This window comes from Streptomyces sp. NPDC006655 (genome assembly GCF_040703965.1).
GTDB lineage: Bacteria > Actinomycetota > Actinomycetes > Streptomycetales > Streptomycetaceae > Streptomyces.
In genome coordinates, this window is the sequence record NZ_JBEYJU010000001.1 from 1 (window position 1) to 55,514 (window position 55,514).

The 55,514-nt window shown below is 72.6% G+C and carries 53 protein-coding genes and 2 pseudogenes (1 of these 55 running past the window's edge); 19 read left to right on the plus strand and 36 right to left on the minus strand.

Going from position 1 to position 55,514, the window contains the following annotated elements; translation table 11 throughout:
* Positions 1-87 precede the first annotated feature (87 nt).
* Positions 88-867 (minus strand): putative protein N(5)-glutamine methyltransferase, encoded by a 780-nt coding sequence (locus tag AB0958_RS00005; RefSeq protein ID WP_366887960.1) that lies wholly within the window; start codon positions 865-867, stop codon positions 88-90.
* An 85-nt stretch (positions 868-952) separates the two neighbouring features.
* Here AB0958_RS00005 and AB0958_RS00010 point away from each other — a divergent pair, with 85 nt between their 5' ends.
* Positions 953-1,396 (plus strand): MarR family winged helix-turn-helix transcriptional regulator, encoded by a 444-nt coding sequence (locus AB0958_RS00010; RefSeq protein ID WP_366887961.1) that lies wholly within the window; start codon positions 953-955, stop codon positions 1,394-1,396.
* Here AB0958_RS00010 and AB0958_RS00015 read toward each other — a convergent pair.
* Positions 1,357-2,106, minus strand: a complete 750-nt coding sequence (locus AB0958_RS00015) for a GNAT family N-acetyltransferase (protein WP_366887962.1) — start codon at positions 2,104-2,106, stop codon at positions 1,357-1,359. The two genes, AB0958_RS00010 and AB0958_RS00015, sit on opposite strands and share 40 nt — an antisense overlap.
* A complete protein-coding gene (locus AB0958_RS00020; protein WP_366887964.1) occupies positions 2,103-3,026 on the minus strand; it encodes an NADP-dependent oxidoreductase in 924 nt (307 codons plus the stop codon). The genes AB0958_RS00015 and AB0958_RS00020 overlap by 4 nt, the downstream gene beginning before the upstream one ends.
* A 379-nt stretch (positions 3,027-3,405) precedes the next feature.
* Between AB0958_RS00020 and AB0958_RS00025 the strand changes: the two genes are divergently transcribed.
* From AB0958_RS00025 to AB0958_RS00040, 4 genes are all read left to right on the plus strand, one after another.
* The gene (locus tag AB0958_RS00025) at positions 3,406-3,993 is read left to right on the plus strand and encodes a hypothetical protein (RefSeq protein ID WP_366887965.1); all 588 of its coding nucleotides are present in this window, start codon (positions 3,406-3,408) and stop codon (positions 3,991-3,993) included.
* Positions 3,994-4,352: 359 nt separating this feature from the next.
* Entirely contained in the window at positions 4,353-5,321 is a 969-nt protein-coding gene (locus tag AB0958_RS00030; protein ID WP_366887966.1) for an acetylxylan esterase, read from the plus strand.
* Positions 5,322-5,442: 121 nt separating this feature from the next.
* Positions 5,443-6,609, plus strand: coding sequence for a serine hydrolase domain-containing protein (locus AB0958_RS00035; protein ID WP_366887967.1), 1,167 nt, complete (start codon positions 5,443-5,445; stop codon positions 6,607-6,609).
* Positions 6,610-6,746: 137 nt separating this feature from the next.
* A complete protein-coding gene (locus AB0958_RS00040; RefSeq protein WP_366888164.1) occupies positions 6,747-7,520 on the plus strand; it encodes a GntR family transcriptional regulator in 774 nt (257 codons plus the stop codon).
* On the opposite strand, the gene AB0958_RS00045 is transcribed toward AB0958_RS00040, so the two are convergent.
* The gene (locus tag AB0958_RS00045) at positions 7,490-8,239 is read right to left on the minus strand and encodes a class I SAM-dependent methyltransferase (protein ID WP_366887968.1); all 750 of its coding nucleotides are present in this window, start codon (positions 8,237-8,239) and stop codon (positions 7,490-7,492) included. The two genes, AB0958_RS00040 and AB0958_RS00045, sit on opposite strands and share 31 nt — an antisense overlap.
* 168 nt (positions 8,240-8,407) lie before the next feature.
* The gene (locus AB0958_RS00050) at positions 8,408-9,334 is read right to left on the minus strand and encodes a hypothetical protein (protein ID WP_366887969.1); all 927 of its coding nucleotides are present in this window, start codon (positions 9,332-9,334) and stop codon (positions 8,408-8,410) included.
* Between the two features lie 527 nt (positions 9,335-9,861).
* Here AB0958_RS00050 and rho point away from each other — a divergent pair.
* Both rho and AB0958_RS00060 read left to right on the plus strand, forming a co-directional pair.
* Positions 9,862-11,010, plus strand: a complete 1,149-nt coding sequence (gene rho, locus AB0958_RS00055; protein WP_366887970.1) for a transcription termination factor Rho — start codon at positions 9,862-9,864, stop codon at positions 11,008-11,010.
* Positions 11,011-11,123: 113 nt separating this feature from the next.
* Positions 11,124-12,131, plus strand: a pseudogene (locus AB0958_RS00060) (serine hydrolase); the annotation flags it as partial.
* On the opposite strand, the gene AB0958_RS00065 reads toward AB0958_RS00060, so the two are convergent.
* The 15 genes from AB0958_RS00065 to AB0958_RS00135 all read right to left on the minus strand — a co-directional run bounded on the left by AB0958_RS00065 (position 12,062) and on the right by AB0958_RS00135 (position 28,205).
* Complete coding sequence (locus tag AB0958_RS00065) at positions 12,062-13,444, minus strand: glycosyltransferase 87 family protein (RefSeq protein WP_366887971.1); 1,383 nt, start codon at positions 13,442-13,444, stop codon at positions 12,062-12,064. The pseudogene AB0958_RS00060 and the gene AB0958_RS00065 sit on opposite strands and share 70 nt — an antisense overlap.
* Positions 13,441-14,835 carry a polyprenol phosphomannose-dependent alpha 1,6 mannosyltransferase MptB gene (mptB, locus tag AB0958_RS00070; protein ID WP_366887972.1) on the minus strand — a complete coding sequence of 465 codons (1,395 nt, stop codon included), beginning with the start codon at positions 14,833-14,835 and terminating at the stop codon, positions 13,441-13,443. The genes AB0958_RS00065 and mptB overlap by 4 nt, the downstream gene beginning before the upstream one ends.
* 105 nt (positions 14,836-14,940) lie before the next feature.
* Positions 14,941-15,879 carry a glutaminase gene (locus AB0958_RS00075; RefSeq protein ID WP_366887973.1) on the minus strand — a complete coding sequence of 313 codons (939 nt, stop codon included), beginning with the start codon at positions 15,877-15,879 and terminating at the stop codon, positions 14,941-14,943.
* A gap of 36 nt (positions 15,880-15,915) precedes the next feature.
* On the minus strand, positions 15,916-17,319 hold the full coding sequence (gene aspA / locus AB0958_RS00080; RefSeq protein WP_366887974.1) for an aspartate ammonia-lyase: 1,404 nt from the start codon (positions 17,317-17,319) through the stop codon (positions 15,916-15,918).
* Positions 17,320-17,459: 140 nt separating this feature from the next.
* The gene (locus tag AB0958_RS00085) at positions 17,460-18,470 is read right to left on the minus strand and encodes an asparaginase (protein ID WP_366887975.1); all 1,011 of its coding nucleotides are present in this window, start codon (positions 18,468-18,470) and stop codon (positions 17,460-17,462) included.
* Between the two features lie 43 nt (positions 18,471-18,513).
* Positions 18,514-19,953, minus strand: coding sequence for an amino acid permease (locus AB0958_RS00090; RefSeq protein WP_366887976.1), 1,440 nt, complete (start codon positions 19,951-19,953; stop codon positions 18,514-18,516).
* Positions 19,950-20,630: a FadR/GntR family transcriptional regulator gene (locus AB0958_RS00095; protein WP_366888165.1), complete on the minus strand. Its 681-nt coding sequence runs from the start codon at positions 20,628-20,630 to the stop codon at positions 19,950-19,952. The genes AB0958_RS00090 and AB0958_RS00095 overlap by 4 nt, the downstream gene beginning before the upstream one ends.
* A 194-nt stretch (positions 20,631-20,824) precedes the next feature.
* Complete coding sequence (locus AB0958_RS00100) at positions 20,825-21,661, minus strand: undecaprenyl-diphosphate phosphatase (RefSeq protein ID WP_366887977.1); 837 nt, start codon at positions 21,659-21,661, stop codon at positions 20,825-20,827.
* Positions 21,662-21,733: 72 nt separating this feature from the next.
* Positions 21,734-22,108 carry a fluoride efflux transporter CrcB gene (gene crcB / locus AB0958_RS00105; protein ID WP_366887978.1) on the minus strand — a complete coding sequence of 125 codons (375 nt, stop codon included), beginning with the start codon at positions 22,106-22,108 and terminating at the stop codon, positions 21,734-21,736.
* Positions 22,105-22,485: a DUF190 domain-containing protein gene (locus AB0958_RS00110; protein WP_366887980.1), complete on the minus strand. Its 381-nt coding sequence runs from the start codon at positions 22,483-22,485 to the stop codon at positions 22,105-22,107. The genes crcB (AB0958_RS00105) and AB0958_RS00110 overlap by 4 nt, the downstream gene beginning before the upstream one ends.
* A complete protein-coding gene (gene crcB, locus AB0958_RS00115; RefSeq protein WP_366887981.1) occupies positions 22,482-22,943 on the minus strand; it encodes a fluoride efflux transporter CrcB in 462 nt (153 codons plus the stop codon). Before crcB (AB0958_RS00115) ends, AB0958_RS00110 begins: the two co-directional genes overlap by 4 nt.
* 70 nt (positions 22,944-23,013) lie before the next feature.
* Positions 23,014-23,967: an SMP-30/gluconolactonase/LRE family protein gene (locus AB0958_RS00120; RefSeq protein WP_366887982.1), complete on the minus strand. Its 954-nt coding sequence runs from the start codon at positions 23,965-23,967 to the stop codon at positions 23,014-23,016.
* A 56-nt stretch (positions 23,968-24,023) separates the two neighbouring features.
* Positions 24,024-24,311, minus strand: coding sequence for an ArsR family transcriptional regulator (locus AB0958_RS00125; protein WP_366888166.1), 288 nt, complete (start codon positions 24,309-24,311; stop codon positions 24,024-24,026).
* A gap of 165 nt (positions 24,312-24,476) precedes the next feature.
* Complete coding sequence (locus AB0958_RS00130) at positions 24,477-26,036, minus strand: glycosyl hydrolase 53 family protein (RefSeq protein ID WP_366888167.1); 1,560 nt, start codon at positions 26,034-26,036, stop codon at positions 24,477-24,479.
* Positions 26,037-26,183: 147 nt separating this feature from the next.
* Positions 26,184-28,205, minus strand: coding sequence for a beta-galactosidase (locus AB0958_RS00135; protein WP_366887983.1), 2,022 nt, complete (start codon positions 28,203-28,205; stop codon positions 26,184-26,186).
* Positions 28,206-28,443: 238 nt separating this feature from the next.
* Between AB0958_RS00135 and AB0958_RS00140 the strand changes: the two genes are divergently transcribed.
* The 6 genes from AB0958_RS00140 (at position 28,444) to AB0958_RS00165 (ending at position 33,709) form a co-directional block, all read left to right on the plus strand.
* Positions 28,444-29,760 (plus strand): extracellular solute-binding protein, encoded by a 1,317-nt coding sequence (locus tag AB0958_RS00140; protein ID WP_366887984.1) that lies wholly within the window; start codon positions 28,444-28,446, stop codon positions 29,758-29,760.
* A complete protein-coding gene (locus AB0958_RS00145; RefSeq protein WP_366887985.1) occupies positions 29,757-30,734 on the plus strand; it encodes a sugar ABC transporter permease in 978 nt (325 codons plus the stop codon). The genes AB0958_RS00140 and AB0958_RS00145 overlap by 4 nt, the downstream gene beginning before the upstream one ends.
* Entirely contained in the window at positions 30,731-31,636 is a 906-nt protein-coding gene (locus tag AB0958_RS00150; protein WP_366887986.1) for a carbohydrate ABC transporter permease, read from the plus strand. The genes AB0958_RS00145 and AB0958_RS00150 overlap by 4 nt, the downstream gene beginning before the upstream one ends.
* Positions 31,633-32,667 (plus strand): LacI family DNA-binding transcriptional regulator, encoded by a 1,035-nt coding sequence (locus AB0958_RS00155; RefSeq protein WP_366887987.1) that lies wholly within the window; start codon positions 31,633-31,635, stop codon positions 32,665-32,667. The genes AB0958_RS00150 and AB0958_RS00155 overlap by 4 nt, the downstream gene beginning before the upstream one ends.
* Before the next feature lie 219 nt (positions 32,668-32,886).
* Complete coding sequence (locus AB0958_RS00160) at positions 32,887-33,237, plus strand: VOC family protein (protein WP_366887988.1); 351 nt, start codon at positions 32,887-32,889, stop codon at positions 33,235-33,237.
* A gap of 70 nt (positions 33,238-33,307) precedes the next feature.
* Complete coding sequence (locus AB0958_RS00165; RefSeq protein ID WP_366887989.1) at positions 33,308-33,709, plus strand: MarR family transcriptional regulator; 402 nt, start codon at positions 33,308-33,310, stop codon at positions 33,707-33,709.
* Positions 33,710-33,733: 24 nt separating this feature from the next.
* Here AB0958_RS00165 and pqqB read toward each other — a convergent pair whose 3' ends face one another.
* The 3 genes from pqqB to AB0958_RS00180 all read right to left on the minus strand — a co-directional run bounded on the left by pqqB (position 33,734) and on the right by AB0958_RS00180 (position 36,255).
* Complete coding sequence (gene pqqB, locus AB0958_RS00170; protein WP_366887990.1) at positions 33,734-34,624, minus strand: pyrroloquinoline quinone biosynthesis protein PqqB; 891 nt, start codon at positions 34,622-34,624, stop codon at positions 33,734-33,736.
* A 62-nt stretch (positions 34,625-34,686) separates the two neighbouring features.
* Positions 34,687-35,799: a hypothetical protein gene (locus tag AB0958_RS00175; RefSeq protein WP_366887991.1), complete on the minus strand. Its 1,113-nt coding sequence runs from the start codon at positions 35,797-35,799 to the stop codon at positions 34,687-34,689.
* Positions 35,800-35,853: 54 nt separating this feature from the next.
* Positions 35,854-36,255: an SseB family protein gene (locus tag AB0958_RS00180; RefSeq protein ID WP_358973692.1), complete on the minus strand. Its 402-nt coding sequence runs from the start codon at positions 36,253-36,255 to the stop codon at positions 35,854-35,856.
* Between the two features lie 360 nt (positions 36,256-36,615).
* Between AB0958_RS00180 and AB0958_RS00185 the strand changes: the two genes are divergently transcribed.
* Complete coding sequence (locus AB0958_RS00185) at positions 36,616-38,031, plus strand: family 2B encapsulin nanocompartment shell protein (RefSeq protein ID WP_366887992.1); 1,416 nt, start codon at positions 36,616-36,618, stop codon at positions 38,029-38,031.
* A 75-nt stretch (positions 38,032-38,106) separates the two neighbouring features.
* On the opposite strand, the gene AB0958_RS00190 is transcribed toward AB0958_RS00185, so the two are convergent.
* On the minus strand, positions 38,107-39,084 hold the full coding sequence (locus tag AB0958_RS00190; protein WP_366887993.1) for a threo-3-hydroxy-L-aspartate ammonia-lyase: 978 nt from the start codon (positions 39,082-39,084) through the stop codon (positions 38,107-38,109).
* Positions 39,085-39,174: 90 nt separating this feature from the next.
* Between AB0958_RS00190 and AB0958_RS00195 the strand changes: the two genes are divergently transcribed.
* The gene (locus AB0958_RS00195; protein ID WP_366887994.1) at positions 39,175-39,858 is read left to right on the plus strand and encodes a PAS domain-containing protein; all 684 of its coding nucleotides are present in this window, start codon (positions 39,175-39,177) and stop codon (positions 39,856-39,858) included.
* A gap of 12 nt (positions 39,859-39,870) precedes the next feature.
* On the opposite strand, the gene AB0958_RS00200 is transcribed toward AB0958_RS00195, so the two are convergent.
* From AB0958_RS00200 to AB0958_RS00215, 4 genes are all read right to left on the minus strand, one after another.
* Positions 39,871-41,154: a VWA-like domain-containing protein gene (locus AB0958_RS00200; RefSeq protein WP_366887995.1), complete on the minus strand. Its 1,284-nt coding sequence runs from the start codon at positions 41,152-41,154 to the stop codon at positions 39,871-39,873.
* Between the two features lie 8 nt (positions 41,155-41,162).
* Complete coding sequence (locus AB0958_RS00205) at positions 41,163-42,368, minus strand: MoxR family ATPase (RefSeq protein WP_366887996.1); 1,206 nt, start codon at positions 42,366-42,368, stop codon at positions 41,163-41,165.
* A gap of 58 nt (positions 42,369-42,426) precedes the next feature.
* A complete protein-coding gene (locus AB0958_RS00210) occupies positions 42,427-43,737 on the minus strand; it encodes a hypothetical protein (RefSeq protein ID WP_366887997.1) in 1,311 nt (436 codons plus the stop codon).
* Between the two features lie 124 nt (positions 43,738-43,861).
* Positions 43,862-44,659: an SAM-dependent methyltransferase gene (locus tag AB0958_RS00215; protein WP_366887998.1), complete on the minus strand. Its 798-nt coding sequence runs from the start codon at positions 44,657-44,659 to the stop codon at positions 43,862-43,864.
* A 226-nt stretch (positions 44,660-44,885) separates the two neighbouring features.
* Between AB0958_RS00215 and AB0958_RS00220 the strand changes: the two genes are divergently transcribed.
* Positions 44,886-45,275: a cold shock domain-containing protein gene (locus tag AB0958_RS00220; RefSeq protein WP_366887999.1), complete on the plus strand. Its 390-nt coding sequence runs from the start codon at positions 44,886-44,888 to the stop codon at positions 45,273-45,275.
* 96 nt (positions 45,276-45,371) lie between these two features.
* On the opposite strand, the gene AB0958_RS00225 is transcribed toward AB0958_RS00220, so the two are convergent.
* The 5 genes from AB0958_RS00225 to AB0958_RS00245 all read right to left on the minus strand — a co-directional run bounded on the left by AB0958_RS00225 (position 45,372) and on the right by AB0958_RS00245 (position 49,738).
* Complete coding sequence (locus AB0958_RS00225; protein WP_366888000.1) at positions 45,372-46,514, minus strand: LLM class flavin-dependent oxidoreductase; 1,143 nt, start codon at positions 46,512-46,514, stop codon at positions 45,372-45,374.
* 27 nt (positions 46,515-46,541) lie between these two features.
* On the minus strand, positions 46,542-47,726 hold the full coding sequence (locus tag AB0958_RS00230; protein ID WP_366888001.1) for an SfnB family sulfur acquisition oxidoreductase: 1,185 nt from the start codon (positions 47,724-47,726) through the stop codon (positions 46,542-46,544).
* 4 nt (positions 47,727-47,730) lie between these two features.
* Positions 47,731-48,288, minus strand: coding sequence for an NADPH-dependent FMN reductase (gene ssuE, locus AB0958_RS00235; protein WP_366888002.1), 558 nt, complete (start codon positions 48,286-48,288; stop codon positions 47,731-47,733).
* 61 nt (positions 48,289-48,349) lie between these two features.
* The gene (sfnG, locus tag AB0958_RS00240; protein ID WP_366888004.1) at positions 48,350-49,495 is read right to left on the minus strand and encodes a dimethylsulfone monooxygenase SfnG; all 1,146 of its coding nucleotides are present in this window, start codon (positions 49,493-49,495) and stop codon (positions 48,350-48,352) included.
* Positions 49,496-49,654: 159 nt separating this feature from the next.
* On the minus strand, positions 49,655-49,738 hold the full coding sequence (locus AB0958_RS00245; RefSeq protein ID WP_350284076.1) for a putative leader peptide: 84 nt from the start codon (positions 49,736-49,738) through the stop codon (positions 49,655-49,657).
* A 137-nt stretch (positions 49,739-49,875) separates the two neighbouring features.
* Here AB0958_RS00245 and AB0958_RS00250 point away from each other — a divergent pair, with 137 nt between their 5' ends.
* Positions 49,876-50,802, plus strand: coding sequence for a LysR family transcriptional regulator (locus tag AB0958_RS00250; protein ID WP_366888005.1), 927 nt, complete (start codon positions 49,876-49,878; stop codon positions 50,800-50,802).
* A 116-nt stretch (positions 50,803-50,918) separates the two neighbouring features.
* On the plus strand, positions 50,919-52,673 hold the full coding sequence (locus AB0958_RS00255; protein WP_366888006.1) for an alpha/beta fold hydrolase: 1,755 nt from the start codon (positions 50,919-50,921) through the stop codon (positions 52,671-52,673).
* Between the two features lie 225 nt (positions 52,674-52,898).
* Here AB0958_RS00255 and AB0958_RS00260 read toward each other — a convergent pair.
* A pseudogene (locus AB0958_RS00260) lies at positions 52,899-53,057 on the minus strand (beta-ketoacyl-ACP synthase); the annotation flags it as partial.
* Between the two features lie 507 nt (positions 53,058-53,564).
* On the opposite strand from AB0958_RS00260, the gene AB0958_RS00265 reads away from it, so the two are divergent.
* On the plus strand, positions 53,565-54,044 hold the full coding sequence (locus AB0958_RS00265; RefSeq protein ID WP_366888007.1) for a winged helix-turn-helix domain-containing protein: 480 nt from the start codon (positions 53,565-53,567) through the stop codon (positions 54,042-54,044).
* A 121-nt stretch (positions 54,045-54,165) separates the two neighbouring features.
* Here the strand turns inward: AB0958_RS00265 and AB0958_RS00270 are convergent, their stop codons facing one another.
* Positions 54,166-54,969, minus strand: coding sequence for a response regulator transcription factor (locus tag AB0958_RS00270; RefSeq protein WP_366888008.1), 804 nt, complete (start codon positions 54,967-54,969; stop codon positions 54,166-54,168).
* A 6-nt stretch (positions 54,970-54,975) separates the two neighbouring features.
* Positions 54,976-55,514, minus strand: partial view of an MFS transporter gene (locus AB0958_RS00275; protein WP_366888009.1) — the end only. The gene runs 889 nt beyond the window's last position; 539 of the gene's 1,428 nt are visible here — the last part of the coding sequence; its start codon lies beyond the right edge, outside the window; it ends in the stop codon at positions 54,976-54,978.

Here is a 55,514-nt window from a genome sequence, read left to right on the forward strand (position 1 = left end):
ATGTGGCGGAGCCACCTGGCCCGCCACCCCGTGCGTCGAGCGTGCGTGCCGGGCGTCGCGACGCCGCGGAGATCCATCAGAAGGGCCCTAGCCGCGGACGCCGATCACGACGTTTGCGTACAGCTCCTCCGACACCGCGAGGCGGGTGGTCAGGCCGGCGCGGGTGAAGGTGTCGACGGCGGAGTCGGCCTGGCGTTCGCTCGTCTCGACGAGGACGCAGCCGCCCGGCGCCAGCCACTCGGGGGCCCCTGCGACGACCCTGCGCAGCACGTCGAGGCCGTCGCCACCGCCGTCGAGGGCGACCAGCGGCTCGTGGTCGCGGGCCTCGGCGGGCAGCAGCCCGACCTCCGCGCTGGGGACGTAGGGCACGTTGGCCGCGAGGATGCCGATCCGGCCGCGCAGGCCGGTGGGCAGGGCGTCGTACAGGTCGCCGTGGTGGGCGTGGCCGCCGTAGGGGGCGATGTTGCGGCGGGCGCAGCGGACCGCGGCCGGGTCGATGTCGGCGGCGTGCAGTTCGACGTCGCCGAGGGCGGCGGCGAGGGCCGCTCCGACGGCGCCGGAGCCACAGCACAGGTCCACCACGACGGAGGCGCCGGGGGCCTGCGCCAGGGCCTGGTCGACCAGGAACTCGGTACGGCGGCGGGGCACGAACACACCCGCCTCCACCTGGACGCGCAGTCCGTGGAAGCCGGCCCAGCCGAGGACGTGTTCGAGCGGCTCTCCGGCGGCCCGCCGGGCCACCATCGCGGCGAGCTCCCGCGGGGTGCGGGCGGTGGCGAGGATCAGGTCCGCCTCGTCCTCGGCGAAGACACAGCCGGCGGCGCGCAGCGTGGCGGCCACGGTGGCCGGATCGGTGAGTGAAGTCATCGCCGCGAGCCTATCCGGAGACGGCGGCGGTACGCCTCGGGCACCAAGTTGTATTATGCAACTGGACCGGCGAGGAGGTGTTCCCATGACAGCGGCGGAGACGGCGGTCGAGACCATCCAGCGCGAGATGACCGCCTTCGCGCGCCGGGCGCGGGCCTCGGCCGGGCGTATGCACCCCGAGCTGTCGCTGGTGTCGTACACCCTCCTCGGGCACCTGGAGGAGAGCGGCGGCTGCCGGGCGACCGACCTGGCCGCGCACTACGCGCTGGACAAGTCGACCGTGAGCCGGCAGGTGGCGGCGCTGGAACGGACCGGCCTGATCGAGCGCCGCCTGGACCCGGAGGACCACCGGGTCCAGGTGCTGCACCTCACGCGGGCCGGGCAGGACATCCTCGCCCAGGTCACGCACAGCCGCCGGACCGCGTTCCGGGAGCGGCTGGCGGACTGGCCGGAGGAGGATCTGGTCAGGTTCGCCGGGTACCTGGAGCGCTACAACACGGGCGCCTCGGCGGGCACCGGCGCCGACTGACCGAGTGTCTCGGGCACCCGGGCGGCGATGAAGGCGGTACGGCGGCGCAGGCGGAAGCCCAGCGACTCGTACAGCCGCACGGCCGTCGTGTTCTCGGCGCCGGTGTGCAGGAACGGAGTCTCGCCGCGCTCCCTGATGCCGTGCGCGACGGCACGGATCAGCCGGGTCGCGAGACCCTCGCCGCGGTGGGCGGGGTCGGTGCAGACCGCGCTGATCTCCGTCCAGCCCGGCGGGTGCAGCCGCTCCCCCGCCATGGCTATCAGCCGGCCCTCGCGGCGGATGCCCAGGTAGGTGCCCATCTCGATGGTGCGGGGCAGGAACGGACCGGGCCGGGTGCGGGCGATCAGGTCGAGTATCTCCGGTACGTCGGCGGGGCCGAGGCGGACGGCCGCCGGCTCCGGGGCGGTCTCCATCCCCTCGTCCACCAGCTGCACCCCGGCGATGTTCATGGTCAGCTCCCAGCCGTCCGGGAGTTCGCCGCGGTAGCCGGGCACTCCGACCTCCGCACCGGGACCGGCGAGGGCGGCGAGATCCGCCCAGTCGGCGGCCTCGGGCCGGTCGGGCAGCGCCAGCCACGGGGAGACGTCGACCGGGTAGCGCAGGACGCGGCCGCGCCGTTCGGCGAAGTGCGCGTGCGGGCCGGTGAGCGAGGCGAGGGCGGGGTTGTCGAGGACGTGCGGGGCGTTCTCGCGGGGGCTGGGGACGCTCATCCGGCGACCTCGATCACGATCTTGCCGCGGGCGTGCCCGTCCTCGACGGCGCGCAGCGCCCGGTCGGCCTGGTCCAGCGGGAAGGTCGCCGACACATGCGGGTCGAGTTCACCGCCCACGACGAGTTCGGCCACCTCGTCCAGGACGGCGGCGGTACGGGCGCGTTCGACGCGGGCGCCGCCCAGGGCGGCGACGGTCTCGGGCGCGGCCCCGGCGGTGATCAGCCCGGTGCGGTCGGCGAGCAGGTCGGCCGCCTCGGTGAGCACCTCGCCGCCGACCAGGTCGTAGACGCCGTCCACGCCCTCGGGTGCGGCGGCCCGCACCCGCTCGGCCAGGCCGGGCCCCGAGGGCACGTGCACCGCGCCCAGCGACTCGACGAACTCCTTCTTCGCCTCGCTCGCCAGGCCCACGACCCGCAGACCCCACGCGCGGGCGATCTGCACGGCCGCCGCGCCGACTCCGCCGCCCGCCCCGGTGACCAGCAGGGTGGCCCCCTCGGGCAGGTCGAGCTGGCGCACGCCGTCGTAGGCGGTGGCCGCGGCGACCGGCAGGGTGGCGGCGTCGGTGAACGACAGGGCGGCGGGCTTGTGGGCGGTCACGGCCGCCGGCAGCAGGGCGTGCTCGGCGAACGCGCCGCCGACCGTGTTGCCGAAGACCTCGTCGCCGACGGCGAACCCGGTCACGCCCTCGCCGAGTTCCTCGACGACACCGGCGGCCTCGCTCCCGAAGACGACCGGGAACACGGGCTCGGCGACGCCCGGCAGTCGCAGACCGCCGCGCAGCTTCCAGTCGACGGGGTTCACCCCCGCCGCACGCACCGCGATCAGCAGCTCACCGGGGCCGGGGCTGGGCCGGTCCACGTCGGCGAAGGCCTCGGCCTCGGGCCCGCCGTGCCGGGTGTAGACGTACGCCTTGGGCATCGTGTTTCCTCGCTCTCTGGTGCAGTCACCGGTGTACCGGTAGCGGCACTCGCGCCAAGGATGTGCGCGGGGTCGCTATTCCCGCACTCGGGGATCGTTCATAAGGCCGCAATGATCGGGGGGACGACCGGGGCCGGGGCGGCGCGGAAGGCCTTCCGCGGCGCGGTCGCCCGCCGGGACGCGGTGGCGTGGCGAGCGGCAGCGGCGCGCGCCCGTGAGCGTGCTCCGGCCGGTTCCGCTTCCCTGGCTCCCCAGGGTGCGCGGCGTGTGCCGTACGGGGTACCAGACCCCTGTGGACGCTCACGCGCGAGCGGGGCACGCTGGGAGCTGCGGACCGGTGGTCCGGCCCGTCGGCTCCTGTGGCGGCGAGGAGGTCGGCATGCGTACCCGGGTGCACGGCTGGCGTTGGCGGCAGAACCCGCTGCGGCGCAGGTCGGACATGGTGGAGGCGTGGATCGCGCTGGTCGTCGCGGTCCTGCTGTGCGCAGGCGCGCCCCTCGCGGGAGCGGTGGCGGGACTGTGGGCGCACGGCCAGGCGCACGCGGTGGCCCTGGCGGAGCGCGCCGAGCGGCACCGGGTCCGCGCGGTGGTCGTCGGGACCGTCCCCGAGCAGCTGCCCTCGGTGCAGGGCGGCGACGCGGACCACGCCTACCAGGCGGACGTGCGCTGGACCGTGCCCGGGAAGGGCGCCCGCACCGCCCTCGCCCGGGTGCCCGCCGGGGCCAGGGGCGGCGACGTGGTGGACGTCTGGTTCGACCGGCAGGGGCACGGGGTCGCCCCGCCGCCGAACGAGGTCGCCGTCTGGCAGCACACGGTCACGGTGGGCCTGTGCGGGGCGGGCGGCGCGGCGGCCGTGGTGCTGCTCGGTCACGGCATCGTCCGCCGGGTGGCGCTGCGGCACCGGCTCGCCGAGTGGGAGCAGGAGTGGGCACGCACCGGCCCGGACTGGACCCGCCGTCGCGCCTGACCCACGCACCGCCCCGGACCCGCCCCGCCGACACACCTGAACCACGCACCGCCCCGGACCCGCCCCGCCGACACACCTGACCCACACACCGCCCCGGACCCGCCCCGGCGCCCCCGGCCGCGCCGGACCCCGAGACCGCCGACACACCTGACCCACGCACCGCCCCGGACCCGCCCCGCCGACACACCTGAACCACGCACCGCCCCTCGGATCTCGTCGCCGCCGTGCGCCACGCGCGCTGCGGGCCCCTGACCAGTGGGTCGGCCGCAGCCGGCGGCGTCCCCGCGCTCTGGCGAGCCGTCGGACCGCCCACGTACGGTGTGATCATCCGCATCTTCCCTTCACCAAGGCGGTTGTTGATGGCCCTGTTCGACCTTCCCCTCGACGAGTTGCGCGACCACCGCAGTGCGTCGGTGGCGCCCGACGACTTCGACGCCTTCTGGTCGAAGACGCTCCAGGAGGCCCGTGAGCACGATCTCGACGCCCGCTTCGAGCCGGTCGACACCGGACTGGCCACGGTCGACGTCTACGACGTGACGTTCGCCGGGTTCGGCGGTCACCCGGTCAAGGGCTGGCTGCGGCTGCCGGCCGGTGCCGGCGAACCGCTGCCGCTGGTCGTGGAGTTCATCGGCTACGGCGGCGGACGCGGGCTGCCGCACGAGAACCTGTTGTGGGCCTCGACCGGCCGGGCGCACTTCGTGATGGACACCCGGGGCCAGGGCAGCGCCTGGGGCGGCGGGGGCGGCACCGCCGACCCGGTGGGCGGTGCGCCCGCGTACCCGGGGTTCATGACCCGCGGTGTCGACGCACCCGAGAACTACTACTACCGGCGGGTGTACACGGACGCCGTCCGCGCGGTCGAGGCGGCGCGCTCGCACCCGTTGACCGACGCGACGCGGACCGTGGCGCTCGGTGCGAGCCAGGGCGGCGGGATCACCATCGCGGTCGGCGGTCTGGTCCCGGACCTGGCCGCCGTCGCACCGGACGTGCCGTTCCTGTGCGACTTCCCGCGGGCCACCACCCTGACGGACCGTCACCCATACCGGGAGATCGGCCTGTTCCTGAAGACCCACCGCGGCCGCTCGGCCGACGTCCAGCGCACCCTCTCCTACTTCGACGGTGTGCACTTCGCGGCGCGCGGCCGGGCCCCGGCGCTGTTCTCGGCGGCCCTGGAGGACCAGACCTGCCCACCGTCCACGGTCTTCGCGGCGTTCAACGCCTGGGCGCACGACGACAAGGCCATCGAGGTGTACGACTTCAACGACCACGAGGGCGGCGGCCCGTACCACGAGGCGGCGAAGATGCGCTGGCTCGGTTCGTACGCCTGAGCGCAATGCCCCTGAGGCCGGACCCGTCACCGACCTTCCCTCCGGTCCGACCAGTCGGTACGTTCTAGTCGCCCGGGCCGCGGCGTCGCGGTCCGGGGTTCCGGCGTACGACGGAGGGCGCATGTCCGAGCACGAGCCACAGGTCCAGGGTCACTGCGCACCGCGCTTCACGGCGGTGCGCAAGGCGTTCGAGGAGAACTTCCGGGACCGGGAGGAGCTGGGCGCCGCCGTCGCGGTGACGGTCGGCGGCGAGACGGTGGTGGACCTGTGGGGCGGCTGGGCCGATCCGGCGCGGACCCGGCCGTGGGAGCGGGACACCCTGGTCAACGTCTGGTCCACGACCAAGGGGCCGGTTGCCCTGTGCGCGCACATCCTGGCCGACCGGGGACTGCTGGACCTGGACGCGCCGGTGGCCGCGTACTGGCCCGAGTTCGCGGCGGCGGGCAAGGAGCGGGTCCTGGTCCGCCATCTGCTGTCGCACCGCGCCGGCCTGTCCGGCCTGCGCGAGCCGCACTCCCTCCAGCAGTTGTACGACTGGGAGTTGACGACCGCGCGGCTGGCGGCGACGGAGCCCTGGTGGGAGCCGGGGACCAGGTCCGGGTACCACGCGCTGACCTACGGCTTCCTGGTGGGCGAGGTGGTGCGGCGGGTGTCGGGGCTGCTGCCGGGGGCGTTCCTGGCTCGGGAGGTGACCGGGCCGCTGGGGATCGACTTCACCGTCGGGCTGCCGGAGGCGGAGTCCGGGCGGGCGGCCGAGCTGACCCACCCGCGGGTCGTCTCGGACAGTGAACAGGCCGCTGTCTTCAGCCAGTTGGCGCCCGCCGCGGTGGCGGCCCTCGCCAACCCGGGGGTGGGCGCGTCGGCGGCGAACACCCCCGAGTGGCGGGCGGCCGAGATCCCCGCGGCCAACGGCCACGGCACCGCACGGGCGGTCGCCGCGCTGTACGGCGTGTTCGCGGGCCGGGGCGAGTACCGCGGTCTGCGCCTGCTGTCGCCCGAGGCCGCCGAACGGGTGCGTGAGGGGCAGGGCAGCTGCCGCGACCTGGTGCTCGGAGCCGGTTTCGAGCACGAGACCGAGGTCGCGCTCGGGCTGTGGCTCAGCGGCGCGAACGGCTCGTACGGGCCGAACCCCCGGGCCGTCGGACACGACGGGTTCGGCGGCTCCTGCGGGCTGGCCGACCCGGAGGCGGGTGTCTCGCTCGGATATGTCATGAACCGCATGGGACCGCGGATCGCGGACGACCCCCGAAAGACGGCCCTGGTGGCCGCCGTGTACGCGAGTCTGTGAGGCCGGTGCGGATTCGGCCGAATCCAGTGGGCCGCCCTTCCCTCATGGTTTAGACCAATGCTAGATGTGGTCGCGCACCGAATCCGCACGGCTACGTCTTGTCATCCACAGGAGGCCGCGGCATGGCCCGCACCGGCATGACCCGCACCATCCCGCACGACCGTCCCGAGACCGACCCCGGCAGCGCACCCGAGAGCGAAGGGCAGCCCCGGTACTGGCGAATCGCCACCCGGCTCCTCGGCGAACTGCACGACGGCACCGTCCCCCCGGGCGAACGGCTGCCTTCGGAGCGGGAGTTGGCCCGGCATTTCGGAGTCTGCCGGCAAACCGTCCGGCAGGCGCTCGAGGTACTGCGGCGCAGCGGACTGGTCGCCACCGACCGGCGGGGCAGTCACGCCGCGCTGCCCGGCCGTCCCGTGCAGAGGCCGGTCGGGCTGGCCTTCCCGGTGGGCGCCGGGACCGACGACCACGGTGCGGTGGACCGGACCACGGTGACCTGGGAGGAGCCGCCGCCCGAGCACGCGGCGGCGCTCGGGCTGGCCCCGCACCGGCCGACCCTGGTGCACCGCTACGAGTCGGCAACACCCGACGGCCGGGCCCTGCGCACCGCCGTCACCTCCTTCTCGACGGTGGCCCTGACCGAGGTCGAGGAGCTGGGCCGGTACCGGGACCGGGCCGACGGCACCGCCGCCACCGCCGCGCAACTGCGCCGCGCCTACGACTGGATGCGCAAGGCGGGCCTGGCCCTGCACCACCGGGACTCGATCACCCAGGTCGCCGACGCGGCCACGGTCCGGGTGACCCGCCGGGTGCACGACCAGTACGCCCGCCCGCTGGAGATCACCGACCTGGTGGTGGACGCCCAGCAGGACACGCTGGTCTACGAGTTCACGGTGCCCGCCGTGGACTGACCCCGGCGGGCCACGACCAGCCGGGCACGCGGGCTGCCGTCGTCGCGGGCGCCGAACCCGGGCAGCGCGTACAGGTCGGTCACGAACCCCGCCCGCGCCAACTCGCCCAGCACGTCGCCGAGCCGGAAGGCCCGGTAGTACATGACGAACGGCGGCCGCCACAGGGCGTTGCGCACCCGCATCACGGCGTCGAAGCCGAGCAGCGCCCAGAACGCGGGGCCGGCGGGGCGGGGCGGCGCCACCACCGGGAAGGCGAAGGTGCCGCCCGGTCGCAGCACCGAGTGGACCTGGCCGAAGAGACCGGGCAGCTCCCGGGGCAGGAAGTGCCCGAACGCCCCGAAGCTGACGACCAGGTCGAAGGCCGGTCCGAACGGCAGGGCCCGGGCGTCGGCCTGCACCCAGGTGACGTCGGGACCGTCGGGCGGGGGCAGCCGCCGGGCGACGTCGAGCATGCCGGCGCTGAAGTCGACGCCCGTGACGCTTCTCCGGCACACCTGGGCCAGCACGTCCAGACCGGCACCGGTGCCGCAGCACAGGTCGAGACCGTCCGCGAAGGGGCCGAGCGGGGTGAGCACCTTCGCGACCGACTCCAGGACCGGGTCCGGCGTCCGGAAGGGGGTGTGGTCGAACTTCGGGGCCAGCAGGTCGTAGCCGCGCTCGACCGAGGACAGCGCCTGCACGGCGAGTTCTCGGAGACTCGGTCCTTCGGGGCTGAACATCCGGCCAGCCTACGGGAGCACCCGGCGCCGGGGACGGCACGGGCGCGGCCCGCGTACGGGACCGCGCTCGCGGCCGGACCCATGCCACGGTGGGGCACCGTCGACGGCGGCCACGCCGCGCACGGCCCGGTGAAGGCGATCACCGATGCCCTCGACCAGGTCCGGGCCTCAGCCCTTGAGCTGTTCCAGCGTGGACTTGGTGTCGGTCTTCAGCCAGCCCGTCACGTCGCCCAGCGCCGGCGGGTTCTTGTCGCTCTCGTACGACGAGAGGTAGGCGCTGTAGCTCATCGTGTACGTCGTCCAGCCGTCCCGCACCGCGAGCGTCGCGTACCGCGAGCCGCTGGTGGTGGAGCCACTACTGGTGTCCTGGGTGACCAGGTAGGCCTCGTCGCCTATGCCCCGCACCGGCGTCACGTCGTAATCGGTGTGGCTGTCGCCGTAGTTCTTCCAGGTGGCGGTGAACTCCGGTCCCGGATCGGTCTTCTTGTGCAGGTCCACCTGCATGGACAGATAGGCGTCCGCGTACGTGGACCCGGTCTTCTTCAGGCTGAGACTGCAGGAACTCTCGTCCAGGGCCGGGTCCTTCAGCGTGTTCTTGGTCGGGGCCGAGTCGTCGACCGGGTACTCGTCCTTGAACGACGAGTAGTCCGCGCCCGAGCACAGGTTCGCGGGCGCCCGGTAGCCGCGCAGGTCGGCGGCGGTCCCGAAGCCGCCGGTCAGGAAGAGGCCGCCCGCCCAGACGGCGGAGGCGGCCACGGCGCCCACGACGGCCCACAGCACCGCTCTCCCGGCGGCGCCGCCCCGGCCGGACGGCGGTGCGGCCGGCGGCGGGTAGCCGTAACCGGGCTGTACGGCGTAGGGGTTGGCCGACGTCGGCTGCGCGGGCTGGTTGACCAGGGTCGGCTGGGCGTAGGGATTCGGTGGGGGCGGCGACTGCGGGTTCGGGTACGGGTAGGCGGTCGGCTGCGGGGGCGCCACGGGCGGCTGGGGGGCGGCGGATCCGGGCTGCTGCGGGGCGGCGGACTCGGAATGCTGCGGGGCGGCGGGTTCGGGCTGTTGAGGTGAGGCCGGCGGCTGTTGCGGTGGCGTGGACATGTCGTGAAGATAAGGCATAACCAGACATCAAGTCCCGTGCCCGGCAGAACTGTTGTCGCATCATGACCGCGGGTCCGCCCCGCGATCCGCGACCCCGTTCCGGGCAGGGCAGAAGGGCGGGGCACGAAACCCCGGCCCCGCCGGTGTGCTGCCGGGGACCAGGCGGAGGCGGCCTGCGCCGGCGCACGGTTTCCGCGGCGCTGTTCTCGTCGATGTCCGCCGCGGACCGGCCGGCCGGGAATATCGGTGCCCGGCATCATGTTGACGCTGCCGGAACCCTGGGTATAGTGCGATCAGCACGTACGGTGGCCCGACATCGGGCACCGCGTGCGGTTCCCCTTCCTCCGGCCGTGCCGTCCGTCGCTCAGCGACCGGCCGCCGGCTTCTCCGCACCACCTCGTGACCAGGGCTTCCATGCCGTTCCCGAGGTGCCGTTCCCGCCGCACGGAGGCCTGCGCGTACGCCCTCCCGCTCGCGGCCCGCTCCCCCTCCCCATCATGTCTTCCGTCCTCGAAAGGACCCCTCTCATGACCACCACACTCGAACCTCCCGTACGGCAGCAGACGCAGCCCGCCACCCGACCCGTCACCGGTGTCCTCGACATCGACGCGGCCGGGAAGGGGCAGCTGCGGGCCCCGAGCTGTCTGTCCTCCCCCGGCGACCCGCAGGTCGCCCCCGCGCTGGTCCGCCGTCACGGCCTGCGCAGGGGCGACCTCGTCGAGGGCGTCCTGGGCGACCGGCGCACCCTGACCGAGGTCACGCACGTCAACGGCCGTACCCCCGGCGAACTGCGCGGCCGGCGCCACTTCCGCGACCTGACCCCGCTGCACCCGAACGAGCGAATCCGGCTGGAGCACCCGGCGGCCGGGCTCGCCGGACGGGTCGCCGACCTGTTCACGCCCGTCGGCAAGGGGCAGCGCGGGCTGATCGTGGCCCCGCCGAAGACCGGCAAGACCGTGCTGCTCCAGCAGTTCGCGGCCGCCGTCGCCGGCAACCATCCCGAGGCCCATCTGATGGTGCTGCTGCTCGACGAGCGCCCGGAGGAAGTCACCGACATGCGGCGCTCGGTGCGCGGCGAGGTGTACGCCTCCACCTTCGACCGGCCCGCCAAGGAGCACATCGCCCTCGCCGAACTCGTCGTCGAGCGGGCCAAGCGGCTCGTCGAGGACGGCAGGGACGTCGTCATCCTGCTCGACTCGCTGACCCGGCTGTGCCGGGCCCACAACAACGCGGCCGCCTCCAACGGCCGTACGCTCAGCGGCGGTGTCGACGCCGGCGCGCTGCTCGGCCCCAAGCGGTTCTTCGGTGCCGCCCGCAAGGCCGAGGAGGGCGGCTCGCTCACCATCCTCGCCACCGTCCTGGTGGACACCGGTTCCCGGGCCGACGGCTACTTCTTCGAGGAACTGAAGAGCACCGGCAACATGGAGCTGCGCCTGGACCGCGAGCTCGCCTCCCGGCGGGTGTTCCCCGCCCTGGACATCGCTCCCTCCGGTACCCGCCGCGAGGAACTCCTCCTCGCCCCGTCCGAGTTGGCCGTCGTCCACGGTCTGCGCCGGGCGCTGCAGGGCCGGGAGGGCACGCCGGGCGGCCTGGAGACGCTTTTGCAGCGGATGCGGGAGACCCCGGACAACGCCGCCTTCCTGCGCCGCGTGCAGCCGACCCTGCCGGCGGGCTGACGCCTCGCGCGGGGCCGACGCGGGACGCCCCGCGTGCGGCATCCGGGTTGCTCGGCGCGTCCATCCGGCCCAGGCCGCGCGCCGTGGGACGCCACCGTTCCTACGTTGATCGTATGACGATCGGATTGACTCACCGATTCCCGCGCCGGGCGACGGTGTCCACCTGCGCCCTCTGCCTGGCGGGGCTGCTGGCACTGGCGCCCGCCACGGCCGCCGCGGAGGCCACCGCGCCCGCCCCGGCGTCGGCGGTGTCCGGGCCGTCGGTGCCCGGGCCGGCGCTGCTCTACCGCTCCGGCGTCCAGGTCCGGCCGCACGCCGGGGCACCCGCGGTCCCGGACGTCTCCGCGCTCTCCTGGCTGGTGGCGGACGCGGACAGCGGCCAGGTGCTGGCGGCGCACGAGGCACACCGCAGGCTGCCGCCGGCCAGCACGTTGAAGACCCTGTTCGCGCTCACCGTCCTGCCGGTGCTCCCCGCCGGCCTGGAGCACCGGGTGACCTCCGCGGAACTGGCGGACGTCGAGGAGGGCAGCAGCCTGGTCGGCGTCGAAGAGGGACACACCTACCGGGTGGCGGACCTGTGGCGGGGCGTCTTCCTCAGCTCGGGCAACGACGCCGTACACGTCCTGGCCGCGCTCGACGGCGGCTGGGACCGCACCGTCACCCTGATGCAGGGCAAGGCCCGCTCCCTGGGCGCCCTGGACACGCATGTGGAGTCCCCCGACGGCTACGACGCACCGGGCCAGGTCTCCTCGGCCTACGACCTGGCGGTGTTCGGCCGGGCCGGGCTGCGCAATCCCGACTTCGCCCGCTACTGCTCCACCGCCGAGGCCCGTTTCCCGGCCGGCGGCGGCTGGTCGTTCGGCATCGAGAACACCAACCGGCTGCTGACCGGTGAGGACGGCGTCGAGCGGTACCCCGGCATGATCGGGATCAAGAACGGCTACACCAGCAACGCCGGCAACACCCTGGTCGCCGCCGCCCGGCGGGGCGGCCGGACCCTGGTGGTGACGGTGCTCAACCCCCAGGACGGCGGGGTGTACGACGAGGCCCGTCAGCTGCTCGACTGGGGCTTCGGCGCGGCCGGACGGGTCGATCCGGTGGGCTCGCTGGACGCGCTGCGGCCCGCCCCCCGGCCGGGCCCGAGCACCGTGCCGATGGCGGCGGCCACGGCACCGGAGAACGGCTCCGGCTGGCCGGAGGCGGCCGTCGTCCTGGCGTGCGCGGCACTCGGCGCGGGGGCGGTGACCCTGGCGACGCGGCTCAGGGGCGACCGCGCCGGCCGGTCCGAGGGCTCCGGCCGGTCCGGCAGCTCCGGTCCGACCGGCCGCGGCTGACCCGTCGGCAGGCCGAACAGCAGGCCCAGCGTGATCCAGGTGTAGAGGTTGCTGCCGAGGAAGCCGTCGATGCCGGACGCGTCGTCGACCCACAGCCACACCACGCTGGTGCACATCACCGCGTACAGGACGCCGGCGATCCGCGGGGACGCGGCGCGGACCAGGACCACGAACGACGGCAGCACCCACACCAGGTGGTGCACCCAGGTGATCGGGCTGACCAGGCAGGCGGTGAGACCGGTGAGCGCGAAGGCCGCCGTCCAGTCCCCGGCGGCCACCGCCCCGCGGGTCCGCCACGCCCACACGGCCAGCGTGAGCAGGACGACGATCGCCCACAGCGGCTTGTCCGGATGACCGAGCCGGGCCAGCACGCCCTGGAGCGACTGGTTGGACACGTAGTCGAGCCGGCCGACCCGGCCGGTGTCCCAGAGCGCCTGCGTCCAGTAGAAGCGGGACGCCCTCGGGTCGGCCCAGGCGGCGAGCCCGGTGGCCGCGAGCGTCACGGCCGTGGCCGTCCCCGCCGCCCGCCATCTGCGGGCGAGCAGCAGCATGCCGATGAACAGCGCGGGCGTCAGCTTGACCGCGGCGGCGAGCCCGATCCCGGCACCCGCCCAGCGGCCCCGGCCGCTGCGCAGCAGACAGCAGTCGGCGAGGACCAGGGCGAGCAGTACCAGGTTCACCTGGCCGAAGCTGAAGGTGTCCCGCAGCGGCTCGAACAGCGCCAGCGCGCACAGCGCCAGCGCCCAGCGGTACCAGCCCAGGCGCCGCCAGCCGGGGCCGGCCAGGACGCGCAGCACGAACGCCAGGGCGGCCAGGTTGAGCAGCAGCGAGCCCGTGATGGCCAGCCGCAGCCCCACCAGTGCCATGGGCAGCATGCCGAGCGCGGCGAACGGCGGATAGGTGAAGCCGTACTCGGTGCCGGGCACCCGGTAGTCGTAGATCCGGCCGCCGTGGTGCACCCAGGTGTGCACGGTGCCGTAGTAGACGCGCAGGTCGAACCAGTCGCGCAGCAGCGGCACGGTGGCCGTGAACACGGTCACGGCGGCGACGAGCACGACGACGAGGAGCAGCCTGCCCCGCTCGGTCCGCGGCCCCCTCATGCCGTGCGTCCCAGCGCCGGGGCCTGTGCCGCCTGGTGGGCCTGCCAGAGCACGACCACGCCGAGCACGCCGCCCAGGACGGCGAGGACCAACTGGCCGGCGTCGGCGGGACCGCCGCTGGGCAGGACGGCGAGGGCGAGCACGCCGGTCACGGCGGCCACCCGGTGCCGTACCGAGGTGCTGGGTGCCGCCGCGGCTATCAGGAACAGGCCCCACAGGGCGTACCAGGGCCGGATCGCCGGGCCGAAGGCGGCGACCGCGGCGAGGCTCAGGCCGAGGGCGTAGACGGGGCGGGGCCGCAGCCGGACCCAGATCAGCAGGACGGTCAGCGCCGTCAGCGCCAGCCCGAACAGGTGCCAGGCCGGCACGGCCAGCGGCGCAAGGGAGCTGCCGAAGTGTGCGAGGACCCGGCCCGTGGCCCGGCCGAGCAGGCTGCTGAGCGCCCAGTTGTGCGGGGAGACGGGGGTGTCGAGGGCCCTGATCCAGCCGTAGCCCGTCCCCGCGACGGCGGTCGCGACCACGGTCGTGGCCGAGGAGGCGGCGGCCGTCAGCAGGGTGGCCCGCGCCGGGCTGCGGCCCCTGCGCGCCTGTACGACGACGATCGCGAGCAGCCCCAGCGCGGCGGGCGCCTTCACCAGTGCCGCGAGCGTGACCAGCACGGCTCCCAGGACCGGCCACCGGCCGAGCGCCGCGACCAGGCCGAGGCCGAGCAGACCGAGCATGATCGCGTCGTTGTGGGCGCCCGCCACCAGGTGCAGCAGCACCAGCGGGTTGAGGGCCCCGAGCCAGAGGGCGGCCGCCGGGTCGGCGCCGCTGTGCCGGGCGAGCCGGGGCAGGGCGGCCGCCATCAGGCCGACGCCGAGCAGCGCCACCAGCCGCATCCCGAAGAGCCCGGCGGGAAGCTGGCCACGGGTCAGTCCGGACAGCAGCGAGGCCACGCCCATGAACGCCGGGCCGTACGGGGCGGCGGTGTTCTGCCACACCGGGGCGACCTCGTCGGCGAGCGGGCCGCCGAGCTGTGCGGGGCCCGAGGTGTAGACGTCCATGTGGGCGTCGACCATCGCGCCCTGGGCGAGGTAGCTGTACACGTCCCGGCTGAAGAGCGGCGGTGCGAGCAGCAGGGGGGTCGCCCAGACGGCGAGGACCAGCAGCAGCCGGCGCGGGGTGGGTGGGTCCGCGCTGCGCACCAGGCGGCCGAGGAGCAGCCAGGCCGCGATCAGCAGGACGACGCCGAAGTAGACGCCGACCAGGCCGAACGCCGCCTGGACGGAGCCGGGCGCGAGCAGATCCGCCACGGGCAGGGCGCCGGCCGTCTCACCTCCCAGGGCGAGGAAGGCGGTGCCGGCCAGGCCGAGTACCTGGCAGCGGCGGAGATCGACGGGGAAAGCCATGGCCAACACTGGGTCAGCGTGGCAAGGGTGGGTGGCCGTTGGGCGACGGCATGTTTTCCTGGGGGCGGCCCGGCTGTTACCTGTGAGCGACGCGAGGACCGGTCTCTAGAACACCGACAGACCCGTGAGTGTCGTGAACCTGTCCAGGGCCGCCACCCCCGCCACCGAGTTGCCGCGCTCGTCCAGACCCGGGCTCCACACGCAGATCGCGCACCGGCCCGGTACCACCGCGATGATCCCGCCCCCGACCCCGCTCTTGCCCGGCAGGCCCACCCGGTAGGCGAAGTCGCCGGCCGCGTCGTACGTGCCGCAGGTCAGCATCACCGCGTTGACCTGCTTGGCCTGGCTCCTGGTGAGGAGTCGGGTGCCGTCGGCACGGATGCCGTGGCGGGCCAGGAAGGTGGTGGCCAGCGCGAGGTCGGCGCAGGAGGCGGCGATGGAGCACTGCCGGAAGTACTGGTCGAGGAGGACCGGGATCTCGTTGTCGATGTTGCCGTAGGACGCCATGAAATGGGCGAGTGCGGCGTTGCGGTCGCCGTGCTGGGACTCGGAGGCGGCGACCTCCTTGTCGAAGTCCAGGGCGGGGTTGTCGCTCTCCGCCCGCAGGAAGCCCAGGAGTTCGCCGGCCGCGTCGCCGGTCCGGGTCTGGAGGCGGTCGGTGACGACCAGGGCGCCCGCGTTGATGAAGGGGTTGCGCGGGATGCCGTTCTCGTACTCCAGCTGGACCAGGGAGTTGAAGGGGTTGCCGGAGGGTTCGCGGCCGACGTGTTCCCAGAGTTCGTCGCCCTCGCGGGCGAGGTCAAGAGCGAGGGTGAAGACCTTGGTGATGGACTGGGTGGAGAAGGTCTGCCGCCACTCCCCCACGCCGTAGACCGTGCCGTCCAGCTCGGCCACCGCCATGCCGAAGCTGCGGGGATCGCAGGCCGCGAGCGCCGGGATGTAGTCGGCGGTACGGCCGCGCCCCGGGGTGCGGCCCATCTCCTCGGCTATGCGCTCCAGGACCGGCAGGAAGGCGTGGGACGACGTCGTTGTCATGATCACCATTGTGCCTCCGGGCCGGTCCTGGTGCGCAGTCGCAGGTCAGACGAGGGGTGAGCCGCTGCCGGCGAGGACCTCGGGACGCAGCAGGTCGGCAAGCCGCTCGGCCGGCAACAGACCCTTCTCCAGTACCAGTTCGGCGACCCCGCGACCGGTGGAGAGGGCCTCCTTGGCGATGTCGGTGGCCGCCGTGTACCCGATGTGCGGGTTCAGGGCGGTGACCAGGCCGATGGAGTTCTCGACGGTCGCGCGCAGCACCTCGGTGTTGGCGGTGATGCCGTCGACGCAGCGCTCGGCCAGCGTGAGGCAGGCATTGCGCAGATGCGTGATGCTCTCCGACAGGGAGTGCAGGATGATCGGCTCGAACGCGTTGAGCTGGAGCTGCCCCGCCTCGGCGGCCATGGTGATGGCCACGTCGTTGCCGATGACCTCGAAGGCGACCTGGTTGACGACCTCCGGGATCACCGGGTTGACCTTGCCCGGCATGATCGACGAGCCGGCCTGCACCGGCGGCAGGTTGATCTCCCCGAGCCCGGCCCGCGGACCGGAGGACAGCAGCCGCAGGTCGTTGCAGCCCTTGCTGAGCTTGACCGCGATGCGCTTGAGCACGCCGGACATCTGGACGAAGGCACCGCAGTCCTGGGTCGCCTCGACGAGGTTGGCGGCGGTGACCAGGGGCAGCCCGGTGATCTCGGCGAGGTGACGGCGGGCCGCCTCGGCGTATCCGGCGGGCGCGTTGAGCCCCGTGCCGATGGCGGTGGCGCCGAGGTTGATCTCATGGATCAGCTCGACGGCCTCGGCGAGCCGGCTGCGGTCCTCGTCGAGCATCACGGCGAAGGTGGAGAACTCCTGCCCGAGCGTCATGGGCACCGCGTCCTGCAACTGCGTACGGCCCATCTTCAGCACGTCACGGAACTCGACGGCCTTGCGTCCGAAGGAGTCCTGCAGCACGGCCATCGCCCGCAGCAGCCCGCGCACCGCGAACACCGTCGCTATCTTGACGGCGGTCGGATAGACGTCGTTGGTCGACTGCCCCAGGTTGACGTCCTCGTTGGGGTGCAGGTACCGGTACTCCCCCTTCCGGTGCCCCATCAACTCCAGCGCCCGGTTGGCGACGACCTCGTTGGCGTTCATGTTCGTCGACGTACCGGCACCGCCCTGGATGACGTCGACGACGAACTGGTCGTGCAGCTTGCCGCCGCGGATCTCCCGGCAGGCGGCGACGATGGCGGCCGCCTTCTCGGGCGCCAGCAGCCCCAGTTCCTCGTTGGCGAGGGCGGCGGCCTCCTTGACGGCGGCCAGGGCCTCGATCAGATGCGGGTACGCGGAGATCGCCATACCGGTGATCGGAAAGTTCTCGGTCGCCCGCAGGGTGTGCACACCCCAGTACGCGTCGACGGGTACATCCCGGTCACCGAGCAGATCGTGTTCGCTGCGACTGGTCATGGGTTCCTGTTCCAAAAGAGTTGAGGGTAAAGCGCCCCGTAAGGGGCGCTGGGGGCACCCCCGGCCGAAGGCCGGGGGAGGAACTGCGCGACCAGCCACACCCGGCCCGCAGCCGCCCGACAACAAAACGACTCGCCCCACTAGGCGCAAACCGCAACCGGCTCCAGCGACCGAACGGGCCGCACACACCCGACCGGCCGCCCGCCCCCGAGCAACGCCTGCCCGGCGAACTCGGTCAGCAGCTCCGGATCCACCCCGGCCCGCGCCAACGCCGCCGCAGCCACCGGCACCCGCGCCCGATCCGCCCCGTCGGCGATCTTCACGGCCACCGCCCGGCCGTCCGCCAGCGCAGCGACCTGCACGCCCTCGAAGCCGTCCTTGGCGAGCAGCCCCGGCACGGCCGCCATCAGCGCGGCCACGTCCCGCCCAGCGCCGGACGCCATCTCGGCGTGCTCCCGCATCGCGTCGGCGACCTTCGCCTCGGGCGTGCCCGGTGCGGCGGCGGCGATCCGCGACACCGCGCGGGCCAGCCCGTGCAGGGAGATGGAGAACAGCGGCGCCCCGCAACCGTCCACGGTCGTCGCCGCCACCCGCTGCCCGGTCAGGTCCTCGACGATCTCGGCGATCGCCTGCTGGAGCGGGTGCGCCGGGTCCAGGTAGTCGTCGAGCGACCAGCCGTTCAGCTTCGCGGTCCACAGCATCGCCGCGTGCTTGCCGGAGCAGTTCTGCGCGAGCCGCGAGGGCTGCCGGCCCTCGCGGATCCAGGTGTCCCGGACCGCGGCACCGTACGGCAGGTCGGGAATGTTGCGCAGATCGTCCTCGGTCAGACCGGCGAGGCCGAGGATGCGCCGGGTCCCGGCGAGGTGGCGTTCCTCGCCGGAGTGGCTGGCGGCGGCCAGCGAGAGCAGGTCGCCGTCGAGGGGCAGCCCGGCCCGCAGCATCGCCACGGCCTGGACCGGCTTGAGGGCCGAGCGGGGGTAGAACGCGGCCTCGATGTCGCCGAGCTGGAACTGGACCCGGCCGTCGGCGTCCAGGACGACGACGGAACCGTAGTGGATGCCCTCGACGACCCCGCCGCGGATGAGGTGGGCGACGGGGGCGTGGAGGGGTTCACGGACGACGGGTGCGGCCGCGGGGGAACTGCTGTACATCACTGCCTGGTCTCGGGTGAGGTGGGACGGACCGGTGCGTGGTTCACGCGTCGGATCCGGCGGACGAGCGCGCGATACGGCCGCGGATGGCGTACCAGCCGGCGACCAGCGCGGCGACGATCAGCGGCAGGCACAGCACGGTGGTGCGTCCGGCGCCGCCGTCGGCGTACATGAGGACCAGGACGGAGGCGAGGAACGCCAGCGTCACGATCTCGGTCCAGGGGGAGCCCGGGAGTCGGTAGCCGGGGCGGGTGAGTTCCCCGTTCTGGGTCTTCCGCCAGAAGAGCAGGTGACAGAGCATGATCATGCCCCAGGTGGCGAGGATGCCGATCGCCGCGAAGTTGAGGACGATCTCGAAGGCGTCGGCGGGGACCACGAAGTTGAGGCCCACACCGAGGACACAGATACCGCTGATGAGCAGGATGCCGCCGTACGGCACCTGGCTGCGGCTCATCTTCGCGGTGAACTTCGGGGCGGAGCCGTTGACGGCCATGGAGCGCAGGATGCGGCCGGTGGAGTAGAGACCGGAGTTGAGCGAGGACATGGCCGCGGTGAGGACGACGAGGTTCATCACTCCGCCGGCCGCCGGGACGCCGATGTGGGAGAGCACGGTGACGAAGGGGCTCTGGCCCGCCGTGTACTTGTTCCAGGGCAGCAGCATCGACAGCAGGACCACCGAGCCGACGTAGAACAGGCCGACCCGCCACATGATCGAGTTGATCGCCTTGGGCATGATCTGCTCGGGGTTCTCGGTCTCACCGGCGGCGACGCCGACCAGTTCCACCGAGGCGTAGGCGAAGACGACGCCCTGGATGATCAGCAGCATCGGGAGCAGGCCGTTGGGGAAGACGCCGCCGTTGTCGGTGATCAGGGAGGGGCCGGGGGTCGCGCCGTCCACGGGGTGCTGGGTCACCAGCAGGAAGATGCCGATGACCATGAAGACGACCAGGGCGCTGACCTTGACGATCGCGAACCAGAACTCCAGTTCGCCGAAGATCTTCACCGAGATCAGGTTCACGGTGAGGACCACGGCCAGGGCTATCAGGGCGATCACCCACTGCGGGATGTCGGAGAACATGCCCCAGTAGTGGGTGTAGGTGGCGACCGCGGTGATGTCGGCGATACCGGTGGTGGCCCAGTTCAGGAAGTACATCCAGCCGGCCGTGTAGGCGCCCTTCTCGCCCAGGAACTCCCGGGCGTACGACACGAAGGCGCCCGAGGACGGGCGGTACAGGACGAGTTCGCCGAGGGCGCGTACGACGAGGAACGCGAAGACTCCGCAGACCGCGTACGCGACGAAGAGGGAGGGTCCCGCGTCGGCGAGGCGGCCGCCGGCGCCGAGGAAGAGGCCGGTGCCGATGGCGCCGCCGATGGCGATCATGTTGACGTGCCGGTGCTTCAGCGACTTGCTGTAGCCGTGGTCGCCGGCGTCGACGTGACGGGACGAGGAGCGCGTCTCGTCTTTGAGGTGCTGTTCGCTCACGCCTCGGTTCCGCCTTCCTTGTGCTGGACCGTGCGCGCGGGGCGCACGATGTGGGTGAGGGTGGTCTCGACGCGGTCCAGGTGGTGGCTCATGGCGTCCACGGCGTCGGATTCGGAACCGTCCATCAGCGCTTCGACGATGGCCCGGTGCTCCCGGTTGGACTGCTCGCGGCGGAATCCGCCCAGTTCGTTGAGGAAGGCCGACTGACGCGCCAGTGCGTCCCGGATCTCCTCGATGACCCGGCGGAACACCGGGTTCTGGGCGGCTTCGGCCACGGCCAGGTGGAAGAGGGTGTCCATCGCGACCCACGCGGTGGTGTCCGTCTCCCGTTCCATGCGGTCGAGCAGATGGGCCAGGTGGTCCAGGTTCTCCGGGGTGCGGCGCAGCGCCGCGTACCCGGCGACCGGGATCTCGATGTGCCGGCGCACCTCCAGCAGGTCGCTGGCCGCGTAGTCGCCGAAGGTGGGGTCCTCGACGGCGTTCGCGACGACGAAGGTGCCCTTGCCGGTCTTGGAGACGGTCAGGCCCATCGTCTGCAGGGCCCGCAGGGCCTCGCGCAGGACGGGCCTGCTGATCTCCAGCGTGCGGCAGAGCTCCGCCTCCGAGGGGAGCTTGTCGCCGATGGCGTACTCGCCGCGCTCGATGGCGCCGCGCAGATGCGCCAGCACCGCCTCCATGGCGCTGATCCGCCGAGGAGGCTGTCCGGCTGTCCGGCTGTCTGACAGGTTCACGGGTGAGATGTTCCGGGTTGCGGGACGAGGCTGTCAAGGTGTCGCGAAAGGAAACATTCACGGGGTGCGACACCTGAATGCACAGGCGTCACACCCCGTGGCGGAGCGGTGACCGGGCGGGCGCCGGGGTGCCCGGCCGGTCAGGCGCTGACGGTCCCGGTGGCGAGCAGGCCGAAGACCGCCAGGCCGATGACGATCCGGTAGATCACGAACGCGTTGAAGGAGTGCTTGGCGACGAACTTCAGCAGCCAGGCGATGGAGCCGTAGGCGACCACGAAGGAGACGATCGTGCCGACGGCCAGCGGTGCGGCGCCGACGCCCGCACCGAGGGCGTCCTTGAGCTCGTAGATGCCGGCGCCGGTCAGGGCCGGGATGCCGAGGAAGAAGGAGAGCCGGGTGGCGGCGACGCGGTCCAGGTCCAGGACGAGCGCGGTGGACATGGTGGCGCCGGAGCGGGAGAAGCCGGGGAAGAGCAGGGCGAGGATCTGCGAGCAGCCGACCAGCATCGCGTCCTTGAAGGAGGTGTCGTCCTCACCGCGCTTGTGGCGGCCCATCTGGTCCGCGCACCACATCACAGCGGACCCGACGATGAGCGAGCCGCCGACCACCCAGAGGGACCCGAGCGCACCGTCGATCAGCGGCTTGGCGGCCAGGCCGACCAGGACGATCGGGATGGTCGCGTAGATGACCCACCAGGCGAACTTGTAGTCGTGGTGGTAGCGCTCCTCCTTGTTGGTCAGACCGCGGAACCAGGCGGAGACGATCCGCTTGATGTCCTTGAAGAAGTAGACCAGTACGGCGGCGATGGCACCCACCTGGATGACGGCGGAGAACCCGACGACGGACTTGTCGTCGACGGGGATGTTCATGAGCCCCTCGGTGATCTTGAGGTGACCGGTGGAGGACACCGGGAGGAACTCCGTCACCCCCTCGACGACACCGAGGACGACGGCTTGACCGACGGAGATGGCGCTCATGGGATCCAGTTCTGCAGAGTTTGGTCGACAGTGCTGTAGACAGTCCTACAGCGCGCGGGTCTGAAGCAAGTTCTACGCCCACAGGGCCTGGGCGATCGCCGCCCCGGCGAAGGCCGCCCCCAGCCCGGCGACGAGACTCGCGACGACGTTGGCCGCAGCGTAGAGCCCCGCGCCGGTCTCGGTCAGCCGCAGTGTCTCGTAAGAGAACGTCGAGTACGTGGTGAGCGCCCCGCACAGGCCGGTGCCCAGCAGGAGCTGGAGGTGCGGGCTCGCGGCGCCGGCCGCGGCCGCGCCGCTCAGGAGGCCCAGGATCAGGCAGCCCGTGACGTTCACGACGAACGTACCCCAGGGGAAGACGGAGTCGTGCCGGGTCTGGACGGCGCGGTCGGTGAGGTAGCGGAGCGGGGCGCCGACGGCGGCACCGAGGACGACCAACAGCCAGTTCACAACGAGTTCTTACCTTCCACGTCCGCTTCGCCCGGGTTGTCCGTCCGGCCGACGTACCTGATGACCTCGCAGTCGTCCAAGGTCACCAAGCCTTCGGTCACCAGCTCGTCGAGCTGTGGCAGGAACGCCCGGATCCGCTCCTCGGTGTCCACGACCACGACCGCCACCGGCAGGTCCTCGCTGAGCGACAGCAGCCGGGAGGTGTGGATGCGGGAGGAGGCACCGAAGCCCTCGACCCCCCGGAAGACGCTGGCGCCCGCGAGACCGGCCGTGTGGGCGCGGTGCACGATCTCGCTGTAGAGGGGCCTGTGGTGCCAGGTGTCGTCCTCGCCGACGTAGACGGTCAGGCGCAGGGCGCGGCCGGTCAGTCTCGTCATCGCTGCCTCCGGGTGAGCACACGGCGGGTCGCGGTGGCCGCGCACCACACCGCCGTCAGGGCCGCGCACAGGGTCGCGGCGAGATAGGCGAGGCCGGTGGCGGGCCTGCCGTGGTCGACCAGTTTCTGGATGTCGACGGCGTAGGTGGAGAAGGTGGTGAAGCCGCCGAGGACACCGGTGCCGAAGAAGGGCCGGACCAGGCGGTGCGCGGGCAGCCCCTCGGTGGTCAGGACCAGGAAGGCACCGATCACCGCGCAGCCGATGACGTTCGTCCAGAAGGTCGCCCAGGGGAACCCGCCCGCGGCGGTGGGCAGGGCCAGGGCCAGGGCGTAACGGGCCACCGCGCCGATCGCGCCGCCGGCCGCGACCACCGCGACGACCGGGGCCTGGGTGCGCCATTCGGACCGACGCCGGGGGGTCGGCTGGACATGGAGGCTCTCGGCTTCCGGGGCTGTCATGGGTCGTACGTCTCCTGTTCGGGCACCGCCCCGACGGGTGCTACAGGTTACCGCCGGGCGTACCCGCAGGTCACTTCGCGGTGGGCGCCGTGCAGACGGCGACACCGGGCTCCCAGACGCTGCCGAGGACCAGGAGCCGGCCGGTCACGCAGACACTGGTGGCCATCCGGAAGCCGGAGCGCTGCCGGGCGAGGTGGTGGACGACGCGGCCGTCGTCGTCGAGGGCCATGACGGCGATGGTGCCGACCGGGCGGTAGGGGGCGTGCACGGCGGCACGGGCGGCCGCCCGGCGCACCGCGGACGGGGTGCGGTGCAGGAGGTCGAGCGGGGGGTTGCGCGGCCCGGCGAGGGCCACCCAGGTGAGCTCGCCGTCCCGCCACATGTTGTCGGGCATGCCCGGCAGTTCGGCGAAGAACTCGGCGCGGCCGGCGCGCGGGCCCGTGAGCCAGTACCGGGTCAGCCGGTACGCGCCGGTCTCGGCGACGATCAGAAAGGTGCCGTCGCCGCTCACCGCCAGCCCGTTGGCGAACTGGAACCCCTCGCAGGCCACTTCGGGGGCCCGGGCGCCGGGGGCGAGGCGCAGCAGGCGGCCGGTGCCGCTGTGCTCGACGATGTCGCCGACCCACTGGTGCAGGGGGAAGCGACGACTGGCGACCGTGAAGTACGCGGTGCCGTCGGGCAGGGCGACCACATTGCTCGCGAACCGCAGCGGCTCGCCCTCGACCGAGTCGGCGAGGACGCGCACCACGCCGTCGGCGAGTCCGACGCGCAGCAGGCCGCGCTCCGCGTCGCACACCAGCAGGTCGCCGTCCGGGAGGAGTTCGAGTCCCAGCGGGCGGCCGCCGGTCTCCGCCAGCACCCGCACCCGGACGGTGTCCGGGTCGCCGAGGCCGTCCAGGCGCAGGATGCGGCCGTCCTCGACGCCGGTCAGGACCCGCCCGTCCGGATCCGTGACCACGTCCTCCGGGCCTCGGCCGCCGACGGCGACGTAGTGGAGGGGGACGAGGCGCGTGGGTCGGTCCATGGGCCCCATGGTGGCAGTCGGCGGCGCCGCCCGGCGACCCGCGAACCGGCCCCGTTTCACCAGCCCTTTTCGAACAGCCGGGCCACCTCGGCGATCCGGATGTCGTCACGCCGGTAGTAGACCCGGTGCCGGATGCGCTTGGCGCGCAGCAGGCCGAGCCGGGTCAGCAGGTCCAGATGGGTGCCGGCGACCCGACGGGAGACTCCGAGCTTCGCGGCGACGGCCCGGACACTGACGCCGTCCTCGGCGAGGTCCGCGTGGCGCTGGGGCGGGAAGTGGGCCGCCGGATCCTTGAGCCAGTCCAGAATGTCCAGGCGGCTTGCGCTCTTGGCGTTCCTCAGCATCCGACCGGCCTCCGTCCCTGCCTCCTCGTAGTTGGTGATGCCCACCTTTCCGCAGCCGAAGCCACCACGTCCGGGGCTCGGTGCGCGATGTCCGAGAAGGGACGTCCGGGCAGGGCGGAGGGGCCCGGCCGTCCCCTTACGGCCGGGCCCCCCGTCAGTGGTGGTTCAGCGGTGGCTGAACCACGCCATGGAGGACAGCGCCCTGTCGTCGTAGCCGAACAGGGCCTGGTTCTCCCAGCCGTTGCCCGAGGTGGCGTCGGTCGGGTCCCAGCCGTTGCCGGTGACGGCGGTCCAGGTCGCCTCCCAGTAGAAGACGCCGAGCCCACGGCCGTTCGGGACGGCCTCCACGATGTTCGCGACGGCGTTCATCCAGGCCAGCTGACCGGCCGCGCTGGCCGGGTAGCCGGTGACCAGTTCGCCGCCGGTGTCTATCTGGTTCTCCAGCGAGTCGTCCTGGGCGAGGGTGAACGGGTAGGCGGTCTCGGCGATGAACACCGGCTTGGCGTAGCGGGAGGCCACGTCGTCCAGGGTGGTCTGGGCGGCGGCCAGTGAGCCGTGCCAGTAGCCGTAGTACGACAGCCCGATCACGTCGTAGTCGATGCCGTAGGTCTTGGCGTTGTCGAACCACCAGCGGACCGTGGCGTCGTCGCCCGCGTTGGCCAGGTGCAGGGCGACCCGGGTGGCGGAGGAGACCGCCTTGGCGGCGCTGTAGCCGGAGTTGATCAGGCCGGCGAGCTGCGACCAGTTGTCGGTGGAGCCCTCGGACCAGAGCATGCCGCCGTTGATCTCGTTGCCGATCTGGACCATGTCGGCGGTGGTGCCCTGGGCCTTCAGCGCGCTCAGGACGTCGTAGGTGTGGTTGTAGACGTCGGTCTTGAGCTGGCTGTAGGAGTGGCCGGTCCAGGCGGCGGGCTTGGTCTGCTTGCCCGGGTCGGCCCAGCTGTCCGAGTAGTGGAAGTCGACCAGCAGCTTCATGCCGGCCGCCTTGATCCGCTTGGCCATGGCCAGCACGTGCGCCTTGTCGTTGTAGCCGTCGGCCGGGTTGACCCAGACCTTCAGGCGCGCGTAGTTCATGCCGGCGTTCTTCAGGATGGTGACCGCGTCTCCGGTGGTGCCGGAACTGGTCTTGTAGACACCGCCCTTGGCCTCGCTCTTGGCCAGTGACGAGATGTCGGCGCCCTTGATCGACAGCCCCGTCGAGCCAGACGCGAACGTCACGTCGTCGACGTTGATCCAGTTGCCCGCGTTGGCGTCGGAGTAGAAGCTGACCGTGCACTGGTTGTTGGTGACCGCGATCGAGGTGACGATCCGGATCCAGCTGCTCGTGGAGACCGGCAGGTCGGTCCGCTGCTCCGAACTGCCGCAGTTCTTCAGGGACATGTAGGCGGAGTTCTGGCCGCCGCTGGAGCGGACCCAGGCGGTGAGCGTGTAGTTCCCGTTGGTCAGCCCCGACAGGTACTGGTACGTCTCCACCTTGTAGGCGGAGGCCGAGTACTGGCTCAGGCGGTAACTGCCGCCGTGGCCACCGGACTCGGTGTACGAGGCACCCGTGTCGCCGTACTCCGACCAGCCGGTGGGCGTGGCCACGCCCGCACCGTCGGATTCGAAGCCGCCGTTGGTGAGGGTGGCGGCCGCCTGGGCGGTTGTGGCGGGAAGGGCGGTGAGGGCGAGCCCGGCCAGGAGCGGCAGCAGCAGGGCTCTGATGGTGCGTCTGGGATGGAACATCATCGTCCGTCGTCCCTTCGACGTGACTGGGGAGGGGGTGTCCTCCGGCGAACCGGAGGAGGACCCCTCCGCCCGCGGCTCTCGTGGCACGCGCGGACGGAGGGGAGTCTCGGCGGACCGGGCGCGGCGGACCGGTCCGCGGCCGGGTCAGCCGTCGAGCCGTACGACCCTGACGGCGCCCGCGGGAACCGCGAGCCGGCCCGCGGCGCGTTCGCCCGTGAGCAGCTCGGTGCCGTGCGCCTCCAGCGGCACCTTGGCGTCGGTGGCGGTGTGGTTGATCGCGAACACGAAGGTGCCGGACTCGCCGGTGCGGCGGACCACCTCGACGTCGCGGGGCAGTTCGGCCCGGGGAGCGATCCGGGCGTCCTCGGCGGCCCGGCCGAGCAGCGCGTCCAGGCCGTGCGCGTCCAGGCGGGTCGACACGTACCAGGCGACGCCCTCCCCCAGCCGGTGCCGGGTGACCGCCGGCCGGCCGGCGGCGAGACCGTCGGCGTAGGTCCAGACGGTCTCGGCGCCGCGCGGGACGACGAACTCGGTCCACACGTCGCCGGTCAGCTCGGAGTCTTCGGGGCCGGCCAGCCGTACCCGCTGGTCCTTCAGCAGCGGTGAGAACTCCTCCACGGTGAGGCCCAGGGTCTCGCGCAGGGCGCCCGGGTGGGCGCCTTCGTGGACGGCGTCGTGCTCGTCGACGATCCCGGAGAAGTACGAGACGACGAGGGTGCCGCCGTCGTCGACGTACTCCCTGAGGTTGTTCCCGGCCGCCTCCGTCATCAGGTACAGGGCCGGTACGACGACAAGGGGATAGGCCGACAAGTCGCTTTCCGGGTGGGCGAAGTCGACGGTGAGGTGACGGTCGTAGAGGGCCTCGTAGAAGGCGTCGGCGCGCTCGCGCGGGTCGTGGTCCTCGCTGGGGCGCCACTGGAGGTTCTGCGCCCACCAGGACTGCCAGTCCCACAGGACGGCGACGTCGGCCCGGGTGCGGGTGCCCTTGATCAGGTTCAACGAGTCGAGGGACGCGCCCAGTTCGACGACCTCACGCCAGACCCGGGTCTCGGTGCCGCCGTGCGGGAGCATCGCGGAGTGGAACTTCTCGGCGCCGCGCCGGGACTGCCGCCACTGGAAGAACATCGCGCCGTCCGAGCCACGGGCCACGTGGGCGAGGGAGTTGCGGGCCATCTGGCCGGGCGCCTTGGCCGGATTGCGGGGCTGCCAGTTGACCCCCGACGTGGAGTGCTCCAGGAGCAGCCAGGGGGCGCCGGCGGCGACGGACCGGGTGAGGTCGGCGGCCATGGCGAGGTTGACGTGGGTACGGCGGCCGTCGGTGATCAGGTAGTGGTCGTTGGTGACCAGGTCGACCTCGCGGCCCCAGGCCCAGTAGTCCATCGAGTCGCACTGGCTGAGGGCGGTCATGAAGTTGGTGGTCACCGGGACGCCGGGCGAGAGGCGGTGCAGGATGTCCCGTTCCATCCGGAAGTTCTCGCGGATGGTGGCGTCGGCGAACCGCTTGTAGTCGAGGGCCTGGCCCGGGTTGCCGACGGTCGGGGTGGCGCGCGGGGGGTTGATCTGCCCGAGGTCCGTGTAGTGCTGGCCCCAGAAGGCCGTGCCCCAGGCCGCGTTGACCGCGTCGACCGTGCCGTACGTGTCCGCGAGCCAGCGGCGGAAGTGCGCGGCGCAGGAGTCGCAGTAGCAGGCCGAGACGGGGACGCCGTACTCGTTGTGGACGTGCCAGAGCGCGAGGGCCGGGTGGTCGCCGTAGCGCTCGGCCAGGCGCGTGGTGATGGCGGCGGCGGCCGTGCGGTAGTCGGCGTTGGAGTGGCAGACGGCGCCGCGGGAGCCGAACTCGTGGCGCATGCCCTCGGCGGTGACCGGCAGGGCCTCGGGGTGCGCCCGGTAGAACCAGGCGGGCGGCACCACCGTGGGCGTGCCGAGGTCGACGCGGATGCCGTTCTCGTGCAGCAGGCCGAGGACCCGGTCGAGCCAGCCGAAGTCGTACTCCCCCGGCGCCGGCTCGAGGAGGGCCCAGGAGAAGATCCCGACGCTCACCATCGTGACCCCGGCCTCGCGCATCAGCCGGACGTCCTCCTGCCAGACGCTCTCCGGCCACTGCTCGGGGTTGTAGTCCCCACCGAAGGCGAGCCTGGTGAGGCCCCTGGGGCTGGTGTCCGGCATGGATCTCTCCCGTTTAATCGATCATTTGGGAACGTGCACACACATCGTCGGCGGCGTGCGCCCAACATAACCGCACAGCAACAACCATTGACAAGTGTCCGGGATGTTTCTCTACTGTGAACGCTCACAGAGCAGGGCACGGACTCGCGTCGGGCGAGGATCCGGGTCTGAGAACGCTCACAGCATCTGCAGGGCAGGTTCCCGCGACGGGCGGGGACCCAGGTCAGGGGAGAGATCCATGCCGCACACGAAGCGCCGCCGCCTCGTGACAACCGCCGTCGCCGTCTCGCTCGGCGCCACCGCCCTCGCCGCCTGCGGCTCGTCCGACGACAGCAAGGCCGACTCGGGACCGGTCTCGCTGACGTACTGGGCGTGGGCCCCCGGTATGGACAAGGTCGTCGACCTCTGGAACAAGGGCGAGGGCAAGAAGGACCAGATCACCGTCACGGTGAAGAAGCAGGCCTCCGGCGACACCCTGGTCACCAAGATCCTCACCGCGCACAAGGCGAAGAACGGCCCCGACCTGGTGCAGGCCGAGTACCAGGCACTGCCGACGCTGGTCAGCAACGACGCCGTCGCCGACATTTCCAAGACGGTCGGCGACGCGAAGTCGAAGTTCGCCGACGGCGTCTGGCAGCAGGTCACGCTGGGCACGGACGCGGTGTACGCGGTGCCGCAGGACATCGGCCCGATGATGTTCTACTACCGCGCGGACCTGTTCAAGAAGTACGGCCTGAAGGTCCCCACCACCTGGGACGAGTTCGCCCAGACCGCCCGCGCCCTGAAGAAGAAGGCGCCGGACGTCGACCTCACCACCTTCTCCGCCAACGACTCCGGTCTCTTCGCGGGCCTCGCCCAGCAGGCCGGCGCCAAGTGGTGGACCACCTCCGGTGACAAGTGGAAGGTCGCCATCAACGACGCGGCCACCCAGAAGGTCGCGAAGTTCTGGGGCGGCCTGGTCAAGGAGGGCGCGATCGACAACCAGCCGATGTACACCCCGGCCTGGAACAAGGCGCTGGACACCGGAAAGCAGATCGCCTGGGTCTCCGCGGTGTGGGCGCCGGGCACGCTGACCACGGCCGCGCCCGACACCAAGGGGAAGTGGGCGATGGCCCCGCTCCCCCAGTGGTCCGCCGACCAGGACGTCACCGGCAGCTGGGGCGGCTCCTCCACCGCCGTCACCACCGACTCCAAGCACCAGGAGGCCGCCGCCAAGTTCGCCGCCTGGCTGAACACCGACGGCGACGCGCTCAACGCGCTGGCCAAGGAGAGCGGCATCTACCCGGCGTCCAGCTCGGCCCAGCTCAGCGGCGCCTTCTCGAACCCGCCGGAGTACTTCTCCGACCAGGCCGACTTCTACACCGAGGCCGCCAAGATCGCGGGGACCACGGCCCCCTCCGCCTGGGGCCCGAACGTGAACGTCGCCTACACGACCTTCAACGACGCGTTCGGCGCCGCCGCCAAGAACAAGTCGGACTTCGTGACCGCCCTGAACACCATGCAGGACGCCACGGTCGCCGACATGAAGAAGCAGGGCTTCGAGGTCTCGCAGTGACCAGCCCCACCGTCCGGAGGTCGTACGGGGTCAAGGGGGCCCCGTACGCCCACCCGTCTCCCACCACCACCCTCAAACGAGCGCGGAGCGCCCCCTACTTTTTCCTCGTCCCCGCCGCGGTCCTGTTCGCACTGTTCTTCGCGCTGCCCATCGGGTACGCGGTCTGGCTCAGCTTCCGCAAGGTGCACGTCTCCGGCCTCGGCCTGGGCGCGGGCGCCCGCAGCGAGGTCTGGGCCGGCCTGGAGAACTACCGCGATGCCCTCACCGACAGCGAGTTCTACGCCGGTGCCCTGCGCGTCCTCGGCTACGGCTGCATCGTCGTCCCGGTGATGCTGGGCCTCGCCCTGCTGTTCGCCCTGATGCTCGACTCCGAGCGGGTCCGCCTCGCCCCCTTCACCCGGCTCGCGATCTTCCTGCCGTACGCCGTCCCGGGCGTGGTGGCCGCGCTGCTGTGGGGCTTCCTGTACCTCCCGGACGTCAGCCCCTTCTATTACCTGCTCGACAAGTTCCACCTGCCACAGCCGAACCTGTTGGACGGCGGGCCGCTGTACCTGGCCCTGTCCAACATCGCGGTCTGGGGCGGCACCGGCTTCAACATGATCGTCATCTACACCTCGCTCAGGTCCATTCCGGTCGAGGTGTACGAGGCGGCCAAGCTGGACGGCGCCACCCCGCTGGGGACCGCCCTGCGGATCAAGATCCCGATGGTGGCGCCCTCGCTGGTGCTGACCTTCTTCTTCTCGATCATCGCGACGCTCCAGGTGTTCAACGAGCCGATGACCCTCAAGCCCCTGACCAACTCGGTCAGCACGACCTGGAGTCCGCTGATGAAGGTGTACGTCGACGCCTTCGCCAAGGGGGACATCTACTCGGCATCGGCCGAGGCGACCCTGATCGCCCTCGCCACGCTGGCGTTGTCCTTCGGGTTCCTGCGGGCCGCGAACCGCCGCAACAAGCAGGAGGCAGCACCGTGAGTTCTCTTGCCGTCCGCAAGGCCGCACCGGCGGCCGGCACGACGCCCGGCACCGCCCAGGGGCCGCCGCTGCGCCGCCGTGTCGCCCTGATCCCGACGGCCGTCCTCCTGCTGGGCGCGGCCTACACGCTGCTGCCGGTCGCCTGGGTCGTGATCGCGTCCACCAAGTCCGGCAGCGAACTGTTCTCCACTTTCACGTTCCTGCCCGGCTCCGGCTTCGCCCAGAACCTCAAGGACCTCACCACCTACCGGGACGGCATCTACTGGCAGTGGATGGCCAACTCCGCCCTGTACGCCGGTCTCGGTGCCGTGGTCTCGACGTGCGTGTCGGCGGTCAGCGGCTACGCCCTCGCCGTCTACCGGTTCAGGGGCCGCGAGGCGATCTTCAACGTGCTGCTCGCCGGTGTGCTGATGCCCCCGGTCATCCTGGCCATCCCGCAGTACCTGCTGCTCGCCAAGGCGAACCTCACGGACTCCTACCTGTCCGTGCTGCTCCCCCAGATCCTCGCCCCGTACGGTGTCTACCTCTCACGGATCTACGCGGCCGCGGCCGTCCCCGCCGACGTGGTGGAGGCCGGACGGATGGACGGGGCCGGCGAGTGGCGGATCTTCACCCGGATCGCGCTGCCGATGATGATCCCGGGCATGGTGACGGTGTTCCTGTTCCAGTTCGTGGCCATCTGGAACAACTTCCTGCTGCCGTACATCATGCTGAGCAACGACGAGCGGTTCCCGCTCACGCTCGGTCTGTACACGCTCCTGATGCAGGGCGCCAACACTCCGGCCCTCTACACCCTGGTGATCACCGGCGCGTTCCTGGCCGTGCTGCCGCTGATCGCGCTCTTCCTCGTCATTCAGCGGTTCTGGAGCCTTGACCTGCTGTCCGGGGCCGTAAAGTCATGACCATGAGCAGTAGTGCGGGGGGTCGCCGCAGACCGCCGACGATCCACGACGTGGCCCGTGAGGCCGGTGTCTCACGGGGCACGGTCTCGCGGGTGCTCAACGGCGGCCACTACGTCAGTCCCGCCGCGCAGGAGGCGGTCAACAACGCCATCCGCAGGACGGGTTACGTCGTGAACCGGCACGCCCGTTCGCTGATCACCGGCCGTTCGGACTCGGTGGGCTTCCTGCTGACTGAACCCCAGGAGCGGTTCTTCGAGGACCCCAACTTCAATGTGCTGCTGAGCGGTTGCACGAAGGCGCTGGCCGGGCACGACATCCCGTTGCTGCTGATGCTGGCGGGCACGAAGGACGAACGGCGCCGGATCACGCGGTACATCACGGCCGGGCACGTCGACGGGGTGCTGCTGGTCTCCAGCCACTCCGGCGATCCGGTCGCGGAGGAGCTGCGCCAGGCGGGGGTGCCGCTGGTCGCCTGCGGCAAGCCGATCGGCCTCGGTTCGAAGGTCGGCTACGTGGCCGCCGACGACCGGGACGGCGCCCGGGACATGGTCCGGCATCTGCTGGCCGTGGGCCGCCGCAGGATCGGCATGATCACCGGCCCGCTGGACACCCCCGGCGGTGTCGAGCGGCTCGCCGGGTACCGCGAGGTCCTCACCGAGGCGGGCGTCGAGTTCGACGAGGCGCTCGTCGTGTCCGGGGACTACAGCCGGGCGAGCGGTGCGGCCGGGGCCGAGCGGCTGCTCGCCCAGGCACCGGACCTGGACGCGGTGTTCGTGGCCTCCGACCTGATGGCGCAGGGCGTGCTGACGGTGCTGGAGCGGGCCGGGAAGCGGGTGCCGGAGGACATCGCCGTCGGCGGCTTCGACGACTCTCCGGTGGCGACCGAGGTGAGCCCGGCGCTCACCACGATCCGGCAGCCCTGGGACCGGATCAGCGCCGAGATGGTGCGGGTGCTGCTCGCGCAGATCGGCGGGGAGGATCCGGCGGCGGTGATCCTGCCGACGGAGCTGGTGGTGCGCGACTCGGCGTGAGCCGGGTCGGGCGCCGCAGGGGGTGCCGGGAAAGGCCGTCGGGCGTCTGCCGCGCCGTCGTGGCCGGTCGCGCAGTTCCTCGCGCCCCTGACGGGGGCGCGTCGCCGGGGGCCGGCAACCGGTCAGGATCGGAGAAGCCGCCGTGGGCGTCCCCCGCTTAGCGTGGGATCACCGACCGAGAACGCGTCGGGACTCGCAGTGCGACAAGGAGAAGGTCCCATGACCGCAGGCATCCAGACGATCATCTACCCCGTGAAGGACGCGGAGCGCGCCAAGGCCGTGTTCGGTGCGCTGCTGGGCGTCGAGCCGTACGCCGACACGCCGTACTACATCGGGTACAAGGCCGCCGGGCAGGACGTCGGCCTCGACCCCAACGGGCACGCCCAGGGGCTCACCGGGCCCACGCCGTTCTGGCACGTCACCGACCTGCGGGAGCGGCTCGCGGCGCTGCTGGCGGCGGGTGCCGAGCTGGTGCAGGACGCGCGGGACGTCGGCAACGGGCGACTGATCGCCTCGGTGAAGGACGCCGACGGCAACATGGTGGGGCTGCTCCAGGACCCGGTCGCCTGAGCGCAGGACCGCATGCACCCGCACTAGTTGCACACTCAACAATTGGCTGGATCAGTGCTACCGTGCGGGTATGGCAGTCAAGACGGCGGAGGCCCGGCTCGAAGACCGGTGGCGGGACATCCTGTCGGTGCACGCGCGCACGATGTGCGAGATCGACCGGGTGCTGCATCCGCACGGGCTCGGCGCGAGCGACTTCGAGGTGCTCGACCTGCTGGCCACCGAGACGCCCGCCGAGGGTGACCACTGCCGGGTGCAGAACCTGGTCGGACGGGTGCATCTGAGCCAGAGCGCGCTGTCCCGGCTGATCGGCCGGCTGGAGAAGGACGGCCTGGTGGAGCGGTCGGTCTGTGTCGAGGACCGGCGGGGCGTGTGGGTCGCGCTCACCGCCAAGGGCCGCGCCCTGCACGCGGAGGTACGGCCGTTGCAGCGGGCGGTGCTGGAGCGGATGCTGGAGCACCCCGCGGACCAGTAGTGCCTCGTCGGGCGCTGCCGCCCTTCAGAGAGCGAACTCGATTCCGTCCGGGAGGACTTCGACGCCTTCCGCGGCCACCTGGGCGCGGGCCCCGGAGGCCGGGTCGAGCAGCGGGTTCGTGTTGTCGAGGTGGGTGTAGATCCGGCGGGTGCGCGGGTGGCGGGCCAGGGCGGCGAGGCTGCCGTGCCGACCGGAGACGGGCAGATGGTCCCTGGCCGCCTGCCGGGGACCGGAGCGGGCCTTGGCGCCCGCCTCGTCCGCGCTGAAGAAGGTGCCGTCCAGCAGGACGCAGTCCGCCTCCGCGCACAGCTCGTCGAGACTCTCGCTCCAGGCACCGACGCGGGGCGCGTAGAGCAGCACTCCCCCGGTGGCCAGGTCCTCGATCCGGTACGCCGTGACCCAGCGGCCGTCGGCCTCGGCGAGCCCGGGCGGCAGGTACGTCGGGGTCCTGGGGCCCATCGGGTGGGCGGTGACCACCAGCCCGCCGGCCAGCACGAACCCGCCGTCGGCCAGGCTGTCGGCCCACTCCCAGGGGGCGTGGCGGTCGAGGGCGGCACGGGCGGGAGCCAGCACCGTGCGTACCGGCGGGGCCGCGTACACCTTGAGGTCCGGCGCGCCGCGCAGCACGCTCAGGCCGGTGACGTGGTCGGCCTCCGCGTCGGTGAGCAGCACCCCGCGCACCGGGGTCTCCCGGGGACCGGGCCCCGGCCACAGCGCGGTGGTGGCGGTGAGCTGGGCGCGGATGTCCGGGGAGGCGTTGAGCAGCCACCAGTCCCGGCCGTTGCCGGTCAGGGCGACGCACTCCTGGGTACGGGAGGGCAGCTTGCCGTCCCGGGCGGCGGCGCACAGCGCGCAGGCGCAGTTCCACCGCGGGAACCCGCCGTCGGCTGCGGTGCCCAGCAGGACGACCCTCACGACGATCCGCCCCTCTCGCTCTCCCCGGCCCCTGGTGGGATCTTCCCTCCGGACGGGCCTCGCTACCCGCGGGCGGGGGGAACTTCCGGCCGACCTTCACCGGGCCGCCGGTCCACCGGCCGGCGGGGCGGGATCGGCTCCGACGGGAAGTCGCGCGGGCCGGTCCACAGGGCCGGTACGGCGTCGCAGCGGCGGCACAGCTCGTAGGCGACGGCCTCGTAGTTGACCCGCCAGCCGTGGAAGTGCGGCCAGGCCTCCGCGGTGGAGCGCTCGGCCCGGAAACCGGTCCTCTCCAGCATGGCCACGGCCGCCTCGAACTCCGCGTAGGTCAGGTGGATAGGGGCGTCGGGGGCCGGGTCGGCCTCGAAGGTGGCCCGCACCGAGGCGGCGATGTCGCGCAGCGCGGTGAAGCCGGCGCGCAGCACCAGACGGGCCGCCGGCGGCGCGCTGCCGGGAGCGAGGGCGAGCTGCATGGCCGCCGCGTCCATGACGGCGATCAGGCCGACCAGCCAGCTGCGGTAGGGGCGGGGCGAGCGGAACGCCAGCAGGACGGGGTAGGTCGCGTGACTCTCCCCCATGTCCGCGGCCAGCCGCTCCCAGGCCCGGTACAGCTCGGGCAGCGCGGTCTCGGTGTCGACCAGCCACTGCCGGGCGAGGATCTCCGGCCCCCAGGCGGGCTCGCCGGCCCGGGACTGGAGCAGGGTCACCTCCAGTTCGCGGCGGTTGTAGGCCGCGTACAGCGTGGGGAGGTAGGCGATCTGCAGGGCGATGACGACGGGGCCGGTGGCGGCGGCGACGAAGTCCAGCGCGGACAGCCGCAGCCGGGCGCCGCTGGCGAACCCGAGGGTGAACAGGCTGGAGCCGGCCTCGCGGAACGCGGTGCTCCAGGACAGCGGGGACAACGCGTACAACAGCATCCCGAAGCCGAGGAACGCACCGCCCAGCCAGGCGGCGAGCATGCCGACCAGCATCAGGGGCGCGAGCCAGGTCTGGGCGCGGTCGATGGCGCGGTAGCCGCCCCGGTGGGCGAGGAGGCAGAGCACCCGGCGCAGGGTCGACCACAGCCGGTACACCAGCACGGAGTACAGGCCTCTGGGGACCACGAGCGTGCGCAGGATGCTGCGCAGGACCAGGATCAGTACCAGGCCCCCGGCCACCCCGGAGATCCATTCCATGGCGCCATTGTGGCCCGCACGGCGGCCTCCCGGTGACCGGGGCCCTGCGTCGTGTCAGCCCGCCGACGGGGCGAGCAGGGTCCGCACTCCCTCCGAGGTGAGTGTCAGCGCGTGCGCGGAGCTGCCGTCGATCGCGAGCGAGAGGTTGTCCTCCGGCCACTGCGAGGCGAGCGCGCCCAGCGGCACCACGCGGTAGCGGGAGACGGTCGGCAGCAGACCGGTCAGTTCTCCTTCCGAGGTGAACACGGGGACGACGGGGTCGCCGTCGGGCCGTTCCAGGACCGGCAGCGCGATCACCGCGGGGTCGGCCGCCTCGCCGGCGTCGTCCGGCACCGGGACGAGCACGTCGCTGTGGGCGAGCGTGTCCAGGGCGGTGCGGTCCTCGGCGTTCGCGGCCAGTGTGTCGAGCGCCCGCTGGGCCGGCGTCGGGAAGTCGTCGTGTGCGGGTGTCTCCATGGTAGATCCCCAGATAGGTGGTGGTACCGGCCGTCTCCGGCAGGTCGCCGGGCGGCCACGGCTCGCGTACCCGATCGGCGCCGGGGCATGCGCCCGGGGTCCCGTGCACCGAGACCGGTCGCGCGGCCGCGCCCGCGGCGCGCCCCGACCGGCGGGTTCTGGTCCGTGCGGTGCGAAAACCACCGTCCGGGGTGACAGGGGCGGAACCGGGGGGTGGTGTAGAGGCAGTTCCCGGCGGCACGTGCCTCGCGCTCCCTCCCCTGGCATCACTCACCGCCGGTGACCAGGGGTAGGGCTAGCCGCGGAAGGTGACGGTCCGTATGCGAACCGTCACTGCCGCGACAGGAGGGAAGGAACGTCATGTCGGTCGAGACCGGTACGGCGCCCGGGGCGGGCGCCGACGAGCGGGAGCAGCAGAGCCTCGGGACCGCGGCGGCACGGAACCTCACGACGACGACCAAGTCCGCACCGCAGATGCAGGAGATCAGCTCACGGTGGCTGACCCGGATGCTGCCGTGGGTGGAGGTGCCCGGCGGGACGTACCGCGTGAACCGCAGGCTGTCCTACCGGGTCGGGGACGGCCGGGTGACCTTCGTCCAGACCGGCTCCCGGGTCGCCGTGATCCCCGACGAACTGGCGGAGCTGCCGCTGCTGCGCGGCTTCGAGGACGGCACCGCGCTCCAGGCCCTGGCGGCGCGGTTCGAGCAGCGGGACTACGCGCCGGGACAGGTGATCGTGACGGCGGGACGGCCCGCCGACCACGTCTACCTGATCGCGCACGGCAAGGTGGAACGGATCACCGAGGGCCCTTACGGCGAGGAGGCGGTCGTCGGGCTGCTGACGGACGGTGACCACTTCGGCGGCCGGGTGCTCGCCGGCCCGGACGGCGCCTGGGGGTTCACGGCCCGCGCCGCGACCTCGACCACCGTGCTGAAACTGCCGTATCGGGCGTACGCGGAGGTGACCGGCCGGCACGCCGGCCTGCGGGCGCACGTGGAACTGGCGAGACGCGACGGGCACCGGGACACCAACGCCTTCGGTGAGGCCGAGGTCAGGCTGAGCGCGGGCCATGTCGGCGAGCCGGACGTCCCGCACACCTTCGTCGACTACGAGCCGGCGCCGCGCGAGTACGAACTGAGCGTCGCCCAGACGGTGCTGCGCGTCCACTCCCGGGTGGCCGACCTCTACAACCAGCCGATGAACCAGACGGAGCAGCAGCTCAGGCTCACCGTGCAGGTGTTGCGGGAACGTCAGGAGCACGAGCTGGTCAACAACCGGGACTTCGGCCTGCTCCACAACGCCGACCACGGGCAGCGGATCTCCACCCACGCGGGCCCGCCGACCCCGGACGACCTCGACGAGCTGCTCGGCATGCGGCGCGACACGACCCACCTGTTCGCGCACCCCAAGGCGATCGCCGCGTTCGGCCGCGAGTGCAACAGGCGCGGTCTGTACGTCGGCAGCGTCGAGGTGGGCGGCCACCGCCTTCCGGCCTGGCGCGGTGTCCCGCTGCTTCCCTGCGGCAAGATCCCGGTCTCCGAGACCCGCACCTCCGCCATCATCGCGATGCGCGTCGGCGAAGAGAACCAGGGCGTGGTCGGCCTCTTCCAGACCGGCCTCCCCGACGAGGTGGAACCGGGCCTGAACGTCCGCTTCATGGGCATCAACGATCAGGCCGTCGCCTCCTACCTGGTCAGCACCTACTACTCGGCCGCGGTCCTGGTCCCCGACGCCCTCGGCGTCCTGGAGAACGTGGAGGTGTCACGCCGGGACTGAGGACCCGCATTTCCCCCACGCGCGGGCGCCGCCCCGGCCGGTCCGCGGCGACGCGTGCCCCTGGGCCTGGGCCGGCTACTCGGGCCGGGCGGCGAAGAGTTCCGCGAACCGCTCCGCGCCCACGTTGCCGCCGGAGAGGATGACGCCGATCCGGCGCGGCAGCGGCGCCATCCGGCGGGCCAGCAGCGCGGCCAGACCGCTGGCACCGCTCGGCTCCAGGACGGTCTTCAGCCGCTCGAAGGCGAACCGCATCGCGTCCCGGATCTGGTCGTCGCTCACCAGCGAGACGCCGTCCACCAGGCGCCGGTTGACGGAGAAGGTCAGCTCGCCGGGGATGTCCGCGGCCTGGCCGTCGGCGATGGTCCTGGGCACCGGGACGGAGACCCGCCGGCCCGCCTCCAGAGACCGCTTGGTGTCGTCCCCGGCCTCCGGCTCGATCCCGACGATCCGGATCGCGGGCAGCAGCCCCTTGGCCGCGGTGGCGCTTCCGGCGATCAGCCCGCCGCCCCCGACCGGAACCACCAGGGCGTCCAGCTCGCCGACCTCCTCGATGAGTTCGAGGGCGGCCGTGCCCTGCCCCGCGATCACGTGCGGGTGCTCGTACGGCGGGACCAGGGCGAGCCCACGGTCGGCGGCCAGGGCCTCGCCGATCGCGACCCGGTCACCGGTGTAGCGGTCGTAGGTCACGATCTCCGCGCCGTATCCGGCCGTCGCCGCCAGCTTCGCGCGCGGGGTGTCCTCGGGCATCACGATGACGGCGGTGGTGCCGAGTTCGCGGGCGGCGAGGGCGACGGCCTGGGCGTGGTTGCCCGAGGAGTAGGCGGCGACCCCCTTGGCCAACTGCTCGGCGGGCAGCCGGGACACCGCGTTGTAGGCACCCCGGAACTTGAACGCGCCGATGCGCTGGAGGTTCTCGCACTTCAGGAAGACCTCGGCGCCGACCAGCTCGTCCAGGGTGCGCGAGCGCAGCACGGGGGTGCGGTGCGCGATCCCCTCGATCCGCGCGGCCGCGTCGCGCACGTCCCGGAGGGTCACGGGCGGGGTGTCGGGCATGTTCGTCCTCCGTTCGACGCCGATCGTCGGCTAGAATTATTGTCTATCATTTAGACGTAAAGTCCAGACCCGACCGGAGCGGGGGCACCGATGCCACACGGATCGGCACGAGAGGCGGGCGGCGGAACCGGGGCACGGGCGGAGCAGGACGCGATCATCGCGGCGCTGGCCCCGGTCGTCGACGGGATCGCGGCGACCTTCGGATCCTTCTGCGAGGCCGTCGTCCACGACTTCCGCCGCCCGGAGCGGTCCGTCGTCGCCCTCGCCGGCTCGGTCACCGGCCGGGGGGTCGGCGGGTCGATGAGCGAGATCGGCATGAAGCTGCTGGCCGCCGGGGACGAGGCGGCCGACGAGCTGAACTACCTGACCCGCACCCGGGACGGAAAGCTGGTCAAGTCCTCCACGATGGTGCTGCGCGACTCGGCCGGCACCGTGTTCGGGGCCCTGTGCCTCAACCTCGACGTCACGGTCGTCCACCAGATGCACGCCCTGGTCGGCGGCCTCGCCGGGGTCGGCCCCGAGCCCGGGACGGCGCCGACCACCACGTTCGGCGACGACATCACCGCCGTCCTGGACTCCGTCGTCGACGCCCGCCAACTCCGCCGGAACAAGCCGTGGCACCAGCTCAGCCGGGCGGAGCGGATCGAGCTGTTCCAGGACCTGGACCGGCAGGGCGTCTTCGCGGTGCGCGGCGCGGTGCGGCAGGTCGCGACGCGCCTCGGCATCTCCCGGGCCTCCGCCTACAACTACCTGGCCGCGGCCCGCGCCGGCTGAGCTGCCGTCCGGTCACCCGATCTCGACGACGCGTGCCCAGCCGGGCGGCTCGTCCGGTACGTAGCCGTCCTCGCTCCAGGTGCCGCCGTACCGTCTCGGGAACAGGCCCACCACCGTCCGGCACGGCGGCTGCGCCGCGGGCCAGGGCGTCTGCCCGTCGGTCAGGGCCACCACGACGTCCGGCGCCGGACGGGCCCGCAGCGCTCTGGCGAACCCCGCGCGCAGGTCGGTACCGCCGCCGCCCACCAGGGGGATGCCCTCCGCCCGGCACAGCGGGTGCGCGGTCCGGGCGGCCGCGTCGCAGGACACCACGGACACCAGGTCGCGGCGGCCGCCGACGGCCCGGGAGATGGCGGCCACCTCCAGCAGGGCACCGCCCAGTTCGGCGTCGCTGACCGACGCGGAGGTGTCGATGACGACACAGACCCGGGGCGGCCGACGGCGCAGGGCGGGCAGCACCACCCCGGGCAGGGCGGCCGAGCGGCGCGCCGGGCGTCCGAAGCTGTAGTCGTCGCCGGCCCCCGCGGCCGAGACCGCCGACCGGACCGCCGCTCCCAGCAACTCCCGCCAGGGCTGCGGTGGATGGAAGGCCTCCTCCGCCCAGCGCCGCCAGCCGTCCGGGGTGCTGCCGGGGCGGCCGGTGATGGCCTGCGCGACCCGGAACCGGACCCCGTCCCGCTCCTGCTCGCTGAGACCGTGCGCGCCCTCGGGCCCCAGGTCCCACTCCCGCTCACGGCCGTCGGCGCCGCTGCCGCAGTCCAGCCAGGTCAGATCCTGGGTCAGCGGTCCCAGCCGGAACTGCCGCAGGTACTCCTCCATCAGCAGGCCCTCGTCCAGCCTCAGCGTCCGCGGCCGGACCGCACCCCGGGGTTGGGCCAGGCCGTCGCCGTAGGCGTCGTCGTTGATCTCCAGGTCCGCCGCGATGTTCATCCGCAGCCGCTCACCCGGCCCGGTCAGCCCGCGCTCCCGCGCGACCCGGTCACTGCGGGTGTGGTGGTCGCGCAGCAGGTGGGACACCTCGTGCACCCATACCCCGGCCAGGTCCTCCACCGGCATCCGGACCACGAACGCGGGCGAGACGTAGCAGCGCCAGTGCCGGTCGACGGCCATGGTCGGCACCTGCCGGGACGCCACGACGTGCAGGGCGAACAGGGCGGTGGCGAGGTAGGGACGCGCACGGGCGGCCTGGAGCCGGGCCGCGTACAGCTTGTCCAGGTCCAGGTCCAGGTCCAGGTCCAGGTCCAGGTCCAGGTCCAGGCCCAGGTCCGGGGCATCCGTCGTCGTGGGCGCGGTCATCGGGCCGCCTACGCCGCGACGCGGGCGGCGGCCCGGTCGGCGCGCCGGGAGACGGCCACCGCTCCGGCGAGCCGCTCGACGGCCGCCGGTACGTCCCAGTCGTCCCGGCGCAGCGAGGCGAGGGTGGTGGCCGGGACCACCACCAGGTCGGGGGCGCCGGTGTCCAGGGCCCGCACCAGCAACGCCCAGGCGGCGTCCCAGCGGGCCCGGTCCGGTCGCTCGCGGACCGCGGCCACCACCCCGTCCAGTACGGCCTGGCGCAGGTCACCGCGTTCGGGCAGGTCGGCGGCGGCGGGGTCGGCGAGCAGGAGCTCGGGGTCGGGGAGCTCCAACCGGTCCACGCTCGCCAGCAGTTCGAGCCCCGGACCGTCCCCGACCGTCCCCCTGACCAGCAGGGAGAGCACGTCCCGTGAGGAGCCGGCGGCGTACGCGAAGGCGACCAGACGCAGCGTCATGTCCCAGCTGCGGGGCGACGGCCAGGCGCCGCCGCGCCGCACCTCGCCGCTGGGCAGGCGGTGCACGAGCGTGGGGCGGGTGGCGAGCAGCCCGCACACCGCGCGGCGCGCGAAGTCCACGGCGGCGGGCAGCCGGCCGGGGTCGAGCCGGGGCAGGGTCGCCCGCGGCCAGGTGCCGCCGAGGCCGCGTACGACGACCTCGTGGTCGTGGGCCCACTGGAGGTGCACGAACCGGTTGGCCAGCGGCGGGCTGAGCTCCCAGCCGTCGGCCGCCGAGGACCGGGGGTTGGCGGCGGCCACGATCCGTACGCCGGGCGGGAGCCGCAGGGCGCCGACGCGACGCTCCAGGACCAGCCGCAGGAGGGCGGCCTGCACGGCGGGCGGCGCGGTGGACAGTTCGTCGAGGAACAGCAGGCCCCGGCCCGCCGCAACCAGTCGTACGGCCCAGTCCGGCGGAGCCATGGGGACGCCCTGGACGGCGGGATCGTCCCCTACGACGGGCAGCCCGGAGAAGTCGGACGGCTCGTGCACGCTGGCGATCACCGTGGTCAGGGGCAGGTCGAGGGCCGCGGCCAGCTGGTGGAGGGCGGCCGTCTTGCCGATGCCGGGCTCGCCCCACAGCAGGACGGGCAGATCGGCGGCGACGGCCAGGGTGAGCGCCTCCAGCTGGGTGTCCGGGCGGGGTTCGGTGGTGAAGGTGCCGAGCAGGTTCAACAGGTCGTCGGCGGTGTTGAGTTGGTCGGAGACGTGAGGGGGCATGTCTGATCACCTCGGGGTGTGGGAGGGCAGGGGAAAGGGTGCGGCGGCGGATGGCGTGTCAGCGCCAGGTGCCGGAGCGGGGGCCGAGCCGCGGATCGTGCGCAGACCGGTGGCGCCGGGTGCGGACCGGGGCGGGACGGGATCCGGCGAGGCCCGCCCGGTAGAGGCCGTAGGCGATCCGGCGTTGTGCCGCCGACTCCAGCGCGTCCCTCAACGGGCCGTCGCGCAGCGCGGCTTCGGGTCCCAGCAGTCCTTCGACGACGGCGAGCGCACCGGCGGTGTCCCCGTGGTCGAGGCGTTCGCGGACACCGGTGAGGCAGTCGGGGCGGCGGTGCGCCTCGTCGATGGCCCGCAGACAGGGCAGCGGCGGCCCGCCGAGCGCCACCAGCAGTTCCTCGCGCCGCAGTTCGTCCGGGGAGTGGTCCAGCGCGGACAGCACCCCGTCGACCATCCCGATCCGGTGGCGCACGCCCCGGCACTCCACGAGACGCGGCTGCCCGGCCGGTTCCCGGTCCGGGGTCCGGACGGCCGCTGCCTGACCGGGTACGAGGGCGGTGGCGACCAGCGGATGCAGCCGTCCGGCGTCGATCCGCCCGGCGCGCAGCAGCTCCAGGTCCGGGAGCAGCCGGGTGGCCGCGTCCGGCAGCACGGCGGCCGCGGCGCTGCCGGTGCCCGGACCGGTGGTCGCCGTCCCGTCGGGCGCGAGGTGCAGTGCGAGCCACCGCCGGCCGCCCGGGCGCACGGCCACGGTGCCGCTGTCCAGCCCCTCGGCACGCAGCACGATCCTCGCCTCGTCCGGCCAGCGGTGCGCGGCGCACGGCGTGAGCCGGTCGGCGCCCGCGCGGGTGCGCAGTTCACCGGCGAGGTCGGCGTCCCAGAGGTGGCGGTGCAGATCGAACCGGTACCGCCGGCTGGGACGCGGATGGGGGTGCCCACGGGCCGCGGGCTCGCCGGACCTGCCGTCCCAGACCGTGAGGCTGACGCGCTGCCCGGCGTCGGCCCAGGCGGGCGGTGTCCGCACCACCAGGTGCAGGGGCTTTCGTCCGGTGTCGTAGCGGGCGAGCGGCATGGTCAGCCCGGGGCGCAGCAGACCGTCGGGGGCGATCCTCGGCAGGTGCCAGCGCAGCAGGTCGGGGGCGAGTCGGCGCAGGTCGGCGCGGATCCGGTCCCGGACGTCCCGGCCCCGGTCGCGGGCCAGGGCACGCAGGTCGAGGTCGAGGTCGAAACCGGCGGCGGCGCAGGCCCCGGCCCAATCGCCGGTCTCCCGGCGGGCGGTCGCGGTCTCGATCATGGCGGCCGGCACGGCGAACTCGCGCACGCGCCGCCAGAGGGTGAGGCGGGTGTCCCCGTCCGTGAGGTGAGTGGCCATCAGCACTCACCTTGCGTGGACGGGACCCCCCATCTGTGAACAGAGTGAGTGGTCATCGCCGGGAGCATACGATGAGCCGATCCCGGCCGGCCAGGCATTTACCGACCGCCGTCCTGACGGTTGCTCAGTCCTTCTTGACCGCCACCCCGCCGTAGAAGCCGATCTGTTCCGAGCCGGCCGGCGGAGTGGTCTCCGGGCGCCAGAACGGGACCTGCGCCACGCCGGGCTCGACCAGGTCGAAGCCCTCGAAGAACCGCTCGACACGGTCCCGGGGGCGCAGGGTCATGGTGGCGGTGGCGTTGTTGTAGACGGCCTGGGCGTCGCTGCGGTCGGCGAAGTCGGCCGTGGCGTGCGAGAGGACCAGGAAGCTGCCGGGCGGGAGGGCGTCGCGCAGGGTGGCGACGATCCGCTCGGGCTCCTCGTCGTCGCGGACGAAGTGCAGGATGGCGACGAGGAAGAGGGCCACCGGCCGGCCGAAGTCGATGACGCGCCGTACCTCGGGGTGGTCCACGACGGACCGCGGGTCGCGCAGGTCGGCGAGGACGATGCTGGTGGAGCCGGAGCGGCTGAGCAGCGCGTCGCCGTGCGCCTTCACGATCGGGTCGTTGTCGACGTAGGCCACGCGCACGTCCGGCGCCAGCTGCTGGGCGACCTCGTGGATGTTCGGCGAGGTGGGCAGCCCGGTGCCGACGTCGAGGATCTGGCGGACGCCGCCGTCGATGACGTGGCGGACCGCCCGCTGGAGGAACGCCCGGTTGGCCCGTACCCCGATGAACACCTCGGGCGCGACGGCGGCGAGCCGGTCGGCGGCCTGGCGGTCCACCTCGTAGTTGTCCTTGCCGCCCAGCAGGTAGTCGTAGATCCGTGCGGGATGCGGTTTGCTGGTGTCGATCTCCACGGGCCGTATGCCGTCCTGCGTCACGTGCGCTCCTCTCGACGACCGCCGGGCCCCCCTTGGCACACCGACGGCAGGCGACAGCTTTCCACACCAACTTCACTGCCCGCGCACCGAGTTCCCCCGCCCCGCAGGTCACAGGGCGCACAGCCGCCACTCCGACCGGTGGGCGGAGTCGCCCGGTCCGGACCGACCTGACTACCATCTGGTCCAGGTGTCCGGGCAGGTGTCCCGGTTTGGTTGGGGGTTTCGTATGGTTACCGGTCGTGTGGTGCGGTTCGACAGCTCGCGCGGATACGGGTTCATCGCTCCGGACGGCGGCGGCGAGGACGTCTTCCTGCATGTGAACGACATGCAGATGCCGGAGTCCTACGTCCGCCCGGGTGTGGCCGTGGAGTTCGAGATCGAGAGCGGCGAGCGCGGGCCGAAGGCGTCCGGCGTCCGGCTCGCCCGGGGAGCCGACGTCAGGACGCTCGGTCCGGACGACGATTCGCTGTGCGACCTGCTCAGCGCCGAGGAGTTCACCCGCGAGGTGACCGAGACGCTGCTGGCGTCGGTGCCCACCCTGACCGCCGAGGAGATCGTGCGGGTCCGGGGCGCCCTGGCCCAGTTCGCGAAGAACCACGGCTGGATCGAGGGCTGACGGCGCCGGGCCGGTGGCGGCCCGGATCGTCCGCGCGGCCGACGCGGCCCGGCGCATCGCCGCCCCGGACCGGTGACTCCCGGTGGGCGGACGCGGTCAGGACGCGAACGGCACCTGGGCCGTCGGTGTCTCGGTCCGTCCGGCGGGGTGCCGCCACACCCCGTCCGCGGCCAGCCGGGGCAGCACCCCCTCCCCGAACCAGTACGCCTCCTCCAGGTGCGGATAGCCGGACAGCACGAACTCCTCGATCCCCAGCGCCGCGTACTCCTTGATCCGCGTGGCGACCTCGTCGTGCGAGCCGACCAGCGCGGTGCCGGCACCACCGCGTACGAGCCCGATGCCCGCCCAGAGGTTGGGGTGGATCTCCAGTGCGTCCCGGCGGCCCCCGTGCAGGGCCAGCATCCGCTGCTGGCCCTCGGACTCGCTGCGGGCGAGCCCGGTCTGCACCGATCGCACCGTCTCCGGGTCGAACCCGGCCAGCAGGCGCTCGGCCTCGGCCCAGGCCTGCGCGGACGTGTCCCGGGTGATGACGTGCAGCCGGATCCCGAACCGCAGCCTGCGCCCCTGCCGCTCCGCGAGCCCCCGGATCCAGGCGATCTTCTCGGCGACCTGGGCCGGCGGCTCGCCCCAGGTCAGGTACACGTCGACATGGCGGGCCGCGACCTCACCCGCGAGCGGCGAGGACCCCCCGAAGTACACCTCCGGCACCGGATCGGGCACCCGGGCCAGCCTCGCGTCCTCGACCCGGAGGTGCTCCCCCGCCAGATCGACCGTCTTGCCCTCCCACAGCCCGCGTACGATCTCCAGGAACTCTCCGGTGCGGCGGTACCGGTCGTCCTTGTCGAGGAAGTCGCCGTAGGCCCGCTGCTCGTGGCTCTCGCCGCCGGTGACCACGTTGAGCAGCAGCCGTCCGCCGGTCCCCCGTTGGAAGGTGGCGGCCATCTGCGCGGCCAGCGTCGGCGAGACGAAGCCCGGCCGGAAGGCGACCAGGAACTTCAGCCGCTCGGTGTGCCGGCTGACCATCGCCGTGGTCAGCCAGGCGTCCTCGCACCAGGCGCCGGTGGGGGTGAGCGCGCCCACGAAGCCGAGGTCCTCCGCGGCCTTGGCGATCTGGCTCAGGTAGGCGACCGTCGGCGGCCGGTCCCGGCCGGACGCCGTGGCCGGGGTGCCGTGGCCGCCGCCGACGACATGGCGGCTGTCGCCGTTGGTGGGCAGGAACCAGTGGAAGACGAGGGACACGGGGAGTTCTCCGTTCGTGAGTGGCCGTCAGAGCAGACCGTGACGGGGCGGCGGCGTGCCGTTCAGCACGTACCGGCCGATGTGCTGGATCTTCCAGCGGGCCGGATCGTGCAGCGTGTGGGTACGGGCGTCGCGCCAGTGCCGGTGCAGGTTGAGGGAGTCGAGGGCCGAGCGGGTGCCGGACACCTCGAACAGCGCTCCGGCGACCTCGACGGCGGCAGCGGCCGCGGTGACCTTCGCGGCGGCCACGGCGATGGAGGCCTCGGCGGCCGAGGCGTCGGTGAGGTCCGCGCCGGCCGCGTCGACCGCGCGGGCGGCCTCCCGCAGCAGCGCCTCGGACGCCCTCACCCGGACGGCGAGTTCACCGAACCGCTGGATCAGCAGCGGGTCCTCGGCGGCGGTCTCCACTCCGCTCTCGAACCAGGGCCGGCTCCTGGTGCGAACGAACTCGACGGCCTCGGCCAGGGCTCCCCCGGCGATCCCCACGTCGATGGCGGCATGCAGCAACTGGGCGGTGGCACCGTGGAGTTGAGGTCCCCGGAAGGTGAGGTGATGGGGCAGCACCCGGTCCCTGGGCACGGCGACGCCGTCCAGCCGGACCGTTCCGCTGGCGGTCGTGCGCTGTCCCATGCCGTCCCAGTCGTCGACGACGGTGACACCGGGTGCGTCCCGGGGGACGTACGCCACGTGCAGGTCGTCGTCCTCGGCTCGGGCCAGGACGGGGATCCAGTCGGCGAAGAGCGCGCCGGTGGAGTAGTGCTTGACTCCGGTGAGCAGGTAGGAGCCGTCGCCCCGGGGCTCCAGCCGGGTCCGGATGTCCTGGACGTGTTTCGTGCCGGCCTCGGACTGGGCGTTGCCGAGGCGGCTGCCCGCCAGCAGCTCGGCGAAGAAGAACTTCCGCTGCTCCTCGGTGCCCTGGCGGCGGAGCACGTTGACGTAGACGAAGTGGCTCTGCGGGATCTGGGCGAGGCTGGCGTCGGCCGACGCGAGGATCCGGAAGATCTCCGCGAGGGTGCCGGCCCCGACGTCGGCGCCGCCGTGCTCGGCCGGCACCGTCACCCCGAGCAGGCCGGAGGCGGACAGCCGGTCCAACTCGGCTCGTGGCAGGCGGCGTTCGGCGTCCCGCCGGGCGGCCCCGGCACGGAACTCCGCGGCCAGGGCCGTCGCGACGACGCGCGCCTCCGTGTCGTCGGCGATGATGTGGGCGGTCACCGGTTCAGCCCGCCGCGGCGAGGACGGGCGTCCGTCCGGCGAGCACGGTGGAGAACTGGTCGACGACCGGGGTGAGGGCCGCGGCGGCGGCCGGCGCGAGGGCGACGGTTCCGTCCTCGCGGACGGTGATGTCCTTGTCGAGGGTGAACCAGCCCTGGACGATGTGGGCGGCGCCCATCGAGTTCAGGACCGGGCGGAGCGCGTAGTCGATGGCGAGGACGTGCGCGACCGAGCCACCGGTGGCCAGCGGCAGCACGGTCTTGCCGGTGAGCGCGTACTGCGGGAGCAGGTCGAGCAGCGCCTTGAGGACACCGGAGTACGACGCCTTGTAGACGGGGGTGCCGACCACGATCCCGTCGGCGCGGCCGAACAACTCGGTCGCCTCGACGATCGCGGGGTGCCGGAAGTCGGCGCCGAGCAGCGCCTCGGCGGGGATGGTGCGGACGTCGAGCGGGATCACCTCGTGGCCCTGGGCGGTGAGCCGCTGGTCGAGGTGGCGCAGCAGCCGTCCGGTGCGGGAGGAGGCGGAGGGACTGCCGGAGACGGACAGGACGGTGGCCATGGAACTGCCTCTTTCTGATGGTCCGGGCGCCCCTGCGAAGTGGGCGCCCGGCGGGGAGGGGTCAGGGGTGCCGGGCGGGTTCGGGCCGTTCGCCTTCGAGGCCGGAGTCGGACGCGGTGTCCGGGAGCCCGGCTTCCAGTTCGCGTACGAGGGGGAGCACCCGCTTGCCGAAGTACTCGACCTCCTCGTGGTAGTGCAGGAAGCCGAGCAGGAAGAGGTCGACGCCGAGCCGCTTGTAGGCCACGATCCGTTCGGCGATCTGCTCCGGGGTGCCGATCAGGCCGGTACGGAAGCCGTCGTTGTACTGGACGAGGTCCTCGAAGGTGGAGTCCTGCCACATGCCCTTGCCGTCGGCGGCGGACTGCCCGGCCTGCTTCACGGCCGCGCCGAACCCCGCGACGGCCTCGCCGTCGGCCTTGGCGATGATCTCGCGGAGGGTGTCACGTGCCTCGGCCTCGGTGTCGCGGGCGATGAGGAAGCCGTTGAGACCGAACTTCGGCGCCGAGCGGCCCGCTTCGGCCGCGGACTTGCGGACGTCGTTGATCTGCTCGATCACCCCGTCGAAGTCCTTGCCGTTGGAGAAGTACCAGTCGGAGACCCGCCCCGCCATCGCGCGGGCGGCGGTGGAGTTGCCGCCCTGGAAGATCTCCGGGTGCGGGCGCTCGGGAGTGTTGAGCGGCTTGGGCTTCAGCGAGAAGTCCCGCAGTCGGTAGAAGTCGCCGGCGAGTTCGGTGTGGTCCTCGGTCCAGATCTGGCGCAGCGCACGGATGAACTCCTCGGCGCGGCGGTAGCGCTCGTCGTGCTCCAGCCAGGGTTCGCCGAGCGCGGTGAACTCGCCCTTGAACCAGCCGGATACGACGTTGACCGCGAAGCGGCCGTGGGAGAGGTGGTCGGCGGTGGCGCCGAACTTGGCGAGGACGCCCGGATGCCAGAGGCCGGGGTGGACGGCGGCGATCACCTTCAGGCGTTCGGTGGCGAGCAGCAGGGCCAGGCTGAAACCGGTCGACTCGTGCTGGTACTCGGCGCCGTAACTGGCCATGTAGCGGACCTGGCTGAGCGCGTACTCGAAGCCGTTGTTCTCGGCGAGGACGGCGAGTTCGCGGTTGTAGTCGTACCCCCAGTCGGTGCGTTGTTCGATGGTGCTGGTGACGAGTCCTCCGCTGACGTTGGGGACCCAGTAGGCGAATTTCAAGGGCGCGGCGGGCATGCGGAACTCCTGTCGCGGGTTTTCGGGCACGCCGGAATTCGAGCGGTGCACGGCGCGGAGAATCGCTGGGGCACGGCGCGGAGAATCGCTGGGGCGCGGTGCGGTGAATTCGGCCGGGAAAAGGTGATGGGGAGAGCGCGGCGGATCTTGGTGGGTCGATCAGGCCGCGGCGCGACAGGAGGCGCTGGAGACGCGCGCGAGGTCGACGTGGCGTCGCCGCGTGAGGTCCAGTCGCATCTTCATGTCGTCGATGGTCGCAGTCGGCGCCGAGACCAGTCAAGGAAAACCCGACCGTTCTCGTATCGCGGACCATTGAATTTCACGAACGTGTGACAGGGAAACCCTTGAACCCGTCCCGGTCGGCCGCGCATTCTGCCGGGGTGCGGACCGAACAGCTGGAATACATAGCGGCCGTGACCCGGCTCGGCTCACTGCGCCGGGCCGCCGACGAACTGCGCCTTTCACAGCCCGCGTTGAGCGAGACGGTGCGGAACCTGGAGCGGGAACTGGGCGTCGATCTGCTGGAGCGCAAGCGCACCGGGGCGACGATGAGCGCGGCCGGGCAGGAGCTGCTGCCCCGGATCGTCGATGTGCTGGAGGCGGTGGACCGGCTGCGGCTGGCGGCGGGCGAGCAGCACCGCATCAGCCGTATGGTGCGCGTGGGCACGGTCAACGCGGCGACCGTGCCGTTGCTCATCCCGGTGCTGCGGGACTTCCGCACCACGCATCCGGTGACGCAGGTCGAGGTGGTGGGCGCCCAGCAGACGGAGATTCACCGCGGTCTCGCCGAGGGCGGGTTCGACCTCGGTCTCGTGAACCACCTGGACGGTGACGACGTGCCGGCCGGGTTCGAGGCCACCGAACTGCTGCGCGGGCGGCCGGTGGTGTGCGTACGGCCGGACAGTCCACTGGCCGGCCGGCCCGAGGTGACGGCCGACGAGTTGCTCTCCGTCCCGTTGATCGCCATGCGCACCGGTTATGTGATGCACCGTTATGTGCACCGGTTGCTGGCGGGCCGCGCGCCCGTGTTCTCCTACTCGACCGACGGCGCGGAGATGGGCAAGCTGATGGTCGCGGAAGGACTCGGGGCCACGGTGCTGCCGGACTTCAGCGTGGTCGGCGACCCGCTGGAGCGCCAGGGGACGATCGTGTGCCGGCCGCTGGCCGGGGACGCCACCCGGGTGCTGCTGACGCTGCAACGCCGGCGGGCCGACTCGGTGCCCCGGGCGGCGCGGGACCTGCACGAGACGTTCGTGCGCCGGGCGGCCGAACTGGGCGGGACGGTGGCCCCGCGGCACCGTCCCTGACGGCACATGGACGTGCGGCGCGACGTCCCCGATCGTGTGGTGCGGGGATGTTCCGCCGCCTTCGCCGGTGGTGTTTCGCTACGGTTGGGGCATTCCTGACCCGGCAAGGAGACAGCATGCTCTCGGACTCGATCGTCTTCGGTGCCGGGGGGTTCATCGGCCGCTCCCTCGTGGCGGAACTCCTGGGCCGGGGCCATGCGGTGGCGGCCGCCGTGCGCGGGTCCGGTGCGGGGCTGACGGAGTGGCTCGACGGACAAGGGGTGGACCGCACGGCCCTGACGGTCGTCCGGGCCGACATCACCACCCCCGGTCTCGGCCTCCCCGAGGAGGGGCTGTCCGGGGTGCGGGACGTGTACAACACGGCCGCGCGGTTCGCGTTCGGCGTGGAGGTCGCCGAGGCACGCGCGGTCAACGTGACGGGCGCCGTGCACGTGGTCGAGTGGGCGGCGGGCCTGCCGAAGCTGCGCCGGCTGGTCCACATCAGCGGTTACCGCATGACCGCCGCGCCCAGCGGGCCGCCGGACTACCGCGCCCACGGTGCCTACGAGGCGTCCAAGCAGGAGGGTGACACCGCGGTCCGGGCGCGCGCCCGGGAGCTGGGGGTGCCGCTGAGCGTCGCCAACCCCAGTACGGTGATCGGGCCCGGGCAGTACCTCGGTCTGGCCGCGGTGGTCGCGGATCTGTGGCAGGGCCGGCTGCCGGCGCTGCCCGGCGGTCCCGACGTCTTCGTCCCGGTGGTGACCCTGGACCACTTCGTCCGCTTCCTGGCCGCTCTTCCCGAGGACGACGAGAGCGCCGGCCGCACCTACTACGTGCTGGACGACTCGACGCCCGAACTGCCGCAGCTGGTCGGCCTGCTCGCCGCTCACATGGGGGTGCGCCCGCCCCGCCGGTCGATCCCGGTGGGTGTGCTGCGCAGGCTGCCGCGCGCGATCACCCGGGCGGACCCCGAAACCCTCTCGTTCCTGTCGGCGGACCGTTACGACACGGCCTCCGCCGACGCCCTGGCGGCGGCGCACGGACTGGCCATGGAACCGGTGGCGACGGCCCTGCGCCGGTGGGCCGACGACCTGGTCGCCACCCGCTTCGGCCGCAGCGCCCCCTGCCGCCGCCCCTACGGCTTCGACGACGTGGGCGGCGGCCGGACCTGGGTCACGGGCGAACGCCGGCACCCCGGATACGTCCTGCTGCACGGACTGCTGCTGAGCGGCGACGCGTGGACGAGGACCGCGGACCAGCTGGACGCCCCCGCGCTCGTCCCCGATCTGCCCGGCTTCGGCAGGTCGGGACCGGGTGGACAGCCCGGCGAGGAGTGGCTCGCCGAGTTGCTGAGCCCGGTGGAGACCCGGCCGGTGCTCGTGGCGCACTCGTTCGCGTGCGGCCCCGCCCTGCGGTATGCCGCGGCCCGGCCCGACCGGCTCGCGGGGCTCGTGCTGGTCTCCCCGGCCTTCCTCCAGCCACCGTCCTCCGCGGTGCTCCGGTCCCCCCTGGCCGTGCCGCTGCTGCGCACGGCTCCCGCGTCCCGGCTGGGCCGTTCGCTCGGTCTGCCGCAGGATGCAGGCCTCGATGACGTCGCGCTGGACCTGCGGCGTGCGGGGGCCGTGCGCCGGGTGGCCGGCGCCCTGCGCGCGGCCCACGGGGAACGCGCGGAGCTGCGCCGGGTGCTGCGGGAGTCGCGGGTGCCGGTGGAGATCGTCGTGGGGTCGCAGGACCCCCTCGCCGAGCCCGTGGACGCGCCGGTCACGGTGATCGAGGACGCCGGGCACTGCCCCCAGGTCAGCCATCCGGTGTCCGTCGCCCGCGTGCTGACGGCGTGCCGCGACCGGGTCGGCGTCCGCCCGCCCCGGTCCGGCGCGGACGCTGGCGGGTGAACGCCAGGACCACGTTGTGACCCCCGAATCCGAAGGACGTGGGCAGGGCCGCCCGGGCGGTGGTCCGCCGCGGGCCGCCGGACAGGGCCGCGAGCGCCCGCGCGAAGCCGGCGCGCTCCAGTACGGCCGTGCCGGCGCCCTCCGACATGACGAACCCGTCGCGTTCCTGGCCGGACGGCCGGGACGCCAGGTCGGGGGCGTCATTGCGTCCTCACACATGTGCCCGGCGATACGGACGGGCAGTTGTGCGGCCCAGGGGGCGGCCGGCCGGGACACCCCGGACCGGCCCGACAGCGGCGCCGCCCAGCTGGCGGGTGCGTCGCCGCCCAGTGGGGTGGTCGCGCCGAGGCCGGTCACCAGGACCTCACTGGTCGCGCTCAGCATGACGGATTCCTTCCGCGCGGTGTTCCGGTCCCTTGCCGTGGGCGGCGGGTGCGGGGCTCGGCGTCCGCCCCGTCCCCCGGGGGAACCCCGGCGACACCAGCGCCATGATGGCGATCAGTAATTCCCCGGTGGTGAGAATTTCTTCGGTCCTTTCCATACCCTTCCCGGAACCCTCGAATATCGACCGACTGCTGTGAGCAATCTACGCGCAGGAAAGGGCTCGGCGCGTCACCCTTTTTCACGACATCCGGGCAGGTCCAGGCGACCACACAAAGGACCATTAGCACTATTAACAGCCCGTCAGCAGTCCTATTTTATGCAGATACGCAGGCATCGGCCTCCCAAATGTGCCTATTGCAGCGATGCTTAGCCACGCCCCATAGTGAGGTAGTCATGCCACGGGAGAGCGAATCACCCCGCACCTTGCATTTTTTCGCCGCGTCCGAAAGGGGACGATAATTCGTGCCGCAATACAGTGAGGGGCAGTTATTCTCAGCCACCCAGGACGTGCGTGTCCTGCGCTGGCCGGTCGAGGTGCAGGAACTGGAGCAGTTGCGACGCCGGGGAGTCCCCCGCCTCCTCGTGGTCGAGAACGGCGCGACCCCGCCGGTGCCGAGCGACGCACGGGAGGACTGGATCCGGGCACCGGTCAACAGGGACGACTTCGCCGCCCGGGTCGCGGCGCTCAGGGCCAGGGCCGGCACGCACCGCGTCCCGGTACTGGATCAGGACGGGCTGCTCAGGTACGGCAGCCGGGTGGTGCCGGTGTCACCGACCCAGATGAACCTGCTGGAGCCGCTGGTCGAGAGGTACGGCACCCTCGTGGCCCGGCAGGAGCTGATCGCGCTGCTCCGCGCCCGCCGCGGAACGGCGAGCCAGAACGCTCTGGACCTGAACATCATGAGAATCCGGCGCAGGCTGGCCCCCCTCGGACTGCGCATCCGGACCGCGAACGCACGGGGCTACCTCCTCGAACCGAGCGAGTGAGTCCCGCAACGGACAGCAGAACGAGCCCTGTTGGACGCCGTCGCGTTCAACAGGGCTCGCGCGGAGCGCAGTGGGCTCACTGGAGCACCGCCGGAGCACTCGGGCCGTACCCGCCCGCACCTCACACTCTGCGCAGGACCCACGGGCCGCACGCGATGTGCTCGCCGGCCCTCCCCGTTCCGGGCCCGGGACCCTGTTCCGGGGCGGGCCACACCACCAGGCCCGTCCGATATGCATGGATGACCGCGTGCACCCGGTTGCGCAGATTCAGCTTTTCCAGCAGTCGCTGCACATGGGACTTCACGGTGTTCTCGCTCAGCACCAGCACCGCGGAGATCTCCGTGTTGCTCAGCCCCTGCGCCAGCAGCCCGAAGACCTCCTTCTCCCGCCGGGTCAGCAGATCGAATTCCCGCTCGTCCCCGGCCGGGACGCCGGGGAATTCCGCCGCCGGGGGCACCCGGCCGTCGCCACGCTCCGAAGGCGCCGGCTCGTCGAAGAAGATGCGGTAGCCGGCGGCCACGACGTGGATCGCGGACAGCAGCTGCTCGGGGGTGACGCGGTGACCGACGACGCCGCTCGCCCCGGCCCGGAGGGCGCGCCGGGCACCCGGGCCCCCCTCAGGGGCGAGGAGCAGGACACCGGGCGCCTGCCCGCCGCAGCAGGCGGACAGTTCGCCGACCAGTTCCAGGGCGTCGCCGGCGCCGGGCAGGGCGCCGGCCAGCAGCAGGTCCGGGCGCAGCTCGCGGGCCCGGCTCACGGCGCCCGCCAGGTCGGACACCTCGCCGACCACCTCGATGCCGCCGTCCTCGTCGAGGACGGACCGGATCCCGGTACGGGCGATGGACCGGTCGTCCGCCAGCAGGACGCGGATCGGCGAGCCCGGCACGGTCGCCTTCCCCCCGGAGCGCAGGCGCGTGTCTCCCATGGCCCGTCACACCAGGTCGCCCACGCACCCCGGCACGTTCGCCCCGGGGTCGGCGGACCGGTCGTCGCGGGGGCGCCGGGGTGTCAGCAGGACCGCCAGCGCCCCGCAGGCGATCAGGGCGACACCGGTCCACACCGCCGGGATCATGCCGTCCGTGAACGCGTCCGGCGTGGTGAGGTCGCCGTGCGCGGAGAACACCGAGGCCAGCACCGCGATACCGAGCACACCGCCGAGTTCGCGCAGCGCGTTGACCGCGCCGGACGCCATGCCGCGCTCCTTCGACCGGACCGCGCTCATCACCATGTTCGCGGTGGGTGAGAAGTAGAACGTCATGCCCAGACCGCACAGGACCATCGCGGGGACGAGCGACGGGTAGGGGACGTCGGGCGAGACCAGAGCGGCGATCCAGCCGAGCCCGGCGGCCTGGAAGGTCAGTCCGAGCGCGACGATGGTGCGGCTGCCGACGCGGTCGGAGAGCAGTCCCACCAGGGGGGCCACGAAGACGGGCACCGCGGTCCACGGCAGGATCCGCAGACCGGCCTCCA

Excerpts from the sequence above, each read along its gene's own strand:
- AB0958_RS00100 (WP_366887977.1), bottom strand. The coding sequence starts at position 21,661 with ATGAGCGCCATCTCCGTCGGTCAAGCCGTCGTCCTCGGTGTCGTCGAG.
- AB0958_RS00035 (WP_366887967.1), top strand. The coding sequence starts at position 5,443 with ATGTCCGAGCACGAGCCACAGGTCCAGGGTCACTGCGCACCGCGCTTC.
- sfnG (WP_366888004.1), bottom strand. The coding sequence starts at position 49,495 with ATGCCCGCCGCGCCCTTGAAATTCGCCTACTGGGTCCCCAACGTCAGC.
- AB0958_RS00085 (WP_366887975.1), bottom strand. The coding sequence starts at position 18,470 with ATGTACAGCAGTTCCCCCGCGGCCGCACCCGTCGTCCGTGAACCCCTC.
- AB0958_RS00030 (WP_366887966.1), top strand. The coding sequence starts at position 4,353 with ATGGCCCTGTTCGACCTTCCCCTCGACGAGTTGCGCGACCACCGCAGT.
- AB0958_RS00110 (WP_366887980.1), bottom strand. The coding sequence starts at position 22,485 with ATGACGAGACTGACCGGCCGCGCCCTGCGCCTGACCGTCTACGTCGGC.
- AB0958_RS00095 (WP_366888165.1), bottom strand. The coding sequence starts at position 20,630 with ATGGAGGCGGTGCTGGCGCATCTGCGCGGCGCCATCGAGCGCGGCGAG.
- AB0958_RS00175 (WP_366887991.1), bottom strand. The coding sequence starts at position 35,799 with ATGGAATGGATCTCCGGGGTGGCCGGGGGCCTGGTACTGATCCTGGTC.
- AB0958_RS00005 (WP_366887960.1), bottom strand. The coding sequence starts at position 867 with ATGACTTCACTCACCGATCCGGCCACCGTGGCCGCCACGCTGCGCGCC.
- AB0958_RS00245 (WP_350284076.1), bottom strand. The coding sequence starts at position 49,738 with ATGAAGATGCGACTGGACCTCACGCGGCGACGCCACGTCGACCTCGCG.
- mptB (WP_366887972.1), bottom strand. The coding sequence starts at position 14,835 with ATGGCTTTCCCCGTCGATCTCCGCCGCTGCCAGGTACTCGGCCTGGCC.
- AB0958_RS00255 (WP_366888006.1), top strand. The coding sequence starts at position 50,919 with ATGCTCTCGGACTCGATCGTCTTCGGTGCCGGGGGGTTCATCGGCCGC.
- rho (WP_366887970.1), top strand. The coding sequence starts at position 9,862 with ATGACCACCACACTCGAACCTCCCGTACGGCAGCAGACGCAGCCCGCC.
- AB0958_RS00270 (WP_366888008.1), bottom strand. The coding sequence starts at position 54,969 with ATGGGAGACACGCGCCTGCGCTCCGGGGGGAAGGCGACCGTGCCGGGC.
- AB0958_RS00020 (WP_366887964.1), bottom strand. The coding sequence starts at position 3,026 with ATGCCCAAGGCGTACGTCTACACCCGGCACGGCGGGCCCGAGGCCGAG.
- AB0958_RS00050 (WP_366887969.1), bottom strand. The coding sequence starts at position 9,334 with ATGTCCACGCCACCGCAACAGCCGCCGGCCTCACCTCAACAGCCCGAA.
- AB0958_RS00165 (WP_366887989.1), top strand. The coding sequence starts at position 33,308 with ATGGCAGTCAAGACGGCGGAGGCCCGGCTCGAAGACCGGTGGCGGGAC.
- AB0958_RS00025 (WP_366887965.1), top strand. The coding sequence starts at position 3,406 with ATGCGTACCCGGGTGCACGGCTGGCGTTGGCGGCAGAACCCGCTGCGG.
- AB0958_RS00125 (WP_366888166.1), bottom strand. The coding sequence starts at position 24,311 with ATGCTGAGGAACGCCAAGAGCGCAAGCCGCCTGGACATTCTGGACTGG.
- AB0958_RS00205 (WP_366887996.1), bottom strand. The coding sequence starts at position 42,368 with ATGCCCCCTCACGTCTCCGACCAACTCAACACCGCCGACGACCTGTTG.
- aspA (WP_366887974.1), bottom strand. The coding sequence starts at position 17,319 with ATGACCAGTCGCAGCGAACACGATCTGCTCGGTGACCGGGATGTACCC.
- AB0958_RS00210 (WP_366887997.1), bottom strand. The coding sequence starts at position 43,737 with ATGGCCACTCACCTCACGGACGGGGACACCCGCCTCACCCTCTGGCGG.
- AB0958_RS00190 (WP_366887993.1), bottom strand. The coding sequence starts at position 39,084 with ATGCCCGACACCCCGCCCGTGACCCTCCGGGACGTGCGCGACGCGGCC.
- ssuE (WP_366888002.1), bottom strand. The coding sequence starts at position 48,288 with ATGGCCACCGTCCTGTCCGTCTCCGGCAGTCCCTCCGCCTCCTCCCGC.
- AB0958_RS00120 (WP_366887982.1), bottom strand. The coding sequence starts at position 23,967 with ATGGACCGACCCACGCGCCTCGTCCCCCTCCACTACGTCGCCGTCGGC.
- AB0958_RS00160 (WP_366887988.1), top strand. The coding sequence starts at position 32,887 with ATGACCGCAGGCATCCAGACGATCATCTACCCCGTGAAGGACGCGGAG.
- AB0958_RS00200 (WP_366887995.1), bottom strand. The coding sequence starts at position 41,154 with ATGACCGCGCCCACGACGACGGATGCCCCGGACCTGGGCCTGGACCTG.
- AB0958_RS00075 (WP_366887973.1), bottom strand. The coding sequence starts at position 15,879 with ATGGTGATCATGACAACGACGTCGTCCCACGCCTTCCTGCCGGTCCTG.
- AB0958_RS00015 (WP_366887962.1), bottom strand. The coding sequence starts at position 2,106 with ATGAGCGTCCCCAGCCCCCGCGAGAACGCCCCGCACGTCCTCGACAAC.
- AB0958_RS00220 (WP_366887999.1), top strand. The coding sequence starts at position 44,886 with ATGGTTACCGGTCGTGTGGTGCGGTTCGACAGCTCGCGCGGATACGGG.
- AB0958_RS00155 (WP_366887987.1), top strand. The coding sequence starts at position 31,633 with ATGACCATGAGCAGTAGTGCGGGGGGTCGCCGCAGACCGCCGACGATC.
- AB0958_RS00010 (WP_366887961.1), top strand. The coding sequence starts at position 953 with ATGACAGCGGCGGAGACGGCGGTCGAGACCATCCAGCGCGAGATGACC.
- AB0958_RS00065 (WP_366887971.1), bottom strand. The coding sequence starts at position 13,444 with ATGAGGGGGCCGCGGACCGAGCGGGGCAGGCTGCTCCTCGTCGTCGTG.
- AB0958_RS00185 (WP_366887992.1), top strand. The coding sequence starts at position 36,616 with ATGTCGGTCGAGACCGGTACGGCGCCCGGGGCGGGCGCCGACGAGCGG.
- AB0958_RS00130 (WP_366888167.1), bottom strand. The coding sequence starts at position 26,036 with ATGTTCCATCCCAGACGCACCATCAGAGCCCTGCTGCTGCCGCTCCTG.
- AB0958_RS00195 (WP_366887994.1), top strand. The coding sequence starts at position 39,175 with ATGCCACACGGATCGGCACGAGAGGCGGGCGGCGGAACCGGGGCACGG.
- AB0958_RS00135 (WP_366887983.1), bottom strand. The coding sequence starts at position 28,205 with ATGCCGGACACCAGCCCCAGGGGCCTCACCAGGCTCGCCTTCGGTGGG.
- AB0958_RS00140 (WP_366887984.1), top strand. The coding sequence starts at position 28,444 with ATGCCGCACACGAAGCGCCGCCGCCTCGTGACAACCGCCGTCGCCGTC.
- AB0958_RS00045 (WP_366887968.1), bottom strand. The coding sequence starts at position 8,239 with ATGTTCAGCCCCGAAGGACCGAGTCTCCGAGAACTCGCCGTGCAGGCG.
- crcB (WP_366887981.1), bottom strand. The coding sequence starts at position 22,943 with ATGACAGCCCCGGAAGCCGAGAGCCTCCATGTCCAGCCGACCCCCCGG.
- AB0958_RS00180 (WP_358973692.1), bottom strand. The coding sequence starts at position 36,255 with ATGGAGACACCCGCACACGACGACTTCCCGACGCCGGCCCAGCGGGCG.
- AB0958_RS00040 (WP_366888164.1), top strand. The coding sequence starts at position 6,747 with ATGACCCGCACCATCCCGCACGACCGTCCCGAGACCGACCCCGGCAGC.